At 55.8% G+C, this 57,671-nt stretch carries 52 protein-coding genes (1 of these 52 running past the window's edge); 23 read left to right on the top strand and 29 right to left on the bottom strand.

Annotated elements, in window-relative coordinates; genetic code table 11:
- On the bottom strand, positions 1-404 hold the start of the coding sequence (mgtA, locus tag JTA15_RS20045) for a magnesium-translocating P-type ATPase (RefSeq protein WP_020885394.1). It extends 2,305 nt beyond the left edge of the window; only the first 404 of its 2,709 coding nucleotides appear in the window; its start codon is at positions 402-404; its stop codon lies off the left edge, out of view.
- 392 nt (positions 405-796) lie between these two features.
- Here mgtA and treR point away from each other — a divergent pair, with 392 nt between their 5' ends.
- The 4 genes from treR (at position 797) to JTA15_RS20025 (ending at position 5,879) form a co-directional block, all read left to right on the top strand.
- Positions 797-1,744: a trehalose operon repressor TreR gene (gene treR / locus JTA15_RS20040; RefSeq protein ID WP_014168396.1), complete on the top strand. Its 948-nt coding sequence runs from the start codon at positions 797-799 to the stop codon at positions 1,742-1,744.
- Between the two features lie 128 nt (positions 1,745-1,872).
- On the top strand, positions 1,873-3,291 hold the full coding sequence (gene treB, locus JTA15_RS20035; RefSeq protein ID WP_025205752.1) for a PTS trehalose transporter subunit IIBC: 1,419 nt from the start codon (positions 1,873-1,875) through the stop codon (positions 3,289-3,291).
- A gap of 51 nt (positions 3,292-3,342) precedes the next feature.
- Positions 3,343-4,998: an alpha,alpha-phosphotrehalase gene (treC, locus tag JTA15_RS20030; RefSeq protein WP_032679523.1), complete on the top strand. Its 1,656-nt coding sequence runs from the start codon at positions 3,343-3,345 to the stop codon at positions 4,996-4,998.
- Between the two features lie 134 nt (positions 4,999-5,132).
- Entirely contained in the window at positions 5,133-5,879 is a 747-nt protein-coding gene (locus JTA15_RS20025) for an oligogalacturonate-specific porin KdgM family protein (RefSeq protein ID WP_025205757.1), read from the top strand.
- Positions 5,880-5,887: 8 nt separating this feature from the next.
- On the opposite strand, the gene JTA15_RS20020 is transcribed toward JTA15_RS20025, so the two are convergent.
- Positions 5,888-6,547 (bottom strand): MurR/RpiR family transcriptional regulator, encoded by a 660-nt coding sequence (locus tag JTA15_RS20020; RefSeq protein WP_219372634.1) that lies wholly within the window; start codon positions 6,545-6,547, stop codon positions 5,888-5,890.
- 179 nt (positions 6,548-6,726) lie between these two features.
- On the opposite strand from JTA15_RS20020, the gene JTA15_RS20015 reads away from it, so the two are divergent.
- From JTA15_RS20015 to nrdG, 5 genes are all read left to right on the top strand, one after another.
- Positions 6,727-8,124, top strand: a complete 1,398-nt coding sequence (locus tag JTA15_RS20015) for a PTS fructose transporter subunit IIC (protein ID WP_196087598.1) — start codon at positions 6,727-6,729, stop codon at positions 8,122-8,124.
- A gap of 10 nt (positions 8,125-8,134) precedes the next feature.
- Positions 8,135-10,732 carry a glycoside hydrolase family 38 C-terminal domain-containing protein gene (locus JTA15_RS20010; RefSeq protein WP_219372633.1) on the top strand — a complete coding sequence of 866 codons (2,598 nt, stop codon included), beginning with the start codon at positions 8,135-8,137 and terminating at the stop codon, positions 10,730-10,732.
- Position 10,733: 1 nt separating this feature from the next.
- Positions 10,734-11,306 (top strand): PTS sugar transporter subunit IIA, encoded by a 573-nt coding sequence (locus JTA15_RS20005; RefSeq protein ID WP_032681842.1) that lies wholly within the window; start codon positions 10,734-10,736, stop codon positions 11,304-11,306.
- Between the two features lie 367 nt (positions 11,307-11,673).
- The gene (gene nrdD / locus JTA15_RS20000; RefSeq protein WP_219372632.1) at positions 11,674-13,812 is read left to right on the top strand and encodes an anaerobic ribonucleoside-triphosphate reductase; all 2,139 of its coding nucleotides are present in this window, start codon (positions 11,674-11,676) and stop codon (positions 13,810-13,812) included.
- A 138-nt stretch (positions 13,813-13,950) separates the two neighbouring features.
- Entirely contained in the window at positions 13,951-14,415 is a 465-nt protein-coding gene (gene nrdG, locus JTA15_RS19995) for an anaerobic ribonucleoside-triphosphate reductase-activating protein (RefSeq protein ID WP_219372631.1), read from the top strand.
- A gap of 48 nt (positions 14,416-14,463) precedes the next feature.
- Here the strand turns inward: nrdG and JTA15_RS19990 are convergent, their stop codons facing one another.
- From JTA15_RS19990 to pmbA, 14 genes are all read right to left on the bottom strand, one after another.
- Positions 14,464-14,703, bottom strand: a complete 240-nt coding sequence (locus tag JTA15_RS19990; protein WP_020885403.1) for a type II toxin-antitoxin system RelE/ParE family toxin — start codon at positions 14,701-14,703, stop codon at positions 14,464-14,466.
- A complete protein-coding gene (locus JTA15_RS19985; RefSeq protein ID WP_020885404.1) occupies positions 14,693-14,935 on the bottom strand; it encodes a type II toxin-antitoxin system RelB/DinJ family antitoxin in 243 nt (80 codons plus the stop codon). The genes JTA15_RS19990 and JTA15_RS19985 overlap by 11 nt, the downstream gene beginning before the upstream one ends.
- Before the next feature lie 77 nt (positions 14,936-15,012).
- Complete coding sequence (locus tag JTA15_RS19980; RefSeq protein WP_014168384.1) at positions 15,013-16,923, bottom strand: transcription antiterminator; 1,911 nt, start codon at positions 16,921-16,923, stop codon at positions 15,013-15,015.
- A gap of 19 nt (positions 16,924-16,942) precedes the next feature.
- On the bottom strand, positions 16,943-18,079 hold the full coding sequence (locus JTA15_RS19975) for a lactonase family protein (RefSeq protein ID WP_219372630.1): 1,137 nt from the start codon (positions 18,077-18,079) through the stop codon (positions 16,943-16,945).
- Between the two features lie 112 nt (positions 18,080-18,191).
- Positions 18,192-18,932 (bottom strand): KDGP aldolase family protein, encoded by a 741-nt coding sequence (locus tag JTA15_RS19970; protein ID WP_014168382.1) that lies wholly within the window; start codon positions 18,930-18,932, stop codon positions 18,192-18,194.
- Positions 18,929-20,047: a DgaE family pyridoxal phosphate-dependent ammonia lyase gene (locus JTA15_RS19965; protein ID WP_049023696.1), complete on the bottom strand. Its 1,119-nt coding sequence runs from the start codon at positions 20,045-20,047 to the stop codon at positions 18,929-18,931. Before JTA15_RS19965 ends, JTA15_RS19970 begins: the two co-directional genes overlap by 4 nt.
- Positions 20,031-21,164, bottom strand: a complete 1,134-nt coding sequence (locus JTA15_RS19960; protein ID WP_219372629.1) for an amidohydrolase/deacetylase family metallohydrolase — start codon at positions 21,162-21,164, stop codon at positions 20,031-20,033. Before JTA15_RS19960 ends, JTA15_RS19965 begins: the two co-directional genes overlap by 17 nt.
- Positions 21,165-21,206: 42 nt before the next feature.
- Positions 21,207-21,848, bottom strand: a complete 642-nt coding sequence (locus JTA15_RS19955; protein ID WP_014882285.1) for a DUF4310 family protein — start codon at positions 21,846-21,848, stop codon at positions 21,207-21,209.
- A gap of 13 nt (positions 21,849-21,861) precedes the next feature.
- Positions 21,862-22,638 (bottom strand): DUF4311 domain-containing protein, encoded by a 777-nt coding sequence (locus JTA15_RS19950; RefSeq protein WP_014168378.1) that lies wholly within the window; start codon positions 22,636-22,638, stop codon positions 21,862-21,864.
- Between the two features lie 22 nt (positions 22,639-22,660).
- Complete coding sequence (locus JTA15_RS19945; RefSeq protein ID WP_006810338.1) at positions 22,661-22,960, bottom strand: DUF4312 family protein; 300 nt, start codon at positions 22,958-22,960, stop codon at positions 22,661-22,663.
- A gap of 2 nt (positions 22,961-22,962) precedes the next feature.
- On the bottom strand, positions 22,963-23,325 hold the full coding sequence (locus tag JTA15_RS19940) for an SFCGS family glycine-rich protein (protein WP_003830384.1): 363 nt from the start codon (positions 23,323-23,325) through the stop codon (positions 22,963-22,965).
- 10 nt (positions 23,326-23,335) lie between these two features.
- Positions 23,336-23,674: a glycine dehydrogenase gene (locus JTA15_RS19935; RefSeq protein ID WP_014168376.1), complete on the bottom strand. Its 339-nt coding sequence runs from the start codon at positions 23,672-23,674 to the stop codon at positions 23,336-23,338.
- Between the two features lie 318 nt (positions 23,675-23,992).
- Positions 23,993-24,379 carry a cytochrome b562 gene (gene cybC, locus JTA15_RS19930; protein WP_014168375.1) on the bottom strand — a complete coding sequence of 129 codons (387 nt, stop codon included), beginning with the start codon at positions 24,377-24,379 and terminating at the stop codon, positions 23,993-23,995.
- Between the two features lie 40 nt (positions 24,380-24,419).
- Positions 24,420-25,772 carry a metalloprotease PmbA gene (pmbA, locus tag JTA15_RS19925; protein WP_020882904.1) on the bottom strand — a complete coding sequence of 451 codons (1,353 nt, stop codon included), beginning with the start codon at positions 25,770-25,772 and terminating at the stop codon, positions 24,420-24,422.
- 95 nt (positions 25,773-25,867) lie between these two features.
- Here pmbA and yjgA point away from each other — a divergent pair, with 95 nt between their 5' ends.
- Positions 25,868-26,419 carry a ribosome biogenesis factor YjgA gene (gene yjgA / locus JTA15_RS19920; protein WP_014168373.1) on the top strand — a complete coding sequence of 184 codons (552 nt, stop codon included), beginning with the start codon at positions 25,868-25,870 and terminating at the stop codon, positions 26,417-26,419.
- Positions 26,420-26,511: 92 nt separating this feature from the next.
- On the opposite strand, the gene mpl is transcribed toward yjgA, so the two are convergent.
- A complete protein-coding gene (mpl, locus tag JTA15_RS19915) occupies positions 26,512-27,888 on the bottom strand; it encodes a UDP-N-acetylmuramate:L-alanyl-gamma-D-glutamyl-meso-diaminopimelate ligase (protein WP_032681850.1) in 1,377 nt (458 codons plus the stop codon).
- Between the two features lie 197 nt (positions 27,889-28,085).
- Here mpl and fbp point away from each other — a divergent pair, with 197 nt between their 5' ends.
- Positions 28,086-29,084, top strand: a complete 999-nt coding sequence (gene fbp / locus JTA15_RS19910; protein ID WP_020882906.1) for a class 1 fructose-bisphosphatase — start codon at positions 28,086-28,088, stop codon at positions 29,082-29,084.
- A gap of 148 nt (positions 29,085-29,232) precedes the next feature.
- Entirely contained in the window at positions 29,233-29,589 is a 357-nt protein-coding gene (locus JTA15_RS19905) for a LysR family transcriptional regulator (RefSeq protein ID WP_025205788.1), read from the top strand.
- On the opposite strand, the gene JTA15_RS19900 is transcribed toward JTA15_RS19905, so the two are convergent.
- The 5 genes from JTA15_RS19900 to ytfQ form a co-directional block, all read right to left on the bottom strand.
- Positions 29,561-31,132, bottom strand: coding sequence for a methyl-accepting chemotaxis protein (locus JTA15_RS19900; protein WP_219372628.1), 1,572 nt, complete (start codon positions 31,130-31,132; stop codon positions 29,561-29,563). The genes JTA15_RS19905 and JTA15_RS19900 overlap by 29 nt on opposite strands.
- Before the next feature lie 93 nt (positions 31,133-31,225).
- Positions 31,226-32,227, bottom strand: coding sequence for a galactofuranose ABC transporter, permease protein YjfF (gene yjfF, locus JTA15_RS19895; RefSeq protein WP_020882909.1), 1,002 nt, complete (start codon positions 32,225-32,227; stop codon positions 31,226-31,228).
- Positions 32,214-33,239 carry a galactofuranose ABC transporter, ATP-binding protein YtfT gene (gene ytfT / locus JTA15_RS19890; protein WP_025205793.1) on the bottom strand — a complete coding sequence of 342 codons (1,026 nt, stop codon included), beginning with the start codon at positions 33,237-33,239 and terminating at the stop codon, positions 32,214-32,216. The genes yjfF and ytfT overlap by 14 nt, the downstream gene beginning before the upstream one ends.
- A 10-nt stretch (positions 33,240-33,249) precedes the next feature.
- Positions 33,250-34,752: a galactofuranose ABC transporter, ATP-binding protein YtfR gene (gene ytfR / locus JTA15_RS19885; RefSeq protein ID WP_020882911.1), complete on the bottom strand. Its 1,503-nt coding sequence runs from the start codon at positions 34,750-34,752 to the stop codon at positions 33,250-33,252.
- 124 nt (positions 34,753-34,876) lie between these two features.
- On the bottom strand, positions 34,877-35,833 hold the full coding sequence (gene ytfQ / locus JTA15_RS19880; protein WP_020882912.1) for a galactofuranose ABC transporter substrate-binding protein YtfQ: 957 nt from the start codon (positions 35,831-35,833) through the stop codon (positions 34,877-34,879).
- 309 nt (positions 35,834-36,142) lie between these two features.
- Between ytfQ and ppa the strand changes: the two genes are divergently transcribed.
- Positions 36,143-36,673, top strand: a complete 531-nt coding sequence (gene ppa, locus JTA15_RS19875) for an inorganic diphosphatase (RefSeq protein ID WP_020882913.1) — start codon at positions 36,143-36,145, stop codon at positions 36,671-36,673.
- Between the two features lie 511 nt (positions 36,674-37,184).
- The gene (locus JTA15_RS19870) at positions 37,185-37,478 is read left to right on the top strand and encodes a hypothetical protein (protein ID WP_032669643.1); all 294 of its coding nucleotides are present in this window, start codon (positions 37,185-37,187) and stop codon (positions 37,476-37,478) included.
- A gap of 42 nt (positions 37,479-37,520) precedes the next feature.
- On the opposite strand, the gene JTA15_RS19865 is transcribed toward JTA15_RS19870, so the two are convergent.
- Genes JTA15_RS19865 through tamA form a run of 3 tightly spaced genes read right to left on the bottom strand, consistent with a single transcriptional unit; the run spans position 37,521 to position 43,374 of the window.
- Positions 37,521-37,865, bottom strand: a complete 345-nt coding sequence (locus tag JTA15_RS19865; protein WP_014168360.1) for a gamma-glutamylcyclotransferase — start codon at positions 37,863-37,865, stop codon at positions 37,521-37,523.
- Between the two features lie 2 nt (positions 37,866-37,867).
- Positions 37,868-41,644 carry an autotransporter assembly complex protein TamB gene (gene tamB / locus JTA15_RS19860; RefSeq protein ID WP_014168359.1) on the bottom strand — a complete coding sequence of 1,259 codons (3,777 nt, stop codon included), beginning with the start codon at positions 41,642-41,644 and terminating at the stop codon, positions 37,868-37,870.
- Positions 41,641-43,374, bottom strand: coding sequence for an autotransporter assembly complex protein TamA (gene tamA, locus JTA15_RS19855; protein ID WP_020882918.1), 1,734 nt, complete (start codon positions 43,372-43,374; stop codon positions 41,641-41,643). The genes tamB and tamA overlap by 4 nt, the downstream gene beginning before the upstream one ends.
- Before the next feature lie 225 nt (positions 43,375-43,599).
- Here tamA and msrA point away from each other — a divergent pair, with 225 nt between their 5' ends.
- Positions 43,600-44,241 carry a peptide-methionine (S)-S-oxide reductase MsrA gene (gene msrA, locus JTA15_RS19850; protein WP_182268145.1) on the top strand — a complete coding sequence of 214 codons (642 nt, stop codon included), beginning with the start codon at positions 43,600-43,602 and terminating at the stop codon, positions 44,239-44,241.
- On the opposite strand, the gene JTA15_RS19845 is transcribed toward msrA, so the two are convergent.
- The gene (locus JTA15_RS19845; RefSeq protein WP_219372627.1) at positions 44,242-45,300 is read right to left on the bottom strand and encodes a LacI family DNA-binding transcriptional regulator; all 1,059 of its coding nucleotides are present in this window, start codon (positions 45,298-45,300) and stop codon (positions 44,242-44,244) included.
- Between the two features lie 193 nt (positions 45,301-45,493).
- On the opposite strand from JTA15_RS19845, the gene JTA15_RS19840 reads away from it, so the two are divergent.
- The 6 genes from JTA15_RS19840 (at position 45,494) to JTA15_RS19815 (ending at position 53,103) form a co-directional block, all read left to right on the top strand.
- Positions 45,494-46,645, top strand: a complete 1,152-nt coding sequence (locus JTA15_RS19840; protein WP_219372626.1) for a Gfo/Idh/MocA family protein — start codon at positions 45,494-45,496, stop codon at positions 46,643-46,645.
- 16 nt (positions 46,646-46,661) lie between these two features.
- Positions 46,662-47,840 (top strand): Gfo/Idh/MocA family protein, encoded by a 1,179-nt coding sequence (locus tag JTA15_RS19835; RefSeq protein ID WP_063925730.1) that lies wholly within the window; start codon positions 46,662-46,664, stop codon positions 47,838-47,840.
- A gap of 2 nt (positions 47,841-47,842) precedes the next feature.
- Positions 47,843-48,910 carry a Gfo/Idh/MocA family protein gene (locus JTA15_RS19830; protein WP_032679504.1) on the top strand — a complete coding sequence of 356 codons (1,068 nt, stop codon included), beginning with the start codon at positions 47,843-47,845 and terminating at the stop codon, positions 48,908-48,910.
- 12 nt (positions 48,911-48,922) lie between these two features.
- A complete protein-coding gene (locus JTA15_RS19825) occupies positions 48,923-49,957 on the top strand; it encodes a Gfo/Idh/MocA family protein (RefSeq protein ID WP_219372625.1) in 1,035 nt (344 codons plus the stop codon).
- A gap of 67 nt (positions 49,958-50,024) precedes the next feature.
- On the top strand, positions 50,025-51,572 hold the full coding sequence (locus JTA15_RS19820) for an MFS transporter (RefSeq protein WP_014168350.1): 1,548 nt from the start codon (positions 50,025-50,027) through the stop codon (positions 51,570-51,572).
- A 193-nt stretch (positions 51,573-51,765) separates the two neighbouring features.
- Positions 51,766-53,103, top strand: a complete 1,338-nt coding sequence (locus tag JTA15_RS19815) for a hemolysin family protein (protein ID WP_014168349.1) — start codon at positions 51,766-51,768, stop codon at positions 53,101-53,103.
- A gap of 78 nt (positions 53,104-53,181) precedes the next feature.
- Here JTA15_RS19815 and JTA15_RS19810 read toward each other — a convergent pair whose 3' ends face one another.
- Positions 53,182-53,388 carry a DUF1107 domain-containing protein gene (locus JTA15_RS19810; protein ID WP_003856054.1) on the bottom strand — a complete coding sequence of 69 codons (207 nt, stop codon included), beginning with the start codon at positions 53,386-53,388 and terminating at the stop codon, positions 53,182-53,184.
- 324 nt (positions 53,389-53,712) lie between these two features.
- On the opposite strand from JTA15_RS19810, the gene JTA15_RS19805 reads away from it, so the two are divergent.
- A complete protein-coding gene (locus JTA15_RS19805; protein WP_014168347.1) occupies positions 53,713-54,270 on the top strand; it encodes a YtfJ family protein in 558 nt (185 codons plus the stop codon).
- Here JTA15_RS19805 and cysQ read toward each other — a convergent pair.
- Positions 54,264-55,004: a 3'(2'),5'-bisphosphate nucleotidase CysQ gene (cysQ, locus tag JTA15_RS19800; RefSeq protein ID WP_014168346.1), complete on the bottom strand. Its 741-nt coding sequence runs from the start codon at positions 55,002-55,004 to the stop codon at positions 54,264-54,266. The two genes, JTA15_RS19805 and cysQ, sit on opposite strands and share 7 nt — an antisense overlap.
- A gap of 190 nt (positions 55,005-55,194) precedes the next feature.
- Here cysQ and JTA15_RS19795 point away from each other — a divergent pair, with 190 nt between their 5' ends.
- Complete coding sequence (locus tag JTA15_RS19795; protein ID WP_219372624.1) at positions 55,195-57,138, top strand: bifunctional 2',3'-cyclic-nucleotide 2'-phosphodiesterase/3'-nucleotidase; 1,944 nt, start codon at positions 55,195-55,197, stop codon at positions 57,136-57,138.
- Positions 57,139-57,182: 44 nt separating this feature from the next.
- Here JTA15_RS19795 and JTA15_RS19790 read toward each other — a convergent pair whose 3' ends face one another.
- Positions 57,183-57,569 carry a helix-turn-helix domain-containing protein gene (locus tag JTA15_RS19790; protein ID WP_014168344.1) on the bottom strand — a complete coding sequence of 129 codons (387 nt, stop codon included), beginning with the start codon at positions 57,567-57,569 and terminating at the stop codon, positions 57,183-57,185.
- Positions 57,570-57,671: the final 102 nt, after the last annotated feature.

Below are 57,671 nucleotides of genomic sequence, written 5' to 3'. Positions count from 1 at the left end.
GAGATCCCCACCATCAGGGCGATAACCCCGGCGGCAAACAGATCTTCGGTGGCATAAGAGATAATGCCAAGCACGGTCAGCAGCAGGTTGAACGGGTTACGGTAGCAGGTCCACAGATGCACCCACCACGGCGCCGGTTTTTGCGCCGGAATTTGGTTATCGCCATGCACGGCACGGATTTTTTCCACTTCCGCCGCGTTCAGCCCCTCCGGATGCCCGCCAAAGGCACGCCAGACTTCGTTTTCATCCATCGCCGCCACGTTCAGGCAGCGTTGGCTCAGGGAAGCAGGGATCGCTGCAGAGGCCATATTTTTGGCATTTGGCAGCGGGTCGCGCTGAACAAGACGATGTGGCAGGTGGCGGCTCAGCATCGCCTGCAGCTGCCGGGTGATATTTTTAAACATAGTCATTCCCCCGCGCCCGCAAACGCGGACACAGTATTTCCTGCAGGCGTGGCAAGGCCGTACCTGACAGGCACTTAATGTTTTAAGCAGGAACGTGCAGGACGTTGCTGCCTCACATACCGGTGAGACAGCACAAAGGCTGGCTTACCGGAAAGAAAGAACGCTCCCGTTCAGGAGAAGCGTGGGATCGGGATCCATGTCACCTCCGGTAAGTAAAAAAGTAGGGTGCCGCCGCGCAGTATAAGGATTTAACCGTACCGTTTGCGGCGATTCGGGCGGTATTATACTCCCCCGCAAATAAACCGAACGTAAACCAGACTTTGCCCATAGCGAAAACACGCTATAGCATTAGGCTCTACTGACCACGTTGTCATTGTTACAGGGAATACAGCATGCAGAACCGCCTTACGATAAAAGACATCGCGCGTTTAAGCGGCGTGGGGAAATCCACCGTATCGCGCGTGCTCAACAATGAGAGCGGTGTAAGCGAACGCACCCGCGAGCGCGTCGAGGCGGTAATGAATCAGCACGGTTTTTCCCCTTCCCGCTCTGCGCGCGCCATGCGCGGGCAAAGTGACAAAGTGGTTGCCATTATCGTCTCGCGTCTGGATTCCCTGTCCGAAAACCTCGCCGTTCAGACCATGCTGCCCGCCTTTTATGAGCAGGGCTACGACCCAATCATGATGGAGAGCCAGTTCTCCACGCAGCTGGTTGAAGAGCATCTGGGTATGCTCCAGCGGCGCAACATTGACGGCGTGGTGCTGTTCGGTTTTACCGGCATCAAAGAGGAGATGCTGAAGCCCTGGCAGGCGTCGATGGTGATGCTGGCGCGCGATGCCCACGGTTTTGCCTCCGTCTGTTACGACGATGAGGGGGCGATTATTACCCTGATGCAGCGTCTGTACGATAAAGGCCATCGCCATATCAGCTACCTCGGCGTACCGCATGCAGACGTTACCACCGGCAAGCGGCGTCACGAGGCCTACCTGACCTTCTGTAAACAGCACAACCTTTCCGCCGTCGCGTCTCTGCCGGGGCTGGGAATGAAACAGGGCTACGAGCAGGTCGCCAGCGTGCTGACCCCGCAGACCACGGCGCTGGTGTGCGCCACCGATACCCTGGCGCTGGGCGCGAGTAAATATCTTCAGGAGCAACGCATAGAGGGACTGCAGATCGCGAGTGTAGGCAGTACGCCGCTGATGAAGTTTCTGCACCCGGAGATTATCACCGTCGACCCGGGCTACGCCGAGTCAGGCAGGCAGGCCGCTGCACAGCTGATCGAGCAAATTAACGGACGTGCTGAGCCGCGTCAGATCGTAATTCCTGCCCACCTTTCATAACCCCCGTTTATCAGTTTATTGTGATCTTCGCCCGATTTCGGGAACGTTCCCATTTTCGCCGTCACGCTGAAGGAGTAGGCTTGCGCTCAGGTCATTACCCCCCTCACCATCGGTCATGAGGTTTCATGATGAGTAAAGTCAAACAAGAAGATATCGACCAGTTGATTGTCCTGGTAGGCGGCCGTGAAAACATCGCGACCGTCAGCCATTGCATTACCCGCCTGCGCTTCGTGCTGAACGACCCGGCCAAAGCCGATCCGAAAGCCATTGAAGCGCTTTCCATGGTTAAAGGCTGCTTCACCAACGCCGGTCAGTTCCAGGTCGTCATTGGTACCGAAGTGGGCGATTACTATCAGGCTCTGCTGGCGACAACCGGGCACAGTTCAGCCGATAAAGAGCAAGCCAAGAAAGCTGCACGCCAGAATATGAAATGGCACGAGCAGTTAATTTCCCACTTCGCGGAGATTTTCTTCCCGCTGCTCCCGGCGCTGATCAGCGGCGGTCTGATTCTGGGCTTCCGCAACGTTATCGGTGATGTGCCGATGAGCGACGGCAAAACCCTGGCGCAGATGTACCCGGCGCTGAAAACCGTTTACGACTTCCTGTGGCTGATTGGCGAAGCGATCTTCTTCTATCTGCCGGTCGGGATTTGCTGGTCAGCGGTGCGCAAAATGGGCGGCACGCCGATTTTGGGTATCGTGCTGGGCGTCACGCTGGTCTCTCCGCAGTTAATGAACGCTTACTTACTTGGTCAGCAGGTGCCTGAGGTGTGGAACTTCGGTCTGTTCACCATCGCGAAAGTGGGCTATCAGGCGCAGGTGATCCCAGCCTTGCTGGCCGGTCTGACGCTGGGCTTTATTGAAACGCGCCTGAAACGCATCGTACCGGATTACCTCTATCTGGTGGTGGTGCCGGTCTGCTCCCTTATTCTGGCCGTCTTCCTCGCCCATGCGTTTATCGGTCCGTTTGGCCGCATGATTGGCGACGGCGTTGCCTTCGCGGTACGTCACCTGATGACCGGCAGCTTCGCGCCGATTGGTGCCATGCTGTTTGGCTTCCTGTACGCCCCGCTGGTGATCACCGGCGTGCACCAGACCACGCTGGCGATTGATATGCAGATGATTCAGAGCCTGGGCGGTACGCCGGTCTGGCCTATCATCGCGCTGTCTAACATTGCGCAGGCCTCGGCGGTCACGGGCATTATCCTGGTCAGCCGCAAGCATAACGAGCGTGAGATTTCTGTTCCGGCGGCCATCTCCGCCTACCTCGGCGTCACCGAACCGGCGATGTACGGTATCAACCTGAAATACCGCTTCCCGATGCTGTGCGCGATGATCGGCTCCGGTCTGGCAGGCCTGGTATGCGGTCTGTACGGTGTGATGGCGAACGGGATCGGTGTCGGCGGTCTGCCTGGTATTCTCTCCATCCAGCCCGCTTTCTGGCAGGTGTTTTCCCTGGCGATGGTCATCGCGATTGTCGTCCCAATGGCTCTCACCACCGTGGTTTACCAGCGTAAGTACCGTCAGGGCGCGCTGCAGATTGTTTAACTTCATCTTTCGGGGCGCAGTTGCGCCCCTTCGCATTTGCAGGAACGCATTATGAATACCCTTCCTCACTGGTGGCAGAACGGCGTTATCTACCAGATCTATCCAAAGAGTTTTCAGGACACGACGGGCAGCGGTACCGGCGATTTACGCGGCGTCACGCAGCGGCTGGACTACCTGCAAACCCTCGGCATCGACGCCATCTGGCTGACGCCGTTTTATATTTCCCCTCAGGTAGATAACGGGTACGACGTGGCGAATTACACCGCCATCGACCCGGCCTACGGCACGCTGGATGATTTTGACGAGCTGGTCGCGCAGGCCCATCAACGCGGCATTCGTATCGTGCTGGATATGGTGTTCAATCACACCTCAACGCAGCACGCCTGGTTCCGGGAATCGCTGAATAAAGAGAGCCCGTATCGCCAGTTCTACATCTGGCGCGACGGTACGCCGGAACAACTGCCCAATAACTGGCGCTCCAAATTTGGCGGCAATGCCTGGCGCTGGCACGCCGAGAGCGAGCAGTACTATCTGCACCTGTTCGCCCCCGAGCAGGCTGACCTCAACTGGGAAAACCCGCAGGTGCGCGCCGAGCTGAAAAAGGTATGCGAGTTCTGGGCCGACCGTGGCGTGGACGGTTTACGCCTCGATGTGATTAACCTGATTTCCAAAGACCAGGATTTCCCGGATGACGCCGTGGGCGATGGCCGTCGCTTCTATACCGACGGACCGCGCATTCATGAGTATCTTCAGGAGATGAGCCGCGACGTCTTTACCCCGCGAAACCTGATGACGGTAGGCGAGATGTCGTCGACCTCGCTGGAAAACTGTCAGCAATACGCCTCTCTCGACGGGCGCGAGCTGTCGATGACCTTCAACTTCCACCACCTGAAAGTGGATTACCCCGGCGGCGAAAAGTGGACCCTGGCCAGGCCGGACTTCGTGGCGCTGAAAACCCTCTTCCGCCACTGGCAGCAGGGCATGCACAACAAAGCCTGGAACGCGCTGTTCTGGTGTAACCACGATCAGCCGCGCATTGTGTCGCGCTTTGGCGATGAAGGGGAGTACCGTCCCCACGCCGCGAAAATGCTCGGCATGGTGCTGCACGGAATGCAGGGCACCCCGTATATTTACCAGGGCGAAGAGCTGGGTATGACCAACCCACACTTCAGCCGTATAACCGATTACCGCGACGTTGAAAGCCTTAATATGTTCGCTGAACTGCGGGCCAACGGTCGCGCCCCTGAAGAATTGCTGGCTATTCTGGCGAGTAAATCCCGCGATAATGGCCGCACGCCAATGCAGTGGGATGCCACACACAGTGCGGGCTTTACCGAGGGTGAGCCGTGGATTGGCGTTTGCGACAATTACGAGACGGTCAATGCCCGTGCGGCGCTGGACGATACTGATTCGGTGTTTTACACCTACCAGACGCTGATTCGCCTGCGCAAAACCCTGCCGGTGCTGACGTGGGGAGATTATGAAGACCTGCTGCCTGACCACCCTTCCCTGTGGTGCTATCGCCGGCGGTCGCAGGGCCAGACGCTGATGGTGGTGGCAAACCTGAGCCGTGAGCGCCAGCAATGGGTTCCCGCGTCAGTACAGGGAGCCTGGCGGGTCGCACTGAGCAACTATGCGGATGCTCCCCCTCAGCCCGACAACCTGCTGTTGCGCCCGTTTGAAGCCATCTGGTGGATACAGGAATAACCCTCAAGAGATACAGCCAGCTGTATCTCTTTTTTTATGTTTAGCGATACGCTAAATGTACGACGATAACTTTTACTTCACGGTGTGCCAAAATAAGAATAGCCCTGCCATTTAAATAACCTCGGCAGGACATTATGAAAAAGACAATTATTAAAGCAACATGTATTAGCGCATTATTATTAAGTACCCAGGGATGGTGCGGAAATACCTCCGTCGATCTTCGCTTTGGTCATAATACGCGCTCAGACGTAAATGATTCACGTATTAAAGTGATGCATCAGGCTGATAACGGTTTTTACTTCTCCGTCGAAGCGGCGCAAAACCATAACGATACGTTCTTTGGTGATACCGACCGATATAATCCGGACGAAAAAGGGTTAACGGAGGCAGCACAGGAAATCGAAACGCGCTGGCGTTTTGATCTGGGAAATGGGTTCGCCATCGCGCCAGGGATGGTGACCGTCTTTACCGCCAGCAATACGCATTACCGCCCCTTCATCCAGGGCTGGAAAGCATTCGATAACGGCCTGAACCTGTCTGCCCGCTACCGCTATAACACCGTTAACGACGCGCACAGCGACAAACGCCTGGACGGCAGCGGCTACACCCGCCGCGAGTCGCACCAGTTCGACCTGTGGTTCGCGTACAACATCGGGAAATTCGGCATGTCCTATAACCCGCGCTTCCGCTGGCAGGATAATGTCGATCAGGGAACCGGGGATGATACCTACTGGGAGCACACCGTAGCGTTCAACTACAAGCTCGACGACGGCTGGACGCCTTACGTCGAACTGGTGTCGCTGGATAAAACCTACCTCACTCAGGATGGCAATCATGAAAATGATTACGCCATTCGTCTGGGTATCGTGAAACAGCTCTGACGGCCTGCCTACTCCGTATCGTGCTGCAGAAGCCTGCAGCCGATACGATCGACGGCGCTTAACAGGTCCAGCTGTCCCTCTCGTTGATATAACGAGACGGCATTCATATCAATCGACAACGGCCAGCACAGCGTAGAAAGCCCGGCCAGCGTCGAACCCTGACGGGTAATCGCAATAATCTTTAGCCCCTTACGCAGCGCGTTACGCGCCATTTCAATCAGCGACTGCGTCTCCCCGGATTTACTGATCAACACCAGCGTGCCCTTCGATACCCGGGTCAACTGGTGCATATCATTCAGAATCAGGTGCGGCAGGCTCGCCAGTGACAAAAAGCGCGACAGGTAGTTGAGGCTGGTGAGAGATGCCCCGCGTGCATATAAATAGATATGGCTGGAATGGGTCAGTAACCGGGACACGTCCACCACGATATCGTCTGCCTGTGGCTCCATCGCAGGCTCGGCAGGGACAGACGTAAAATGGTCGCGTAAAAACCGATAGCGAAGCTCGGTATAACTTTTATAGCCCATTTTCTTACAGACACGATTCACCGAGGTGGTTGTCGTAAAAGTATCACGCGCAATCTCTTTTGCCGATATATCAGAAATATTGCGTGCGTGGTGCTGAATGTATTCAAATATCAACCGTTCACTTCCCTGAAATGAATTCATTTATTACGTCCTGTTAAAACCTAACAGGATATTAGCAGAATAGCGAAATAGTCTCTGGAAGGCGCTTCACATATTGCCACATAGCGTATGACGATACGTAATTAGTATTAGCAAACCTTAAACACTGTTTTAAGTTCTCTTTATACTTTCGCTATTTTCACACCCAGGGAATTATTACAATGATGAATCAAAAAATTATCGCTGTAACGGCTTGTCCTACAGGGATCGCGCACACGTTTATGGCGGCAAGTAAAATTATTGCATGGGCAAAAGAGCATAATATTGAGGTCAAGGTCGAAACGCAGGGCAGCGACGGCGTAAAAAACAGATTAACGAAACAGGATATTGCCTCCGCCACGGCCATTATTCTTGCAACCGACGTTCCCATTCAGGATGCAGAACGTTTTGAACACGTTCCTCACCTTCAGACCCGCACGCAGGAGCTGATCAAAAATACCGACCGCTACCTGCGTCAGGCGCTGGCCATGCAGAAAAACGTCACCACTGTGGCGGACGAAGACGCCATTCAGCGTTCGGCTTACCAGATTTTTATCGGCCATATCATGGCGGCCATCAGCTATATGTTACCGGTCGTGGTGATGGGCGGCCTGATGATGGCGACGGCCAAAATTACCGGACAGTTTATAAACATTGAGCATTCGCCGTTCAGCGTGCTGGATAAAATGGGCTTTATGACCATCAAGTTCATGTACCCGGTCTTTGCGATGTATCTGGCCTTTTCCATTGCCGGTAAACCGGCACTGATCCCCGGACTGATCGGCGGCATCATGTCAGATGAGGTCTACAAACGCTTCTTTGATATTGAAGGCTTTATGCCCTCCGGCTTTTTCGGCGCAATTGGCATCGGCTTTTTTGTCGGCTATCTGGTGCGCTGGCTGAATGATGCGATTCACGTCCGACAGCAGCTTACCACCCTTAAAACGATGCTGGTCGTTCCGCTGATCACCGGTATTACGCTGGTGATGGTAATGGAATATCTGATCAACCCGATTTTTGGTTCGCTTAACCAGCTGATGGTGGTCTTTTTTACCTCGGCGGGTGATACCGGACGCGGCTTCTATTCGGCCATGATCGCCGCGGGTACCGCGTTCGATCTCGGCGGCCCGGTCAATAAGGCGGCAGGATCGGTCGCGCTCGGCCTGAACGGCATGAGCGAGACATTTGATTTAACCGCCCGCGAGCTCTCCATCGTGATTCCTTCTATTGGGGTAGGCCTCGCCGCGTTCCTCAATGGGCGTTTTGGCCTGCCGGACGTGTTCAGCCGTGAAGAGAAAACCGTTGGCAGCACTTCGTTATTGCTGGGTTTTATCGGTATTTCAGAAGGCGCTATCCCGTTCATCCTGAAAAACCCACGCCTGATCCCCGTGTTCATGACAGGAGCCGTCTCGGGTGCGCTGGTGGCGATTGCCCTCGGCGTGAAGCAGACGTTGCCCCTGCCGGCTATCTGGGGCTGGCCGCTGGCGACCAATGTGGTCGGGTACCTGGCAAGCGTCTTTATTGGCGCACTGATTTGCGCCCTGGGCGTGCTTTATCTCAGCCCAAAGAACGCCAGATAAGGAGAGCGCAATGAGCCAGATCCACGTCATAGCCCATACCCACTGGGATCAGGAGTGGTATTTCACCCGCCAGGACAGCATGGTGCTGGCGTCATACAACTTTGCGGAGGTCATCGAGACGCTGGAGCAGGATCCGGCCTGGCAGTGCTATCACCTTGACGGGCAGATGGCGGTGGTGGATGACTTTCTCGCCATCAATCCCGATTACCGGCCCCGGCTGGAAAAACTGGTCAGGGAGAAAAGCGTGTTTGTCGGGCCGTGGTTCACCCAGACGGATACCTACAACGTTCACGGCGAATCGATTATCCGCAACCTCAAGTACGGCATTTTCGCCGCTCGGGCGCTGGGGCATGCCATGCAGGTCGGTTATCTGCCGGATACCTTTGGGCATAACGCGCAGATGCCCACGATTTTGCAGGGCTGCAATATCGATAATATCGTTTTCTGGCGCGGTATCGACCACGACACTCAGGCCAAAAACAGCCAGTTTCTCTGGCGCGCGCCCTCAGGTGCAACCATCATCGCCTGTGCAATGGCGCTGGGGTATGGCGCGGCCAAGAACATGCACGCGGAGGCCAGCCATCTGCACGGCAAGATCTACCCGATGGTGGATCTGCTGCGTTCACGGTCGCAGATTGACGACCTGCTCCTGCCCTGCGGCGGCGATCAGGTCAGCATCGACCCGGCGCTGCCGCATATCCTGCAGGCTGCCAGCGCGCACTCTCCCACGCAGGACCGTTACGTCCTCAGCTCGCTGGAGCAGTACGTCGCTCTGCTGCGCACAAAACGGGAACAACTGGCGTTATGGGAAGGTGAGCTGAAATCGCCGCGCTACACCCGCATTCACAAAACGATCGGGTCTGTGCGTTACGATATCAAAAAGAAAAATGCCGACATCGAGCAGTTCATCCTGCGACAGCTGGAGCCCACCATCGCCATGGCGCGTCATCAGGGCATTCCGGTCACGCTCCCGATCGTGGACACCCTCTGGAAGAAGCTTCTGCGAAGCCATGCCCACGACTCCATGGGCGGCTGCAACAGCGATGCCACAAACCGCGACATTCTTCATCGGCTCGAGCAGACAGAGCAGCTTTGTCACAGCCTGTGGAATCTGGTGGTGAAGTCACTGGCCGCCGCGTGCTGTCAGGAGGGTGACCTGCTCATTTTCAACCCGCTGGCCACCCCGACCCGCTGCGTGATCCACACCACCCTGTACAGTCGGGCCGACAATATCACCCTGACGTATCAGGGCCAGCCGCTGCCCTTCGACGTTCTGGAACGCGAGACGTTACCCGGAGGAACGGCCATCTCCCTCACCTGTGAGGGCGAACGCGAAACGCACCTTCCGCCTTATTTCCGCTGGCATGTTGTTCTGCAGACGCCTCTCCTGCCGCCGGTGGGCTATATCACCGTCAACCTAAAAGACACGCCGGCTCCGTTTGCCAGGACCTGCGCCGCGAAAGGAGAGGCGATAGAGAATACGGTTTATCGACTGACGCTGGAGGCCGGTACGCTGGTGCTTGAAGACAAGCGCAACGCCAGGCGCATCACGTCGTTATTCAGTCTTGAAGACTGCGCGGATGCCGGAGACAGCTATGATTTCTCGCCGCTCGCGGGCGATGAACCGACGCGTTGCGCGCATTTCACGCTGATCGACTGCAGCAAAACCCCTCTTTGCCAAACGATGGTGCTTGAGGCGGTCATGTCGCTGCCGCCGGATCTCGCTGGTCGCCGGGAAAATACCCGCACCCCGTTATCGATGCGCATAGTGTGCGAATTACGTCACGACGATCCGAATCTGCATGTCGATAGCTCGCTGGTAAACAGCCACTGCGATCACCGGCTGCGTTTACTGATCAACAGCGATATTTGCACCCGTCACTCCCTCGCCTCGCAGCCGTTCTCGATAATCGAGCGCGAAACGGGGTACGACGATACTCGCTGGCAGGAGCGCTATCGCGAGAAGCCCGTGGATATCGAAACCAGCGAGGGCATTATCGCTATCGCGCAAGCGGGCAAAGCGCTGGTCGTGAATAGCCACGGCATGAAAGAGTTTCAGGTTATTGGACGCGATCCGGCAGTCATTGCCCTGACCTTATTCAAATCAACCGGCGTACTGGGGCGCAGCGATCTTGACTGGCGACCCGGCCGGGCGTCTGGCATTAACAATACGGTGGTCGACACGCCCGATGCGCAGCTGCTCAAACCGCTGCACTTTTCCTTCACCGTGGCGCTGGCCGATAACGCAGACCATCTGACGCTGCGCCAGCTGGAGAATCAGGCGACGGGTCACCCCTTCACCTATCAACGACAAACGCTGCATACCCTCGATAACCGGCTTGAGCGTTTTTCGCTGCGCCTGCCCGAACGCACGCTGCCGGCAGAATTTTCGTTATTCGCCTTACCGGAACCGCTCGTTCTTTCTGCCCTGCCTCATGCGCAACGATCGCCTGGCACGATCGCCCGCGTGTTCAACGCCGGGACGCAGCCTGTCCCTGTTCCGGCTGGCCTGGCAGAGCGTCCCCAGCTCAATTATCTGGAAGAACACGTGCCATCGGTGACGACGATCCCCCCTTCTGCGACCTGTGATTTTTTGATTGAGGCTTAACATGAACTTGCTTGAACTCACGCACCCCGAACTGGTGTTTATTAACCCACCCTGCCGCACGCCTGAAGCGCTGATCCGCTGGCTCTCCGAACCGCTTGTCGGGCGAAACGTCATCACCGATAAAGACGCCTTTATCCAGAGCGTCTTACACCGCGAAAGTGAAGGTCCCACCGCGCTGGGCGAAGCGCTGGCCGTTCCGCACGGTAAATCAGACGCGGTGCAGCAGGCGGCGTTTTGCCTGGCGCTTTTTGATGAGCCGGTTATCTGGCCGGGGCTGGAAGGCGATGAAGCGGTCAGGATGGTTTTTCTGCTCGCCATCCCACACGCCGAGGCCGGCAGTACGCATATGCAGCTGCTGACGACGCTGACCAGTTCGCTGGCGGAAGAGCGCGTGCGTAACGCGCTTCTGGCGGCGCGCACCGGCGAAGAAGCGCTGTCCGCGTTGCGCAGAGAAATGCCACAAAACGCGGACGCCGAACCCGGGCGCTCACTTGTTATCCCGCTGATACTGGGGGGTATTGCGGCGGCAGCCTTTCTCCAGGCCGGACTGAACTGGGCATGCGGGGTGAGTTAACCGACTGGCGCTCGGCACATGCTGCTGAGCGCTTGTTTTTGTTGAATAATTAATCAGAATTTTCCCTCTCGTCTTTACAAACGCTGGAGTGCCCGTCGTTTGTACTCTCGTCTTTTTACTTTGTTCTGAATCAAATAAATCGCAAACATGTTTGATGCAAATCACTATATGTAGCACTTAAAATGCACGCCGTCCCAACATATTGTATTTATCGTCTACTATTCCAACAACAAGACGGCGACTCAGCTCTCCGGAATTGTGGATAACACGCGTTGGGAACGTGGGAAGTCTCTGGCCTGGCTGACAATACGCCCGGTGAACACTTCTCCACCTTTGTGGATAACCTGTTTTTAAAAATGGAGTGATCATGACACCGCATGTGATGAAACGTGATGGCTGTAAAGTGCCGTTTAAATCAGAGCGCATCCAGGAAGCCATTCTGCGTGCAGCTAAAGCAGCGGGTGTCGATGACGCAGATTACTGCGCCACCGTCGCAGAAGTCGTTAGCAGCCAGATGAACGAACGCAGCCAGGTCGATATCAATGAGATCCAGACCGCGGTTGAAAACCAGCTGATGGCGGGCCCCTACAAGCAGTTAGCCCGCGCCTATATCGAATACCGCCACGATCGGGACGTTCAGCGTGAGAAACACGGTCGTCTTAATCAGGAGATTCGTGGCCTGGTGGAGCAGACCAACTCCGCCCTGCTGAATGAAAATGCCAACAAAGACAGCAAAGTGATCCCCACCCAGCGCGACCTGCTGGCCGGTATTGTTGCCAAACACTATGCCCGTCAGCACCTGCTGCCGCGCGACGTGGTCTCGGCGCATGAGCGCGGTGAGATCCACTACCACGATCTCGATTACTCGCCCTTCTTCCCGATGTTCAACTGCATGCTCATCGACCTGAAAGGCATGCTGACCCACGGTTTTAAAATGGGGAATGCCGAGATTGAGCCGCCAAAATCCATCTCCACGGCCACTGCGGTCACGGCGCAGATTATCGCTCAGGTCGCCAGCCATATTTACGGCGGCACCACCATTAACCGCATTGATGAAGTACTGGCACCGTTCGTCACGGCAAGCTTCAATAAACACCGTCAAACCGCTGAAGAGTGGCAAATCCCGGACGCCGAGGGCTACGCGCACTCCCGTACCGAAAAAGAGTGCTACGACGCGTTCCAGTCGCTGGAATACGAGGTGAACACCCTGCATACCGCCAACGGTCAGACGCCGTTTGTGACCTTCGGTTTTGGTCTGGGTACCAGTTGGGAATCACGCCTGATTCAGCAGTCTATCCTGCGCAACCGTATCTCCGGGCTTGGTAAAAACCGTAAGACAGCGGTGTTCCCGAAACTGGTGTTCGCTATCCGCGACGGCCTGAACCACAAGTTTGGCGATCCTAACTACGACATCAAACAGCTGGCGCTGGAGTGTGCGAGCAAGCGCATGTACCCGGACATCCTGAACTACGACCAGGTAGTCAAAGTGACCGGCTCGTTTAAAACGCCGATGGGCTGCCGTAGCTTCCTCGGCGTGTATGAAGACGAAAACGGCGAACAGGTTCACGACGGCCGTAACAACCTCGGCGTGATCAGCCTCAACCTGCCGCGTATCGCCCTCGAAGCCAAAGGCGACGAAGCGGCCTTCTGGGCGCTACTGGACGAACGTCTGCAGCTCGCACGAAAGGCCCTCATGACCCGTATCGCGCGTCTGGAAGGGGTGAAAGCCCGCGTTGCGCCCATCCTGTATATGGAAGGGGCCTGCGGCGTGCGCCTGAAGGCGGACGATGACGTGTCGGAGATCTTCAAAAATGGTCGCGCGTCGATTTCTCTGGGCTACATCGGTATTCACGAAACGATCAACGCGCTGTTCGGCAACCAGCACATGTATGACAGCGACGCCCTGCGTGAAAAAGGTGTTGCCATTGTTCAGCGTCTGCGCGATGCGGTTGACCAGTGGAAAGACGAAACCGGCTACGGCTTCAGCCTGTACAGCACCCCGAGTGAAAACCTGTGTGACCGTTTCTGCCGCCTGGATACCGCTGAATTTGGCATTGTCGAAGGGGTAACCGACAAAGGGTACTACACCAACAGCTTCCACCTCGACGTGGAGAAGAAGGTGAACCCTTACGACAAGATCGACTTTGAAGCCGCGTATCCGCCCGTCGCGAACGGTGGCTTCATCTGCTACGGCGAGTATCCTAACATTCAGCACAACCTGAAGGCGCTGGAAGATGTCTGGGATTACAGCTATCAGCACGTACCGTATTACGGGACCAACACCCCGATTGACGAGTGCTACGAGTGTGGCTTTACCGGTGAGTTTGAGTGCACCAGCAAAGGCTTCACCTGCCCGAAATGCGGTAACCACGATGCGGCTCGCGTCTCGGTGACCCGCCGCGTGTGTGGCTATCTCGGAAGTCCCGATGCGCGTCCGTTTAACGCCGGTAAGCAGGAAGAGGTTAAGCGACGCGTGAAACATTTGGGGAATGGGCAGATCGGTTAAGGCGTCGGGGGTTTCCCCTCACCCTACCCCTCTTCCTCCGGGAGAGGGAACCGAACGCGCACCTACGTTTTCCCCCTCTCCCTGTGGGAGAGGGCTGGGGTGAGGGCACCCGCGCACAAACACTCTGGACATCTTCTTATGCGATATCATCAATACTATCCCGTCGACATCGTCAACGGCCCCGGCACCCGCTGCACCCTGTTTGTCTCAGGCTGCGTCCATGAATGCCCCGGCTGTTACAACAAAAGCACCTGGCGCCTGAATTCAGGCCTGCCGTTCACCGCGGAAATGGAACAGCGGATCATCAACGATCTCAACGACAAGCGCATTCCCCGCCAGGGGATTTCACTCTCCGGTGGCGACCCGCTTCACCCGCAAAACGTGCCGGACATTCTGAAGCTGATAAAACGCATTCGCCGCGAATGTGCAGGAAAGGATATCTGGGTCTGGACGGGTTATAAGCTCGAAGAACTGAATGCTGAGCAGAGGGAAGTGGTGGATTTGATTAACGTACTGGTTGACGGCAAGTTTGTGCAGGATTTAAAAGACCCTGCGCTGATCTGGCGCGGCAGCAGCAACCAGGTTGTGCATCATTTGCGGTGATCGCTAAAGCCGTTTGTTTGCGTCATGAGAAACGGCTGATTTCTCTCTCTAACCGATAGCAATAACACATACCGTCACAACGTTGTCCTGAACCTGATAGACCAAACGATAACCCTGGGATCTGAGTTTTATCTTGTCGCAATCAGGCAGGCCATGCAGGCGAGCCGATTCAACCCTGGGGTTCACCAACACGTTCGCAAGCTTCTTCTTAAACTGATTTTTTACGGTATCACCCAGCCTGGTCCACTCCTTGAACGCCCTCGGATCAAATACGAGTTCATAAGTCATCCAGCCTAACCTTAATTCCTTTTTGCGGATTAGCCAGCCGCTCCCGGACTGTCTGTATGAGTTCATCTTCACTGTCGCTAACAGTGACCGTTTTCACCGGCATACGCCCCGTCTCCGCAACGTACTGAAACAGTAACCGAACGGCTTCCGTTGGCGTGATATTGAGTTTTTCAAGCACGGCATAAGCCTCGTTTTTGAGTTTGTCATCCAGACGGACGTTCAGCGTGGCCATTATGCCTCCAGTGAAATCGAATGTGTAATGCATCTTAGCATTACATTTGCATTACATCGAATTCTGGATAACGTCTCTCAAAACCGGCTCACACTCTCCATCGCCACCGCTTTAAACCCAGCGAAATCATTGCAACTGCACAGCCGTGACATGGCGCGCTCACGCAGGAAAGTCACGAAAATATCGTAAATCGCCATCGCCTCTTCGTACTCGCGCTTGCTAATGGCGAGCAGGAAAATCACGTGGGCAGTTTCATCCCCCCAGGCAATACCCTGCGGTGCCAGCACGGTGTAAACCACCGTTTTTTGTGCCAGTAGCCCGAGGGAGTGCGGTAGCGCAATGCCGTCGCCCAGCATGGTGCTGACGATGGCCTCTCGCTCCACGACCGAATCCAGAAACTCCGCGCCAACAAACCCCTCTTCTTCGAGCTGCTCGCACAGCTCCCGGAACAGCGTTTGCTGGTCAATCGGCCTGTCAATAATGCGGAAATGGGCGGCATCGAAGTATTTATCCAGCATCCACGGGCGGGTTCGGTCCACCAGCACCAGCTTACCTATCTGCTCAAGCTGGTAGTCCGTCGGGAACGGGGCGATCATCACCACCGGTTTAGACTTTTCGCTCACCCGGGCGGTCGAGATAACAAAGTCTTCGCCGATCGGTTCCGCCAGCTCATACTCGCGCAGCGTGAGCGTGCGGGTCACCTCAATTTGCGGATATTTGCGCTGCAACACCGCTTCAATCATCCGGACCATCGCATTCCCGGCATCGCAAACTAACAGCACGCGCGGCTGACGCTGGTAGCCGATGTTGTAGTGGCGCTCCAGCCCGACACCGATATGCAGCACCAGGAAACCGATCTCGTTTTCGCTGATCACATACGGCGTGTATTTCCCCCAGCTCGACACTGCCGCGAGGGTCATATCCCACGCCATCGGGTAGTGCTGCTTGATGTTATCCAGAAGCGGATTAGGGATCATGATTTGATAGCGCACGCGGGTGATCATGGTTTTGATGTGGGTGAGCAGATCCGCATGCAGTTGCTCGTCGCTGAGCAGGTTGTAGTTATAGTGGGTATTGATGTAGCGCAGGATGTAATTGACCAGCGCTTCGTCGTCATCGGCATTAATGGCACTGGGGGCAATCTCCTGGATCTGACGTGCCGCGATGTGAACGCAGAGCCAGCTCTCTTCTGAAGGCGAAAGCGCTTTATCCGCCAGCTGTTGAATGGTCACAGCGATGTCTTTCGCCGCCTCACGGACATTCTCGGCCACATCTTCTGCGTGAAATTCCGGCAGCGGATAGCCCTCGCTGATACGACGCACCGACACCGCACAGTACAGGCGCAGGAACAGCTCGCCCTCGTCAGTCAGACGAATGTGATGTCGCGTCAGCGCATCGTGCAGCACGGGAACCATCTGCTCCGCCACCCCCGCATTGAGCGCAACGTCGGTCACCAGCGGGTTCAGGCTATCCTGCTGTGCCAGCTCCCAGAGCAGATCGGTGAGACAGGCGCGGGTCGCCATCTCGCTGCCAAACAGCTTCATGCCGTGGCGCGGTCGAGTTTCCAGCGTCAGGTTGTAACGGTGGAACCACTCGCGCACTTCCACCATGTCACTTTGCAGCGTCGCACGGCTGACAAACCACTCATCTGCCAGATCCTCCAGCTTGAGCGAAAACGCGGAGGTAAGAAAACGGACCACCAGATAGTGCACGCGCTCCGGCCCGGTGCGGGGAATGCGCAGCGCGCGCGGGTGTGAGGACTGAAGCTGCTGATAGCGTTCTGCATCGTCAATTTTGAGCTGATAGCCATTGCCGCGGCTGAGAATAAACTGCGCACCGTGACTCGCCAGCAGCGCGTTCAGGGCGGTGATATCAGCGCGGACGGTTCGCGTGGAGACCGACAGCCGCTGCGCCAGTTCGTCCTGCGGCAGCGTCTCGTTTTGCAACAGATCGAAAAGTTGCGCTAAACGTTGGTTCGGAAATCGCACGGGGTTGTCCTCTTACGGCTTAGGGTGAAATGACCATCTGGGATGGGCTGCCGACCGGGGTATAGTCCGGCTCGGCGCTGAGTTTGCCGTCCTGCGCCACGCGAAAACGGGTAATGTTGTCGCTGCGCTGATTCATGACGTACAGCCAGCGCCCCTGTTTGTCGAGCGTCAGGGTGCGCGGGTAATCACCACGCGTCCACACATCATCCTGATGCGTCAGCGTGCCATCCGCTGTTACGGTAAAGTGCCCGATGCTGTTATGCAAACGGTTAGCCACATACAGCTGTTTGCCATCGGCACTGAGTGCCAGCCCGGCGGCAAAGCTGGTGCCTTTGTAGCCGTGTGGCAGGGCGGAGAGGGTTTTCCCCTCCTGCAGCCTGCCCCGGGCATCCAGCGTATAGTGCGTGAGCGTGGATGCCTCTTCGTTAATCAGCCATAACGCATCGCCTTTCGGCGTAAAGACGAAATGCCGCGGACCGGCCCCTTTCGAGGAGGCACTGATAAACGGCGGATCGTTCGGCGTCAGCTTGCCTGTTTGATCGTCAAAACGGTACTGGTAGATACGATCCAGGCCCAGATCGGTAGAAAAAACGTATTTCCCGCGCGGATCGGCGGCGATCATGTGCGCATGAGGGCCATTGTGATCGCTAATGGCAAAACTGCCTTCCACCGCCGCCACCGGTTTCGCCGCGCCCGGCTCTCCCCGATTCTGATGCGTGTCCGAGGCCTCCCCCAGACTGCCGTCTGCATTAACGGGCAGAACAGCAATCGAGCCGCTGACGTAGTTCGCCACCAGCAGGTGGTGACCCTTTGGCGTCAGGGAGAGATAGACCGGCCCTGCACCGCCGGACGCCACCTGATTAAGCTCGCTCAGTTCGCCGTTATCGCCCACGCGCAGCGCCTGCACCACGCCCTGCTCCACTTCGCTCGCCAGATAGAGCGTCTTACCATCCTGCGAGACGGTGAGCTGCGCGGCGTTTGGCAGCGTGCTGACCAGCGTTTTATTCGCGAGCGCACCGGTTTGCGGGTCGAGGGTAAAGCGGTACAGCCCCTCGCCGTTCGGGTTGTAGCTTCCCACCCAGGCGTACTGCGTCTGGGCGATGGCGGTGGTAGCGAGTAACGAGAGTGAAGCGACAAGCAGGTTACGGGTGTGCATGGTGGCTCCTTTGGTTTTGTGCGGTTTGTGCCCCTCACCCTCTCCCCAAAGGGGAGAGGGGACGATTACACCCTCTCCCCTTTGGGGAGAGGGCCGGGGTGAGGGGTAAAGACTACTTAGCCAGCTTCTTCGTCATCTCCAGCAGCGTACGCACATCTTCCGGACGCGTGTCGCCGCTGGCTTTGTCGATAATCGAGCTGTAGATATGCGGAATGATTTTACTCACGCCCGCATCAAGGGCGATCTGCAGGATCGCTTCATAGTTCTCCAGATCGATCCCACCGGTCGGCTCCAGCCAGAAATCGTGACGGGCGCAGGCTTCCGCCACTGCCTGGTATTCGTCCCGGCACGCCAGGCCTCCCATCGGGAAGTATTTGATGGAACTGCCGCCAAAATCTTTCAGCAGGGCAATCGCGGTTTCAACCGGCACAATGCCGTCCGGCGCCGTGCTGCTCAACGGACCGGTGGAGATTTTCACCTTGCCAACGGTGCCGGTCGGAGAGACCAGGCCGTTGACCACGGATTCACTCTGCCCCAGCAGCGCACGGCTGGTTGCCACACCGGTGAACACCTGGTTAACGTGCTGCGGCTGCACCTGACGGGCGATCTCACTGACCATCGCGGACTGGTTCGGATCGCCCGCGCCGAGGCCCACAGAGAGCGCATTATCGATAAGCTGAGCGTAGTCGCGCATATCGGCAACCGCACTGGCGACATCCGGGTAATTTTTGGAGAGCACGCCCACCAGCACGTGGCCTTCCGCCGCCTCGTAAATGGCGCTGGCGTTGGCTTTCGATCCTGCCAGCACGTTCAGGCAGACGCGGTCACGGTAAAAGTTGGGGGTCAGTTTCATGCCTTTTTCTCCTGTCCTAACACTTCACTCATGCGGCGATAAACAATGTTCAGCTGATCGGCATTCACGCTGCGCACGTCCGCTTCGATAATCCCTTCGTTGGCCTTATAGCCACGGAAATAAATGGCATACTCGCCCTGCTTCAGCGCGGTCACCAGGTCGCCGGTGCCAACACCGGTGGTGGCTTCATCAAACTTAATCTCGGTACGGGCGATATCACGACCGGCACTGTCCCAGACCACGCGTGCCGTCACGCCGTTAAGGGTATTAAGCGCGTCAATAAAGGGCGTCATCTTCGCCACCATCTCTTCGCCGCTCTCTTTGGTCGCCGTCAGGTAGTGTTCGATGGCACAGGTAAGGCCGAGGATCCCCTCCTTACCCACTTTCATTGCGCGGCCAATCCCCGCCGTCTGGCGTTTCACCCACTCAACATACTGCGTTTTGCCGATCACCAGCCCGCTGGTTGGCCCTTCAATCGCTTTCGCACCGCTGTAGATAACCAGATCGGCACCGGCGCGGTAGTAAACGTGAAGATCTTCTTCCGCGGCCGCATCCACGATCAGCGGCAGATCGTGCTTACGCGCCACCACCGCCGCCTGCTCTACGCTGAGCATGCTTTTCTGCACGCAGTGGTGAGACTTGATGTAAAGAATGGCCGCGGTACGCGGCGTGATGGCCGCCGCCAGCTGATCGGCGGAGCATTCGTTCGCGTAGCCCGCTTCCACCAGCTTGCCGCCGCCCAGCGCCACCATGGTGCCTACCGGTGCGCCAAAGTTAACGTTATGGCCTTTCGGCAGCACGATTTCGTTGTTCTCAATCGGGGTGACGTGCAGGTTCTCCAGCAGCCAGTCGCTGTCTTTGACCAGCACCGCCGCCACGGACTGGGCGATGCCCGCTGACGCGCAGGAGACCACCGTCGCCCCTTCCACATCCAGCAGCTTCGCGATGTATTCGCCGGTTTTGTTGACCAGATCCTTCATCTCGAAATAGTGATTCATGCCATCCATCGCCGCCTGCACCACGTCCGGGCGCGGCGTGGAGACACCCAGCGCCGTCATACGGCCTGAGGTGTTGATGACTTGCTTTAAGTGATACTTCTCATAAATCGAAGGCATGTTCCGTGCTCCCTTGTTCGGTCATGTAGCCCTTGCCTGCGCGGATGGCGGCAAGCGGCACCAGAATGTGTTCAGCCTGCAGGCTGTCATTTTCAGCATCCACCAGCAGCGTTGGCTGGCGTTTTATCGTGAACAGCGTCAGGTCAGCATCAAGACCTGGCTGAATACGGCCTTTGTGCGTCAGACGCAGCCCGTCGGCGGCGTTCGCGGTGACGCACTCAATCACCTGCGGCAGCGACATGCCGATGGCGAGAAACTTCGACATCACGCTTGCCAGCGACCCTACCGGGCCGTTAATGCGGTTGCGGCAGTAAATATCCGAGCTGATGGTGTGTGGCAAAATGCCCATCGCAATGGCGCGTCTCGCCACCTCAAAGCTAAAGCTCGCCGTACCGTGCCCGACGTCCAGGCGCACACCGCGTTTCAGGGCGGAGGTGATAGACGCACGCAGTTCACCGGATGGCGTCAGAATGCGGTTCGGCTTGCCGTTGTAGCAGTGGGTGATGATGTCGCCTGAGCTGAGCAGGTCGGCAATTTCATCGAGGTTGGGCGGGTTGTTGCCAATGTGCACCATCAGCGGCAGGTCGCCGTTCTCTTTCTGGATGGCTTTCGCGCGCTCAAGCGGCGTTATGCCGTTTTCGCCAACCACGCTGCTGCTTATGCGCGCTTTCAGGCCAACGATAAAATCCGGGTAGCGCGTAACGGCCTGCTTCACGGCCTTCGCATCAATGTTGGCCATATTGGCCAGTTCGTTCTGGGCAATCAGCCCCACGCGGGAGATGTTCAGTAAGGCATAAACGTCGGTTGAGGCTTTACGGGTGATTTCATAAAAATCGTCCACGTCATCCGCGCCGGTACTGCCGGCATCCACCACCGAGGTCACGCCGGTGGCGATGCCCACGCTGTCCGGTTCGTCGTGATAAATAGGGGAGTTCGGGTAGCAGTGAACGTGGGAGTCAATCCAGCCTGCGCTGACGAACACTTCACCGTTCAACTCAACCGTTTTGCGGGCGGGCGCGGTAATGTCGCCCAGCGCCGCGATTTTTCCGTCCTGAATGGCGATATCGGTCAGGGTATCGTCGGTGAGGCGCGCACGGCGCAGGAGTAAATCAAACATGAGGATCTCCTGATAAGGCGGGCGCCGGGGCGCCCGCGGGCATTAAAGGGCGACCGGGAACAGCCAGCCCAGAATCATTGCACCGAGAATGGCGCCACCGGTAATCGGCTTCTGCCAGATATAGAACAGCAGCGCACCCACCAGAGAGCCGACGCCAATAGGAATGGAGGCGGTCATGGCGCTGAGGATAATCAACGGCCCGAGGAAACGACCGGAGGCGTTACCGGCCCCCATCATCACGTCCGCCCCGTAGGTGGAGTTGCTCTGATTGATGGTGAACTTACGCGCCAGGATGATGACGTAGCCAATTGCCAGGCCAATCACCAGGCCGGTGATCAGCGCGGCGATAAAGTTGGTCACCGGGAACATGATGCCCGCACCCAGCAGCAGCGCCGGAACCCCGAGGCCCACCCCGGTCTGGATCGCCCCGCCGATATCAAGGATACCGACCAGCGACCCTTCGATAATACGGGCGAACAGGAAGCTCGCACCGAACGCCGCCACCGCGCCGTAAACGCCAGTATCCATCCCCGCTTTCAGCATCGCCACGAAGGCCACTTCGTTGAACGCGCCGATGCCGTAGAGGTAGTACATATGCGTCCCGGCGAAAACACCGGAAGAGAGCAGGCCAACGAAGATCGGGAACGACCAGTCGGCATACCAAAAACCTTTATTCTGTTCCATGTCGAGGCTCCTGTTATTTACCGCTGAGCGCGTTGTGGATCATGTCGAGCCAGTTCGGCACGGTAAGATGGAAGGATTCGATCATCTTCATGTCGAAGCCACGGAAGAAACCGCTCAGCACGAACAGCGCCACGATGGCCGCCATCATCACTTTGGTGACGTGGTTCCATCCGCTCTCTTCAACGCCCTTACCGATCAGGATACCCAGCACCAGACCCGGTACGGCGTTACCCATGATCAGCTGCGCCGCGCCGCCAAAAATGGTGGCCCAGAAGCCCGATTTTTTACCCGCATCGATGGCGGCCAGCCAGAAGATCACCGGCATCACGGTGTTGACCAGCAGGTTTGCCGCAGGCACCAGCACCTTCACGGCGGTTACCTGAAGCGCAGCCGGAACAGAAGAGGCGGTGAGGTTAAGGAAGGTGACGACAATCATGCCGATTACGCCGCAGGCAATCGCCATTTTGCGCGGATCGTGCAGCGTTTCGCCGACGTTACGGTTTTTAATCATCAGTGCTGCAGCACCCCAGTTCGGGATGATGCGGTGGTCAACGTCCTGTGTGAATGCCCCTGCGGCCACGGAAGAGGCCCAGGCGTTAAAGAAGAAGCCTAACCCAAAGGAGAAGTGAGAAGCCGGATCCCCTTCACAGGAGTTCAGTTCCCCCAACGTACGAAACGCGCCCATACCCTGAGTGGTAGGCGCATGAAACATGCGTGCAGCCCCGGCCCCCACACCGACGCCAACCAGGCCGCCAATGATGAGCGATTTTATTAATATAATTAAGAACATCAGTCTGCCCTTTTATGAATAATCAGCGTTGCGTGACGAAATCCACCTGGTCGAGATTGATGGCAGTCACGTTGACGGTCACATCCAGCTCCACGCTGTAGGTGCGTCTTTCCCGGCGCAGAAAGAAGAACAGAAAAGCTTCTTTACGCACCGCTTCTTGCGCCTGAACGACCTGCACATCCTGTGGCTCAATACGCAGTAAGATATGCGGTGAGGCTTTCATCACCGCGGCCTGAACGTGGTTGAGCGCATCAGCAAAGGCGCGCGCTTTAGCGTCGCCTTTGCCCTTCACTCTCACCGTGGTTGTGAACTGTTCTTTCATGCTTATGCGCCGTGTTTCTTCTGCCACGCCTGAACCAGACGCTCACCCAGCTCTTCTTTATCCATAAAGCCAAAGCCCAGCACATTGCAGCCTTCATTGATGGCGGTGACGCCTTCATCCACTGAACGCATGCCGTATTTGGCTTTGTAGCCATATTTGGTTTGTGCGGTGATGGCACCCGCGCCGCCGCTGCCGCAGAAGGAGATGCCGAAGGTGGCATTTTCCGCTTTCATCACGTCCCCGAGCTTCATGTCGGCTGCCACACCCGGCACGACAACCGCGCGTCCACCGGCTTTTTCAACGCCTGCCGCCACTTTCTGACCTTTACCCAGGCGATCGCCAATCACGACTGTAATCTGTTCCATGTGTTGCTCCTTAAAGGTTGTCTTTCGCGACTTCGAAGTGAACGGAGAGCAGCCAGGCCTCTTCATCAGGAAGGTTGCCAAACTGCGCGACCACTTCACGGGCAAGCCGCATTGAATCGGGAGAAATTTCGTCGAACAGCTCGGCTTCAACCTCCGGCAGCGGCTCGCCGGTCACGGACCGGTGCGCCATCGCGCGAACGTGGGAGGTGAGCATCTGTTCCTGTACTGCGTTGGGGATGATGTTGTGCCGGGCCAGCAGGGCATACACCTGCGCCAGCATGGTGTTAGCGAGCTGCTCTGTTTGCACCGCCTGATCTCCAACGTCATTCATTACCGCTCCGTTAATCACTCGTCTTACCCCGTTAATGGCTCTGGAATAAAACTAACGTTGGGGGGGAATTGTTTGTAGCGAGTTGTTTTCCACTTCGAAGTGGAAAGGCGAGCACCGGCAGTGATCTGTGCCACATAAATATGCTGAATATAGATAAATCACTGTATTTACGTGATGAATATCACGCTATCTGACGGCAATTAAGGGGGCGTGGGAGCGAAAAAGATTATGGGCAGGCGTGCAAATATGTGAGGTGGATAAGGTTTTCTTATGCCCGGAGAGCAAACATGCGGGGGCGATTAACCGCCCCCGCACGGGGAAAGCGCGTACCGAGAATTAACGATACTTTTTGTGATAGGTATTACGCGTGGTCACAAACTGGTCAGCTGCCGCCTGGGCTTCCTTCACTTTGCCTTCGTTGGCAAGCTTCAGTGCGCCGTCAATCTGACCGACCAGCACGTCAAAGCCGTGGCGGTAGTCTTTCATCTCAGCGCTGTCTGCCGCTTTATTTTCCAGCTTTGGCGGCGTGGATTTCTGCGCGTCCAGTGCCGCTTCACGCATTTTGGTCAATGCGCCTTTCATTTCCGCCGCATTGTCCGTTTTCTGCACCACCTTCAGGTTTTCACTGAGGATGCCCATGTCGTCTTCAAGATCGGCAGCAAACGCAGAAGAACCAAGAACCAGCGTTGACGCTGCGACGATCGCTAACAGGTGTTTACGCATTGCTCACTTCCTTTTTTATTATTAAACGCCTTTACGGGTATTACTGCCCGGCGATTTTCATCTCCGGTAAGAGGACTGAACCACACTGTATATTGCTACGTGTTTCAATATCGTTACCGACAGTAACAATATTGCGCCACATGTCTTTCAGGTTGCCGGCGATGGTAATTTCGCTTACCGGATACTGAATTTCACCGTTCTCAACCCAGAAGCCCGCCGCGCCGCGCGAATAATCGCCGGTAATGCCGCTTACGCCCTGGCCCATTAACTCGGTGACGACCAGACCGGTGCCCATCTCTTTAAGCATCTGCTCAAAGCTCAGGCCCTGACCCGCGATTCGCCAGTTGTGAATGCCGCCCGCGTGACCGGTGCTTTTCAGCCCCAGCTTGCGCGCAGAGTAGTTGGTCAGCAGCCACTGCGTCAGAATGCCGTCTTTGATGATATCGCGGCGCTCGGTGCGCACACCTTCGCTGTCGAACGGCGTCGAGGCCAGCCCTTTCAGCAGGTGCGGATGCTCTTCAATGGTCAACCATTCCGGCAGGATCTGCTTGCCCAGCGAGTCGAGCAGGAACGTCGATTTACGGTAAACGGAGCCCCCGGCAATCGCCCCCACCAGGTGGCCAAACAGGCCGGTCGCCACTTCATTGGCAAAAATGACCGGGGCTTTCATGGTGGAGAGTTTACGTGGCGACAGACGGGACAGCGTGCGCTGCGCGCATTCTGCGCCAACCCACTCAGGAGACTGCAAATCGCCCAGCGCGCGACCGATGGTGTAGGCGTAATCACGCTCCATATCCCCATTCTCTTCAGCGATAACGCAGCTGGAGAGCGAATGGCGCGTTGAGCAGTAGCCCTGCAGCATCCCGTGGCTGTTACCAAACACTTTGATACCGTAGTGGCTGTTAAAACTTCCGCCTTCGGTATTGGTGATGCGTTTATCGGCCTTCAGAGACGCCTGCTCGGCACGGGCAGCCAGTTCGATCGCTTCGTCCGGCGTCACTTCCGCCGGGTGGAAAAGATCGAGATCCGGGGCATCGAATGCCAGCAGCTCTTTGTCGGCAACGCCGGCGTAAGGATCGGGCGAGGTGTAACGCGCAATATCCAGCGCAGCCTGCACCGTACGGGCAATGGCATCCGGGCTGAGATCGGTCGATGATGCGCTGCCTTTGCGATTCTGGTGATAAACCGTGATCCCCAGGGCGCCATCGCTGTTGAATTCTACATTTTCCACTTCGCCGTAGCGGGTGCTGACGCTGATGCCGGTGGTTTTGCTTACCGCCACTTCGGCGCCATCTGATTTACCTGAAGCGAGCGTCAGCGCGGTGGAGACGGCTTCTTCCAGAATCTTACGCTGCGCTTCAACTTGTGAGGTTACTTTCATCGCAAATGCCATACTGTAAGAGAGAGTTAATTGAAGTCTAACAGAGAACCGTTTTTCAGTGCGCGTCTTAACTGGTAACATTAGCCTCTTTTTTTAAGGAGCCTGACATGACTAAGCAGCCCGAAGACTGGCTCGACGACGTTCCCGGTGATGACATCGAAGACGAAGATGATGAGATCATCTGGGTCAGTAAAAGTGAAATTAAACGTGACGCCGAAGAGTTAAAACAGCTTGGCGCGGAAATGGTAGAACTGGGTAAAAACGCGCTGGATAAACTCCCGCTCGACCAGGATCTGCGCGATGCCATTGAACTGGCACAGAAAATCAAGAAAGAAGGCCGTCGCCGTCAGCTTCAGCTTATCGGTAAAATGCTGCGTCAGCGTGACGTTGAACCGATCCGCCAGGCGCTGGACAAACTGAAAAACCGCCACAACCAGCAGGTTGCGCTGTTCCATAAGCTTGAGCAGATCCGCGATCGTCTGATTGAACAAGGTGATGATGCGGTACCGGAAGTACTGAACCTGTGGCCGGATGCCGATCGCCAGCAGCTGCGTTCGTTGATCCGCAATGCCCAGAAAGAGAAAGAAGCGAACAAGCCGCCGAAGTCTGCACGCCTGATTTTCCAGTATCTGCGTGAGCTGTCTGAAAACGAAGAGTAAGCACAGCATCGTTGAGTGCCCTTAACCCCGCCCCTCTCCCTGTGAGCGAGGGAGAAAAAGCCCGGTAAGCGTGAGCGCTACCGGGCTTTTTTTTACTCGGCGACCGCCTGCGCTTTCTTCGCCAGACCGTCCAGCAGCTTCTGATGGATCCCACCAAAACCGCCGTTGCTCATCACCAGAATGTGATCGCCAGGCTGTGCGGATTTCACCACCATATCCGCCAGCGCATCCACATCCGCACTCCAGTGCGCAGGCTGAATGCAGGCATCGGCCACTTCGGCCACCTGCCACGGAATATGCTGCGGCTGCAGCAGGAAGACTTCATCGGCACGCCCTAAGGATGGCGCAAGATCGTCTTTGCAGATGCCCATTTTCATGGTGTTCGAACGCGGTTCCAGCACGGCCAGAATGCGGGCGGTCCCGCCGACTTTGCCGCGTAAAGCTGCAAGCGTCGCCAGAATGGCGGTCGGGTGATGCGCAAAATCGTCATACACCGTGACGCCGTGGGCTTCACCGCGCAGCTCCAGACGACGGCGGGCGTTAATGAACGAGCCTAACGCATCCGCCGCATCCGCAGGCTGAACGCCCACATGACGTGCCGCGGCAATCGCCATCAGGCCGTTGTGCATGTTGTGCTCGCCCACCAGGCCCCACTTCACCTCACCCACTTTCTCGCCGTCGAGCAGCACTTCCCACTCGGAGGCATCCGCATTGAGTTTTTTCGCCTGCCAGTGCCCCTGCTCGCCCACCAGCTCCTGCTCGCTCCAGCATCCCATCGCCAGGGTTTGCTTCAGGTTGATGTCGTTTTCCGGCAGGATGATGCGGCCCTGACCCGGAACGATGCGCACCAGATGGTGGAACTGTTTCTGAATCGCTTTCAGGTCGTCAAAAATATCCGCGTGATCGAACTCAAGGTTGTTGAGGATCAGCGTCCGCGGGCAGTAGTGCACGAACTTGGAGCGCTTGTCGAAGAACGCGCAGTCATACTCGTCGGCTTCGATCACGAAGAACGGGCTGTCACCCAGACGCGCAGAAACATCGAAATTACCCGGTACACCCCCGATTACAAAACCTGGCTTATAACCACAGGCTTCGAGGATCCAGGTCGCCATTCCGGCGGTCGTGGTTTTGCCATGCGTTCCGGCTACGGCAACGACCCAACGGTCGCGCAGCACGAAATCATGCAGCCACTGCGGGCCAGACATGAACGGAATGTTGCGTTCCAGAACCGCCTCAACGCACGGATTACCGCGGGTCATGGCGTTGCCAATGATCACCAGATCCGGCTCAGGATCCAGCTGGCTGGCATCGTATCCCTGAATCAGAGAGATGCCCTGTTTCTCCAGAAGCGTGCTCATCGGCGGATACACATTGGCGTCCGAACCTGTCACTTCATGGCCCAGAGAGCGCGCCAGCATTGCCAGTCCGCCCATGAAAGTGCCACAAATCCCCAATATATGAATGCGCATACGTCACTATCCTTCTTCAATGTGGCGCACATTTTACTCACATGTCAGCGACAGCGAAACGCATTTCAGGTAAATCCGTATATTGCTGGCGCGATTCACCTCTGCGCTAATATTTGAATGTTTGTTAAGATTGTTGGGCTTTAGTCGTTTTAGTGAACATACAATCGCTCTACTCACAAAGATGCAGGGAAAGTGTTATGAAAACGTTAGGTGAATTTATTGTCGAAAAGCAGCACGAGTTTTCTCATGCTACGGGTGAACTCACTGCTTTGCTGTCGGCAATAAAGCTGGGCGCTAAGATCATCCACCGTGATATCAACAAGGCCGGTCTGGTCGATATCCTGGGTGCCAGCGGTGCCGAGAACGTTCAGGGCGAGGTTCAACAGAAACTCGATCTGTTCGCAAATGAAAAACTGAAAGCTGCACTGCGCGCGCGCGACATCGTGGCGGGTATCGCCTCCGAAGAAGAAGATGAAATTGTCGTTTTCGAAGGGTGTGAACATGCTAAATACGTTGTGCTGATGGATCCGCTGGACGGTTCCTCTAACATCGACGTTAACGTTTCTGTCGGTACCATTTTCTCCATCTACCGCCGCGTCACGCCTGTTGGCACGCCGGTGACAGAGGAAGATTTCCTGCAGCCGGGCAGTAACCAGGTGGCGGCCGGTTACGTCGTTTATGGCTCCTCCACCATGCTGGTGTACACCACGGGCTGCGGCGTTCACGCCTTTACTTACGATCCCTCGCTGGGCGTTTTCTGCCTGAGTCAGGAACGTATGCGCTTCCCGGAGAAGGGCAACACCTACTCCATCAACGAAGGCAACTACATCCGATTCCCGAACGGCGTGAAGAAATACATCAAGTTCTGCCAGGAAGAAGATAAAGCCACTCAGCGCCCGTACACGTCCCGCTATATCGGCTCGCTGGTTGCTGACTTCCACCGCAACCTGCTGAAAGGCGGTATCTACCTCTACCCAAGCACGGCAAGCCACCCTGACGGCAAGCTGCGTCTGCTGTATGAATGCAACCCAATGGCGTTCCTGGCCGAACAGGCTGGCGGCAAGGCGAGCGACGGTAAAGAGCGTATTCTGGACATCGTGCCGGAAAGCCTGCACCAGCGTCGTTCGTTCTTTGTCGGCAACACTCATATGGTTGATGACGTTGAACGTTTTATCCGTGAGTATCCGGACGCATAACCCATAACACGGGGAGCCCTTCAGGCTTCCCGCTTCATTTATATATTTTACCGTATAAGTGTTTATAAAAAACACGCTTTAATATTCGGTTTTGCTCCTGCATTATTTCCATAACAGTTTGACAAATATTTCCTGGAGCCTAATCGTCATGAAAAATTATTCCCGTGCTAATACCGGCATTGATTTAAATCTTATCCCTGTTTTTATTGAAGTGGTCCGCTGCGGCAGTATGGCAAAAGCCTCTGTACGTCTGGAGATGTCGCGCCCCGCGGTGAGTCTGGCATTAAAACGCTTTAATCAGCTGTTTGACGAGCCGCTATTTTTCCGCAAAGGGTTATATCTTGAGCCGACTGAAAATGCATTAGCATTAACCCAGTCTCTGGAAATATTAATGGGCGATATTCACGATAATATTGGCGCATTAAATTCAGCGACACATAAAACCCCGACACAGAATGCGCCGGGGCGGGAAAATATTATGCCGCTGTCTGAGCCGTCAGTTTAAATGATGCCATGGCGTCCATCAGCTGACGCGATTGCTCTTCCAGCGAGCGCGTCGCGGCAGAAGATTGCTGGACCAGCGCCGCATTCTGCTGCGCGGTTTCGTCCATCTGATTCACGGCAATATTCACCTGCTCAATGCCGCGACTCTGCTCCTGGGACGCGGTCGCAATCTCGCGCATCAGTTTGGTCATGCGCAGTACTTCTGTTGCGATCTCATCCATCGTTTCGCCAGCCTGCTGCGCCAGCTCGCTGCCTTCGTTTACGTGGGTCTGAGAATCACTGATAAGCGAACGGATCTCTTTTGCTGCGTCAGCACTGCGGCTGGCGAGGTTTCGCACTTCACCGGCGACAACGGCAAACCCGCGCCCCTGCTCACCCGCGCGCGCCGCTTCCACCGAGGCGTTCAGCGCCAGAATATTGGTCTGGAAGGCAATGCCGTCAATGACGCTCAGAATATCGGCGATGCGTGCCGAACTGCCGGCGATATCACGCATTTTTTCAATGACGTAGCAGACCATTTCGCTGCCGTGATCGGCGGTGTCAGACACGGATTTCGCCAGCTGGTGCGCCTGCTCGGCGTTGTCTGCATTGAGTTTCACCGTGGCGGTGATCTCTTCCATGCTGGCGGCCGTCTGCTCAAGCGATGTCGCGGTGGATTCCGTGCGCTGGGCAAGATCCATGTTCCCCGCCGTCAGCTCGCGGCTGCCGGTATCAATTTGCGAGCTGGCATCACGTACCCGTAAAACCGAGTTCATCAGAGACTGCCGCATCCCCTCAATGGCCGCGTTCAGGCGGTTAAACTCCTGGCTCGCCGGGTCATTCAGCGTGTGGGTTAAATCGCCCGCCGCCACGTTCTCCAGCTGAGCAATGGAGGCCGAAAGCGGTTTGAGCAGCATGTGACGCAGTACCAGCCACGCCAGCACAATAATGCCAGCCGTCAGCAGCGCGGCCACCACGATCAGGATCAGTACCCGGTTTTTGCTCGACTGCACGGCCTTCACTTCCGCTTTCCCGCGCGCTTCGCTCCATTTCTGAAAGACCTGCATATCATTATCAAACTGCGCCGCCACCGGGATCAGCGTGTTCTCCAGCAGATCGTAATAGCTGTCTGCGCTCTGATCGTTCAGGGCTTTCAGCATCGGGTCGATCCCCTGCTGGTTATAGGTCGCCAGGCTCGCGGCCACCTTATCCAGCAGTTTTTGTCCCTGCTCATCCGCCACCCCGCCGTCGATCACGCCTTTCAGCGTATTACGGGCCTGGGCAATCTCCTGATTGATGTTTTTCACCGATTTGGCCGCGTCATCCAACATGCCGATTTCCATCATCCGGACCGCCTGACCCGCTTCATTACGCGCGCGCAGGATCAGGGTATAGCCAGAATTAAGCTGCACCATCTGCTCACCCTGAAGGTGGTTGATGCGCTGGAGTGAAGAAGAACTCTGTGTGAGGGCATAAATGCCAATGCCGCTGACAATCAGCAGCAGAAGGGTCATAACGGCCAGTAAAGAGAGCAAGCCGGTACGAATCGATAGCGTTTTAAGCATGATATTATTTCCGGTAGCGAGATATTTCTGGGCATAAAAAAAGAGTATCGGCCGCTACCGGAAAATGTTTAGACTTTAAGCAAATTCAGCGTGTTATGGCTCTGTTACTGAAGTGTTTACACGGGTAACAGGCGAGCTTTGTCGGTTCTCCCAGAGCACCGTCAGGCCGCGCTGCAGAGCGATAAAAATAAACAACAGAATGCCAATGGCGATCTTGGTCCACCATGAACTGAGCGTGCCGTCAAAGTTGATATAGGTCTGGATCAGCCCCTGGATCGCCACGCCGAACAGCGTCCCCAGCACCGTGCCAACGCCGCCGCTGAGCAACGTGCCGCCAATCACCACCGAGGCGATGGCATCAAGTTCCACCCCGACCCCTGCCAGGGCATAACCCGCCTGGGTATAAATCGAGAAGACGATCCCCGCCAGCGTCGCCAGTCCGGTCGAGAGCATATAGATGCGGATTGTGGTGCTGCGGGTGGAGATCCCCATCAGATTTGCCGAGGTGGCGCTGCCGCCAATGGCATAGACCTGATTACCAAACCGGGTACGGTGGGCAAGGAAGATCCCCACCACCACCACGCCCAGCATCAGCAACCCCATCGCGCTCAGACGACCGCCGCCGGGGATTTTCCACGCCAGGCTGGAGAGCGTGTCGTAGACAGGATGGTTAATCGGAATCGATTCTTCCGAGACCAGGTAGCTTACGCCGCGCAGGAAGAACATGCCGGCGAGGGTGATAATAAAAGCCGGAATTTTCAGCGCGTCGATCAAAAGCCCCATAAATGCGCCAAACGCGCAGCCCATCACCAGCACCAGCGGGAAGGCCAGCAGCGGCGAGATCCCCCAGAAACCGATCGCTTTTGCGAGGAATACGCCCGTGAAAGCGATCACCGACCCAACCGAGAGATCGATCCCACCGGAGAGGATCACAAAGGTCATGCCAACGGCGATAATGCCTAAAAAGGCGTTATCCGTCAGAATGTTGCAAATCACCCGGGTAGAGGCAAAGCCCGGGAATTGCGTCAGGCAGTAGAGATAACCCAGCACAAACACGCCCAGGGTGATCATTAACGGTAAATTACGTTTTATCATGGCCACGGATCCCTTTAATGATGCTGACAAAGCGCGGCGACTGGACGATCAGCACGCAGAGCACGACCACCGCTTTCACCACCTGGTTGAGTTCCGGCTGAAAACCGGAGAGCAGGATCCCGGTATTCATACCCTGAATAATCAGCGCGCCGATCACCGAGAGCAGCAGATTAAACCGCCCGCCCATCAGCGATCCGCCACCGATAACCACCGCCAGGATCGCATCCAGCTCCAGCCATAACCCGGCGTTGTTGGCATCCGCACCACGGATGTCCGCCGCGACGATCACCCCGGCAATGGCGGCGCAAATTCCGCTCAGCACGTAGGTCAGCATGACCATCAGCCGTGTATTAACCCCGGCGTTTCGCGCCGCACGGATGTTAATTCCGACCGCTTCAATGAACATGCCCAGCGCCGTTTTACGGGTAAAGAGCCAGAACACCACTAATGTGACCAGCGCAATAACGATCGGCGTCGGGAAGAAGAACAGCTTACCGCTGCCAAGCCATGCCAGGCCGGGGGAGTTGAAGGTCACAATCTGACCCGAGGTGATAAGCTGTGCCACACCGCGTCCGGCCACCATCAGGATGAGAGTGGCGACAAACGGCTGAATTTTCAGGACCGCCACCAGAATGCCGTTCCACAGTCCGGCCAGCACCCCGGTACCTAATGCAGCCAGCAGCACCACCGGCAGGCTGTGCCCGGCGACGGTCATGGACGCTGCCGTGGCGCCGGCGATGGCCATCACCGCACCGACGGAGAGGTCAATCCCGCCGGTGGCGATCACCAGCGTCATACCAATGGCCAGAAGCGCCACCGGGGCGGCACGGTTTAAAATGTCTATCGGACTGCCAAACAGCCGGCCATCCTGCACGATAATCTGAAAGAAATGCGGGGCGACCAGGCTATCGATCAGCAGCACCAGCAGCAACGCGATAATTTGCGGCGTGCCGGTAGGCCAGGTGAAGCGGCGCCTGGTTGCACCGGTTTGCGGAAGCGAACGGGGCATCACGATTAACTCCTTACGCCGCGATGGCATTCATGATTGCCGGAACGGACAGTTTATCCAGCGGGATTTCTGCCACCTGCTTACGATCGCGCATGATGATGACGCGATCGGCATACCCCACCAGCTCTTCCAGCTCGGATGAGATAACCAGCAGCGCCAGACCGTCTGCACACAGCGTTTCGATAAGCCGGATAATTTCGGCGTGCGCCCCGACGTCGATACCGCGCGTCGGTTCATCGAGGATCAGGAACTGGGGTTTAGTCAGCAGCCAGCGTGACAGCAATACCTTCTGCTGGTTGCCACCGGAGAGAAATTCAATGGGCTGTTCAGCGCTCGGCGTACGTATACCGAGCTGACGGATAAATCGCTCGGCAATGGCGTTTTGCTCTTTCCGCGGGATGGGGCGTAGCCATCCGCGCTGCGCCTGCAGAGCCAGAATGATATTTTCCCGCACCGAGGCGGCGGCAATTATGCCATCGGTTTTCCTGTCTTCCGGGCAGAAGCCCACGCCCAGGCAGGAGGCCTGATGCGGCGATCGCAGGGTCTGCGGTTTACCTTTGATCAGCGCGCTGCCGCTGTCCGCAGGTTTGATCCCGAAGATCACCTCAGCGGTTTCGGTGCGCCCGGAACCCAGCAGGCCCGCCAGCCCAACAATTTCACCGGGCCGCACGTCCAGATTAAAGGGCGAGATCACCCCTTTTTTGCCAAAATCGCTGAAGGCCGCGACCGGTTTATCGCTGAGCAACGTGCGGCCTGCGCGCTGAAGCGCGTTGGTTTCCAGCTCGCGGCCCAGCATCATTTTGACCAGTTCTATCTGCGGCAGCTCGCGGGTTTCGCGGCAGCCGACAAAGCTACCGTTGCGCAGCACCGTGATGCGATCGCTGACCTCATACACCTGATCGAGGAAGTGGGTGACGAAGATCAGGCTTACCCCCTGATCGCGCAGCTGGCGCATCAGGGTAAAGAGCATTTCGACTTCCTGGGTATCAAGGCTCGCGGTGGGCTCATCGAGGATCAGCACTTTCGCGGAGAGATCGATCGCCCGGCAAATCGCGACAATTTGCTGCATCGCGACGGAAAAACGGTTCAGCGGTTCGCGAACGTCCAGGGAGAAGCCATAGGATTCCATCAGCCTGGTGGCCCGCGCTTCCATCTCTTTGCGTCGCAGCAGGCCGAAGCGTCTTGGCTCACGGCCGATAAACAGGTTATCCGCCACCGACATATTCGGCAGCAGGTTCACTTCCTGGTAAACCGTCCCAATCCCCAGCTGTTGTGCATGGGCGGTGTTTTTTGGCGAAATGGCGTTGCCTTCTAGCCAGATTGTGCCGCGATCGGCATGGTAAACGCCGGTAAGTGCCTTAATCAGCGTCGATTTTCCCGCACCGTTCTCTCCCAGCAGCGCCATAATCTCACCGCGTCGCAGGCTAAAATCAACGTTATCCAGCGCTTTTACACCGGGGAAAAACTTGCTTAAGCCCTCTGTGCGGAGGATTTCCTGGTGTTGTGTGTCGGTCATGTTTCCCCCTCACCCTCGCCCTCTCCCGGTTGGGGAGAGGGAAATGTTCATGCCAGTCTACCCGCCCTTGTACACCCTCTCCCCTCAGGGGAGAGGAGTGGGGTAAGGGGCGAGGGAAAAGACCTTAGTAGCCCATATTTTTCTTCTTCTCTAACTCTTCTTTCGCAGTGTCAGGCAGGTAGAGCGTCGATTTGGTTATCGTCACTTTTTCAGGCAGGGTGCCGTCTTTCTTGAATTTCTCCAGCGCATCGAATGCCGGGCCAGCCATGTTTGGCGTCAGCTCCACGCTGGCGTTCGCTTCGCCGTCCATCATCGCTTTATAGATATCCGGCACGCCATCGATAGAGCCAGTGAGGATATCTTTGCCCGGCTTCAGCCCCGCTTCTTTGATGGCCTGGATAGCCCCGATCACCATGTCATCGTTGTGGGCGTAAACCATGCAAATGTTCTTGCCGTTGTTTTCAGCTTTGATAAAGCTCTCCATGACCTCTTTACCTTTACTGCGGGTAAAGTCGCCGGACTGAGAGCGGATAATCTTAATGTTTGGCGCTTTGGCGATGGCTTCCGCGAAGCCTTTCTTACGATCGATGGCCACGCTCGCCCCGACGGTCCCCTGCAACTCAACGACGTTACACGGCTTGCCATCCACCTGTTTCACCAGCCAGTCACCAATTAATTGGCCCTCGAGAACGTTGTTGGCGGTGACGGTGGTCATATAGAGAGATTTGTCTTTTACATCAATGGAACGATCGAGCAAAACAACCGGGATCTCAGCGTCTTTCGCTTCCTTCAGGACCGGCTCCCAGCCAGTGGCCACAACCGGCGCAATAAAGATGGCATCAACGCCCTGGGCGATAAATGACCGCACGGCTTTGATCTGGTTTTCCTGTTTTTGCTGCGCATCGGCAATTTTCAGGGTAATACCGCGTTTCTGGGCCTCGCTTTTCGCAACGTTGGTTTCTGCCGCTCGCCAGCCGGATTCAGAGCCGACCTGGGAAAAACCTACGGTTAAAGGGGCGGCCATCGCCATAGACGACATGGCTGCCGAAACTGCTGTGACAAGAAGTAAGCGCTTCCACATATGAACGTCCTCGTAGGGGTGTTTATTGTTGGTTAAAAGATGTTCTGCGAAATGACTATAGCCAATGAAATATGTAACGAATTGCGTTACATCACACTTCAGAAAAGTGAATAAAACGTTAATCACAAGTTTGTAATCGCTTTCATTTCACCATTAAAAAAGCGGCTGAGTTTATGGATTTTCCTGTCATGGAATCGGTCTGAAAAGTGGGGAGAACGTGGAGAGAAGACGAAAACAGGCGGAGACATTCAGCGCCAGTTGGCTATAATACCTGCCACTTGTTTACCATCCATTTTAAAGGACACAGACATGAGCTTACTCAACGTCCCTGCGGGTAAAGAACTGCCAGAAGACATCTACGTAGTTATCGAAATCCCGGCTAACGCAGATCCTATCAAATACGAAGTGGACAAAGAGAGCGGTGCGCTGTTTGTAGACCGTTTCATGTCTACCGCCATGTTCTATCCATGCAACTACGGTTACATCAACCACACCCTGTCTCTGGACGGTGACCCGGTTGACGTACTGGTTCCAACGCCATACCCACTGCAGCCAGGCGCAGTCATTCGCTGCCGTCCTGTTGGCGTGCTGAAAATGACCGACGAATCTGGTGAAGATGCGAAACTGGTTGCTGTTCCGCACACCAAACTGAGCAAAGAGTACGATCACATCAAAGATGTGAACGACCTGCCAGAACTGCTGAAAGCGCAGATCACTCACTTCTTCGAGCACTACAAAGACCTCGAAAAAGGCAAGTGGGTTAAAGTTGACGGCTGGGAAAACGCAGAAGCAGCGAAAGCGGAAATCATCTCCTCTTTCGAACGCGCTGCGAAGAAGTAATTCTTACCGCTGAATAATAAGGCCCCGCGAGTCGGGGCTTTTTTGTGCCTTGCGTCTGACGCGACACTGGCACGCTAAATACGGCATAGCGGCTACCATTTCAAGGAACCAGCAGAATATATGAGCTTGTGACCCCAGGTTTTGTCCCCGGCAGAGCCGACCTGTTTGAAGAGCTTGCAGGGTATTATGAGAGTGATGACCTGATATTTACCGATAGAGGTCTTTGATATTATCTAACGCTATTAATAGCCTGCTTTTGCCCTACTCGCTGCGTTAAAACAATTACCGACGAATATGCCCGTTTCGTGTCTGCTTCAGGGCTTTATGAAGACAGGTGTGTCTACCCTTTTTGTTGCAATGCACAGCGGGTAGAGTAAACGGCATACCCTGAGCTCAGGTGCTACTAATATCACCCATAGCTATTTTTTAATCGAGTTGCTGGCCAGCACACTCCTGACCATCGCGATTGTGGGCGTTTTACATGCTAAGTTTCTTTCTTCAAAGCATAAAGATGGGCTACATAAAGGCGTTTGACTGTTACGGCAAAGACAGCAAATGGCAGTATCTCTGCATCATGACATTCCAGCTCGCCTGGTTTTTGTTTTATTTATGGATCCCCTACCGTAGCGATTATGCCATTTTGCTGTTTTTACTGTTTTTTATTCCCGTCATTTCAAGCAATACGCGGTGCATCAACTACTACGGCTTTTCACGCGCCCTGTGTCTGATATGGCTGGTTGCTCCGTACATCATGCTTTTTGTTCCGCTGTTTTTGACCCGACGCCGAAGCACAGAAGAGAGCTAAGCCCATAAAAAACAACGCCACCTGACGGTGGCGTTGTTTTTTTCAGTACTGGTCTCTGTCTAACCAGTTACCGCTTACAATCCGCTTTAACCCCTCGACCGGACGCTGGTAGACGTACATCCACGCACTTCCATACGGCGTCTGGATCAACTGGCGAGCGTATTCACCGCCCCTGGTGCGCAAGGCATCAAGTTCGGCAAGTGTAGCATTATCAATACGATAAACTTCACCCTGTACTGTTCCTTCCCCAGGAACCGCGCCTGGATAGTGGCCCAGGCTATACAACTGGTAGTTCTCAATATTGTAATTCCCCAGCAGCAGGGCATTGGTCATCCAGTGACTGTTGCCTTGCTTGGTTCGTAAACTGCCGTAGACAAATATTCGCATTGCTAAAACTCAAACTGATAGAGCAGATCAAGTGCCTGGTCTACGCCGGACACTGCTTCCAGATATAGCTTAGGCATAAGGCGATAGCGTAACGTGAGTGTTGCCAGTGAGTCAAAGATCCCCACGCCATATTTTACCTGCAGACCCGGCAGTACATAGCCACTGACCACCACTTGCGAGGAGTCACCCACGCCCTGGGTGTCCAGTGCCAGATTGCTTACGCCGAACGTCTCGCCGATTTTACCCACAACCTGCCCACTTTGTGCAACCCCCAGACCCACTAACATCGAGGTCATCGCTGCACTGTCGCTCTGGCCGCTCTCCAGTCCTTGCCCACGCAGCAGGTAAGACAGGGCTTCCTGTTGGGACATTGCCGGGTCGGAGAAGATCTCCGCCTTCGGTTCATCAGCAGAGCCGGTAACGCGAACACCTGCAATAACGTCGTTTTCGGTGGCTTCCGGGTTACGAATCGCTTCGATATTGAGCAGTGGCTGATCCGGCGGGCCGGAGAACAGCAGTTCACCTTTACGCACAATCAGATCCTGACCATAGGCATGGAAGCGCCCTTCAGGAATATTGATCTGGCCGTTCAGACCCAGACCCTGCTTGTCCTGCGCGACTTTCAGATCCCCCGTCAGTCTCGCCTTCAGCCCAAACGCATCCAGACGCACGTTATTGCCGACGTGAACGGTGAGGTTACTGTTGATCGGAATACCGGCGCTCTTCTGCTCAACGGGTTTGAGATTTTCATTGAGCATGACTTCGTCACTGGAGACGCCCACCGCGCTCTCAGGCACCTCGTGCACCACGATGCGTGCCCACGGTACGTCCACGTTGCCGTCCAGCGTGAAGAGGCTTGGGGTGGCTTCAAAGACAATATCCGGGGATACGTCCAGACGTACCATCGGCGGTACGGTGATCCGCACCTTGCTGCCTTTGGCCGCAACACGGGCCCGCCAGTTATCAAGCTGGCTCCAGTCGGCGTCGCCGCTGAGGTTGATTTGCCCCTGCTGGGTACGCACCACCCCGGCGAGGGTCGAGCTCATGCCGTTGAAGTTCATCGCAATCTGGCTTGGCTGCATATCAAACGGCATAAAGTTGCCGTCGATATCCACGCCGTTAAGCTGCATCTGGCCAAACAGCTGCGGGCTTTGCGCATTGCCCGCCAGGCGCAGGTTCGCGCTGAGCATCCCCTCCGCTTTTTCTCCGCGTGAGAAAATCGGGTTGGCCATCGCCAGGTTGAAGTTGCGGATATTAACGTTACCGGCGAGATTACGGCGTCCTTGCGGATCGGTAATCTGCACCTGCCCGTCAAACTGACCATTATTGGTCAGACGGATAAGCCACCCCAGCTCCGCGCGGTTGTTATGCAGATCGGCACTCAGGTTGAGGGTATCAAACGCCACCGGCAGCGGTGCGTCGTTCACTTCCTGTATCACCTTCACGTTACGACCAGAGAGCGTCACGCTACCCTGCGGCAGCCCCTCTTTGGTCGTGTCCCATGCGACATCGGCTTTCCCGCTAAAGACGCCGCTGGCCTGAGTCGTCTCCGGCATAAACGGTTTTAGCATCGCCAGGTCGAAGCGATTAAGGTTGATCTGCGCACGCCCTTCAGCCCCCGCATCAATGGTCTGCGGTACGCACAGTTCCGCATTCGGGTTGGTCCAGCAGTGCGGCCCGATACTGATCTTTTGTTCGGCGTTGCGGTAGTCCAGCGCGATAGAGCGGGACAGCGCCAGCGGCCCTACCGGGGTGTTGAAGCGGGTATTGTCCAGCGTCCCTTTCCAGCGCGCCTGTTTGCGATCAAAGCTTCCGGTCAGATGAAGCTGACCGGATACCGGCTCGCCCTGCACCTTAAGCTGGAGATCGTGCTGTTTTTCGTTACCTTTGGCATCCAGAGTGACCAGATTAATGTTCACGTCGGGCTGAGAAATGCGCTCCACGCGCAGGTTCAGATTACCGCCAATCTGATCGGTGGATTTCACATCCCCTTCGACGCGAACCCGCGCAACGGTCAGCGCCTGCCAGCGCAGGTTGCTGGCGGTGATATCGGCCAGCAGCTGCGGAGCCTCTACCGTGCCGCGCACCTTCACTAACCCTTTCGCCGTGCCGCCCAGCCCTGGCAGGGCGTTATCCAGATTTGGCGCATCAATGGTGGCATCCAGATTAAGATCTTTCACCCCCAGCTCGCCTTTGATATCCGCCGTGTTACGGCCCAGCGCCACGTGCAGACCCGGGATCACCCACTGCAGATAGCTGTTGCCCTTCAGCGAGCCTTCAACGTTAACCTTATTCTGCTTCACGTTACCGGTAAGCTTGATTTCCGGCACGTCCATCTGCCACGTACCGCCATACAGGCTGCCGCGGGTTTTGATCAGGCCGTCCAGTTTTGATGGCCAGTCCGGCACCTCTTTGGCCGTGTTGATCCCCGTCAGCTTCAGCTCGCCGCGCCAGCTGATCGCCTGCTGCCAGTCAAGCAGCGCGGTGAGTTCAGTTTTGCCTTCCAGCGCCGCGACGGTCAGTTTGTCGAGATTCACCTGCTGCTCGTTGCCTTTAGCATCCAGCGTAATCGTCGCAGGCGGAACACCTTGCCCCTTCACCGCCGTGCGGAACGACAGGGTGTAATCCGTCATTTTGCCGCTCAGCTTGAGCTTCAGGTCATCGGCCTGGAACTGTTTTTCGCCGGTGAACGGCCAGTAGAGCTGCTTACTGACAACCTCAAGGTTGAGCGGCAGCCCCGCTTCCGCCAGCTGCGTTTGCGCGCGCAGATCCATATCCACCGGGCCGGAGAGGTTAACGCCGACATCCAGTTTATCGCGCAGCGCCCCGCCCACTTTGACCTTCACTTTTTCGCCTTTCAGCGGGTCGATGTTGAGCGAACTGTTCAGGGTGATATCCACCGGCCAGTTGTCGCGCAGCAGGGCATTCCCTGACGCGTTAACCGAGCCCTGGTTGGTGTCGATATCCAGCGCGTCGAGCTTCATGTTGCCGTCGATGCTGCTGACTTTAAGCAGCATGTTGAAGACCGTCAGATCGGTATCGCCAGTGAGACGCAGCTGCTCGCCTTTGAACTCTTCAATATTCAGGTTCAGCGGCAGATGAACGTCCGTCATCTCCGGCAGCACAGGTTTAGAGAAGAGATCTTTCAGCGTTTCGCCCAGCGGTTTCTCTTCCGGCTGCGGGTTCTGGATCTTCGGTTCGACAATTTCTTCCTGCGCCACGTCCGCCACTTTCGGCAGCGCAATCAGCAGCCCCTGAAGGGAGGTTGGCGTCAGGGTGAGGTTTTTCTCCTGCCAGCGCAGGCCGGAGGTGAAATCCATGACGGAGACGGTGGTGTCGTCGATTTTGACATTGACGTTATCCAGCGCCACCCGATAGAGGGCAATCGGATACGGTGTGGAGAGATTCAGCGGGCCGCTATCCTCTTCCTCAACGGGTGCCGATTTCGGCATTTTCTTCGAATCTATCGCCACGTTCACGTCTTTCAGCGACAGATCGTTAACGCACAGCTTGCTGTCCCGCAGGCAGCCAAGCTTCACCGCGAGGTGAAATTCCCCCGCGTTTACCGCCACGCCAGGCTGCTCGTAGCGGATGTTTTTCAGACGCAGATCGCGCCAGCCGCCTGTCACCTGGCCAATTTCCAGCCCGGGAACCCAGCGGTTAGCCGCGTTAAACAGCAGATGCAGGCCAGACGTCGTTCCGACCAGAAACGCCACCGTACCGAGCAGCAGTACGATAAAAATCAGCACCCCGAGGCTTATCTTCTTCCATAAACTCATAATTCAGGCCCCAGACCGATGTAAAACTGTAAACCGTGTTCTTCTTTATCACCCACCGGCACGGCGAAATCGAGCTTGATTGGCCCGACGGGAGACTGCCAGCGTACGCCCACGCCCGCGCCGGTTTTAAAGTCGCTGCGGCGGATATCGCTTACCGCTTCGCCGCCGTCGACAAACATCGCGCCCCACCATTTTCCGCTGACGTTGTACTGGTACTCCAGCGAGCCAGTAGCCAGCTTGGAGGCACCAATCAGCTTGCCGTCATCATCTTTCGGCGCGATGGATTTGTATTTGTAACCGCGAATACTGCGGTCGCCACCGGCGAAGAAGCGCAGATCCGGCGGAACTTTGTCGAAGTCGCCGGTTTCAATCCAGCCGAGGTTGCCGCGCATCACGAAGCGGTGTTTGTCATACAGCGTGCGGATCCAGACGTTTTGCGCCTGAATCACCGAGAAATCCACATCGGAACCCCACATGGTGTTGGAGTAATCGATGGAGTAACGCTGGGAATCGCCCCAGGTTGGCATCAGGCCGCCACGCGAGCGGGTACGGCTGATCATCACCCCCGGGTAGAGCAGCATGGTGGTGTTGGTGACGTTGGCCTGGGTAAAGTGGTCCAGACTCCAGCGCAGGTTAATGGCGCGCTGCCAGCCGCTGGAGAGGTCCCAGTATCGCGATACCGCAAGCGTGGTGGAATCTGCCTCGGTATCGTTCAGGTCGGTACGCTTAAAACCGCCCTGAACAAGGTAATACTGTTCAAGCGGGTTTTTCAGCAGCGGCATTTTGTAGCTGAAATCGAGCTGCTGTTCCGGCGCTGAGATACTGGCGCTGGTGGTCAGGCTGTGACCGTATGAGTTCATCCACGGCTTTTTCCACGTGGCTTTCACGCGCGGACCGACGTCGGTCGAATAACCAACACCGGTCTCAATGGTGTTCTCGGTGCGCGGCGAAACAACGCCATGCAGCGGCAACACCTTGGTTTTGCGCGATTTATCAAACTCCGGCGCGACAACCACCGAGTTAAACCACCCGGTGGCGGAGAGGCGGCGGTTCAGCTCCGCCAGATCACGCGACTGGTAGTAATCGCCCTTTTTGAAAGGCACGAGGTTTTGCAGATACTCTTCACGAATTTGTGAGCCTTCGAAGGTCACATCGCCGAAACGATAACGTTCGCCGCTGTCATAATCGATATCCCAGAAGGCCTGGTGCCTGTCGAGCGCAATGCCCAGCTGGCTTTTGTCGAACTGGCTGTCAAAGTAACCCTTACGCAGGGAGACGCTCGTCAGCTCTTTTTTGAAATGGTCGTAGTCACCGTGGTTCAGCACGGTACCGTTTTTCGGCCGCGTGCTGAGCAGATCCAGGTAATCCCGGTCCGTACGCGCGCCGCCGCGCAGAATGACGTTAGTGCCGCCGATCAAGACCGGCTCACCCGGTGAAACGCGGGCAATAAGCACCTGTCGCCCCTTCTTTGGCGGCGGACGGAGATCGAAATCAATGGTGGGTTCGTAATAACCCAGCGCTTTCAGCCCTTCGCGGATCGCATCATCCACGCGCGCGCGAAAACGCCGGTCCGGCGTCACTTCGTCGCTCTCGATGGTCGACAGCTGCGCACGCACGTTTTTTTCCAGCGCCCCGGATAACCCCTCAACCTGCAAACGGACATTCGCCGCGCTGGCAACCCCGCTTGTCAGCAATAAACTGACCAAACATAACTGGCGGATTTTTGTCACGTTTTCTCCTGAATATCCCTTTTTCCACCCTGGAAGCAAATGAAGTGCCGCTCCGCGGCAAAATACGGCCTGTTAGCCAAAAACCCACATCACGGGTTGAAAACGGGTGTAACACCCAAATATTTCTTATGATTAAATCTAGACTCATTCAGCGCATTTATTGTGTTCAATTAAACGCTTCGTGACAACCTTAACCGAAACATCGCAGCCCGGGAGGCCCCCATCGTGAGTTTATTCGACAAAAAGCATCTTGTTTCACAAGCTGATGCATTACCGGGACGCAACACCCCTATGCCTGTGGCGACCTTACACGCCGTGAATGGCCATTCAATGACAAACGTTCCTGATGGAATGGAAATCGCCCTGTTCGCCATGGGCTGCTTCTGGGGCGTAGAACGTCTCTTCTGGCAACTCCCCGGCGTTTACAGCACCGCGGCGGGCTACACGGGGGGGTATACGCCAAACCCAACCTACCGCGAAGTGTGCTCTGGCGAGACCGGTCATGCCGAAGCCGTACGCGTGGTGTATGACCCTGCCGTCATTAGCTATGAGCAACTTCTGCAGGTGTTCTGGGAAAACCACGACCCGGCCCAGGGCATGCGTCAGGGTAACGACCACGGCACCCAGTACCGCTCGGCTATCTACCCTCTCACTCCTGAGCAGGAGACGGCCGCCCGCGCAAGCCTTGAGCGCTTCCAGAAAGCGATGCACGATGCCGGTGACAATCGCGAGGTCACCACGGAAATCGCCTCTGCCAAACCGTTCTACTATGCGGAAGACGACCACCAGCAGTACCTGCATAAAAACCCGTACGGCTACTGCGGTATCGGGGGTATTGGCATCTGCCTGCCGCCACAGCTGGCCTGATTACTGGTCTAGCGCCACGCGAGCCGCGTGGCGCGTGGCATTACTGACCGACCCATAATTCATGACTTTTCCCTGCAACAGCAGGTTAAAAACCGGTGCCTGCGGCCTGTTAAGGCGGGTCTGCAACAGGTGCACGGCCTCAATCCCCAGTTCGCGACAGGGCACCGTGACCCCCGTGACCGGTTTTTCCAGCCGGTGCGCTAAATTCCAGGCAAAATCGGTGGTAATCAGAGAGATGTCTTCCGGAACGCGCAGCCCGTGGCGGGTTAATGCCCTCACCACACCTTCGGTCATGCTGGTGCTGTTCGGGAAAATCACCTCTGGCCACTGCGCTCTGTCATGACTCAGCAGCCACTCACCCAGCGCCCGCTCGGCTTCGTCTGCGGTAAACCACTCCGTCACGAGTAAATCACGCTGCGGCTCAAAGGCAACGTGAAAATGGCGATACGCCTCTTTAATGCCATCCAGACGAGCATAAAGCGTATCTCGCCGAAGGCAGGTCAGCGTCAGGACCCGCCGGTGCCCCTGTTCAAAGAGATACTGCATGGCGGTGAAGCCAATCGCCCGGTGATCGGGTGATACCGAATCCAGTACCCGCTCCCGGTCCACGGAATTAATTAAGACGCAGGGTTTATTGAGCGTGCTGGCCAGTTTAAATATGGTGGCATCATCAGTACCAATAATAATTATCGCGTTGATGTTCTTCTGGCTGGCCTTTTCCATAAATAATTTTACATCGGCGTGCTGTTCTTCTAATCCGCAACAGCTGACCCACACATTGTGTGGCGAGCAGGCCTCAGCAATCCCTTTGGTCACCTCAAGATAAAAAATATCGCCGCGCCCCTGAAAGGTTCTTTCCGGAGCAAAAACGGCAATACCGTTAATCAACAGCCGTCCACTGGCCATGGACTCCAGCACGCCCAGCTCTCGGGCGGTGCGAACGATCGCATCCCGGGCTTTATCGCTGGTATATGACTTGCCGCTTAATACCCTCGACACCGTGCTAACGGAATATCCCGTGAGGGCCGCGATCTCCTCCATTTTTAACCTGCCCGGCATAGTGTGACCTCGCTCTCAATCAGTTTTTGCAAATATTTGCAGAAACAGCCTTTTGATTTTAAAACCAAATTTCAGAAAGCCTGGAGATTACTTATTCACCTTGCGAGTATTCTCACAAAAACACATTGTCGCTACGCCTCGCCTTTCCTATTTTCCGGTCATCACTTCTTTTCAACTGAAATTAAGGTGTGACATGGAGAAGGTACGTTTTGGCATTATTGGTATAGGTAATATCGGTACGGTCCACGCACGTTATTTACTCGCGGGTACGGTCAATGACGCCTGCCTGACGGCAGTTTGTGACAATGCACCGGAAAAACACCCGGCCATTCGCCAGCTGGTGGGGGCCATTCCCCTGTTCAGTGATGCCCAGGAGATGATCCAGAGCGGGCTTATCGACGCGGTGATTGTCGCCACGCCCCATTACGAACATCCGCGCCTGTCGATGCTGGCAATGCGTAACGGCATTCATACCCTGTGTGAAAAACCGGCAGGCGTTTATACGGCGCAGGTGCAGGAGATGAACGCCTGCGCGCGCGAGTGCGACGTGGTGTTTGGCATCATGTACAACCAGCGACCAAACCCGCTCTACCGGAAGGTTAAGGATCTTATCGACAGCGGCGAGCTGGGCGAGATCCGCCGTTCTAACTGGATAATCACCAACTGGTACCGCTCGCAGAGCTACTACAACTCCGGCGGCTGGCGCGCGACCTGGAAAGGAGAAGGCGGCGGCGTCTTGCTCAACCAGGATCCGCATCAGCTCGATCTCTGGCAGTGGCTGGTGGGCATGCCGGTCCGCCTGCGCGCGTTTTGCCAGTTCGGCAAACATCGTGACATTGAAGTGGAAGACGAGGTCACCGCCTATGCCGAGTATGCCGGTGGGGCTACCGGTGTATTTATCACTACCGTGGCAGAAACGCCGGGGACAAATCGCCTGGAGATCGTCGGGGATCGCGGCAAAGTGGTCGTCGAAGAGGGGCGGCTTCGCTACTGGCGGCTACGTGAGTCCGAAACCGCGTTTAACGCCCGCTGGCAAAACGGTTTTGGGGAGCCTGAATGCTGGGAGGTCGACATTCCTGTCGCCGCCGAATGCAGCGAACATCATGTCATTACCGCAAACTTCTGCGCCGCCGTCCTGCGCGGTGAACCGCTGATTGCGCCGGGCCTGGACGGGATCCACGGCCTGACGCTCTCCAATGCCATGCATCTTTCCACCTGGACTGACGACTGGGTCGAACTGCCGATCAACGAGAAACACTACTTGCGCCTGCTCCAGCAACGCATCAGCACCTCTGTTGCTAAAGAGGCCATAAACGTGACGCTTGATGCCTCAGGCACCTGGTAACTCCGGAGACGACACGATGCTAAATATCGCCATTGTAGGTACAGGCAATATCTCACATAACCATATTCAGGGTTATTTGCAGTTTGGTCAGCGCTGCCGGATTGTCGCGCTGGTGGATATCTACCCGGAAAAAGCGCACGAGAAAAAAACGCGCTACGGCCTGACGCAGGCCCGCGTGTATGAGAGCCATCAGCAGATGCTGGCATCCGAACCAGACGTCGATATCGTCGATGTCTGCACCCCGCCGTATGTCCACGCACAGATCAGCATTGATGCACTGGAGGCCGGGTGTCATGTGCTGTGTGAAAAGCCGATGGCCGCCTCGCTTGAGGAGTGCGACGCGATGATTGCCGCTCAGCAGGCCAGCGGCAAAACGCTCTCCATCATTGCGCAAAATCGCTTTACCGATGCCTTCTGGCGCTTAAAAGCAGCGCTGGATTCCGGCCTCGCGGGCAAAATCTGCCATGCGCAGGTGGATTCGTTCTGGTGGCGCGGCCACTGCTATTACGATCTGTGGTGGCGTGGCACCTGGGAAAAAGAGGGGGGCGGCTGCACGCTCAATCACGCGGTTCACCATATCGACGCTATTCAGTGGATGCTCGGGTTTCCATCCGAGGTGGTGGCGATGATGACCAACGTGGCGCATGACAATGCCGAAGTGGAAGACCTCAGCGCCGCAATATTCAAATATCCCAATGGCGCACTCACGCAGCTTACCGCCTCGGTAGTGCATCACGGCGAAGATCAGACGATCGTCATCCAGGGCGATCGCGCGCGCATCTCTGCCCCCTGGCAAGCCTGTGCCAGCGTGAGTGCCGATAACGGTTTTCCTCAGGAAACTCACGACCTGCAGCGGGAAGCACAGCTCAACGCTGTTTTTGCGCAGACACCGGCACTCGCGTGGACGCTGCATACCGGGCAGATTAACGACCTGTTGCTGAGTATTGAACGCGGCACGGCTCCGCTGGTGGATGGATTACAGGGAAAACGCTCGCTGGAGTTGATTACCGCAATTTATAAATCTGCCATCACCCGCACCGTGGTCTCGCTCCCCATTCCACGTGACGATCCGTTTTACCGTACCGGCGGGATTAACACCCTCGCCCCCCGTTTTCATGAGAAATCCGCAAGCGTAGCCAACTTCAGCGAAGTGGGCGCTATCCCCCTGGGTAAAGATCTGGATCGAGGAATCTGAAGATGAATAAACATGACGGAATGAACTACGCGCCAGTCGGCAAACCTCAGCCCGTTGTCCGGGAAGGTGAATTTGTCTTTGCCGCTGCCGCGCTCGACCACGGGCATATTTATGGAATGTGTAACGGGCTGATTGAAGCCGGCGCCACGCTGAAATGGGTTTACGATCCCGATCCGTCCAGAGTGGATAAATTTATCCAGCAGTATCCGCAGGCCAGAGTGGCAGATTCGCTGGAGGCGATCCTCGCCGATAACGAGGTCCGTCTGGTGGCAGGCGCCGCCATCCCCTCTGAACGCTGTGCGCTGGGGCTGAAATCGATGGCGGCGGGGAAGGATTACTTTACCGACAAAGCGCCGCTCACCACCCTTGAACAGCTGGCAGATGCCAAAGCGATGGTTGAAAAAACCGGTAAGAAATATGCGGTTTACTACAGCGAACGTCTGCATGTTGAGAGTGCTGTCTTTGCCGGTCAACTGGTAAAGCAAGGTGCCATCGGCGACGTGGTACAAACGCTGGGGACAGGCCCACACCGTGAAGGCGAAGGAAGGCCGGACTGGTTTTACGATCGGCGATACTTCGGCGGCATCCTGTGTGACATCGGCAGCCATCAGATTGAGCAGTTCCTTTTTTACACCGGCAACCGCGATGCCACCGTGATAGCAAGCCAGGTCCGGAACGTTAAACACCCGCAGTACCCCGCCTTTGAAGATTTTGGCGATGCAATGCTCAAAGGCGAAAACGGTGCCAGCGGCTACTTCCGCTGCGACTGGTTTACCCCGGACGGGCTATCCACATGGGGTGACGGGCGACTGACGCTGCTCGGCACCGAGGGCTACATCGAAATCCGCAAATACGTCGATTTAACCCGCGGCGAGCAGGATGTGGTTTATCTCGTCAATAAAGAGGGGGAGTTCCGTTATCCGGTAGCAGGCCAGGTCGGATTCCCGTTCTTTGGCGAACTGATCCTCGACTGTCTCCATCGGACTGAAAATGCCATGACGCAGGCGCACGCCTTCAAGGCTGCGGAGCTCTGCGTGAAGGCTCAAATGCTCGCTAACGCGGCGGGTTAAGGGGAGCCGGAGATGACTATCCTGAATACCGCTATCATCGGCGGCGGGGCGATTCATGGCTGCCATGTCAATGCCCTGCGCCAGATACCCAACGTCGCGCTGCGTGCGCTGGTCGACATCGACAGCGTTAAAGGACTGGCGCTGGCGAAAGACTATCAATGCCGTTTTTATCAGGATTACCGGGAAATGCTGCTGGATGATGCCATCGACGTAGTACACATCTGTACGCCCCACTTCGAGCATAAAGAGATGATTCTGGCGGCACTCGCCGCCGGGAAGCATGTTTTTTGCGAAAAACCGGTGGGCATGAACACCAGTGAACTCATTGATATCACCCGTGCCGCCGATCGGGCTCAGAGCCTGCTCGGCGTGTGCTATCAGAACCGGCTCAACCCCACCAGCCAGCGTATTCGGCAGGAGTTAGGCCATGGACAGCTGGGGAAAATGCTCAGTATCAGGGCAGTACTCACATGGTCACGCGCGGGCGCTTACTACACGCAAAGCCCCTGGCGCGGTCGGCTGGCAACAGAAGGCGGGAGTCTGCTGATCAACCAGGCAATCCATACGCTCGACCTGATGCAGTGGTTCGGTGAAGGCGTGACGCGAGTGAAAGGCGTGGTGGATAGCGGTGAGCTGGCAGAGGTGACCGAAGGCGAAGACAGCGCAATGGCCACGCTACACTTCGCCAACGGCGCCCGCGGCCTGTTTTATGCCAGCAATTGCCACACCACGGACGCCCCTCTCCTGCTGGAGATCCACTGTGAACACGGCTCGCTGCTGCTGAATGACAACACTCTCTGGCGCGTCACGCCGGGTGAGCGGTTAAAACTGGCAAGCGATGATTCCCCCGACGGCACGGTAAAAAGCTACTGGGGGCTGGGTCATCAGCAGGCGATCCGCCGGTTTTATACTGCCGTTCATCATCCGGAAAACAGAGACTATATCGATATCCGTACCGCCGGAAAATCACTCACCCTTGTGGAGGCTATTTATCGGTCATCTCAAACAAGACAATGGATAAATATCAACAACCAGAACGTAATTTGAATTCCAGACGTTAATAAAAATACGCCCCGTAAAACGGGTTAATCATTACCCTACACTGGATATTATTATGGTCAAACCAACTGAACGTAGAGTTGGTTATGGCGTGGCGCTTGGCTACGGCATAACCGATCTGTTTGGCGGAGGCGCTTTCGCCATTATCGGCACCTGGCTGTTATTTTTTTACACGACCTATTGCGGGCTGTCTGTTATTGAAGCGGGCTCTATATTTGCTATCGCCCGCGTCATTGATGCGCTGTTAAGCCCGATCATGGGTTATATCACTGATAATTTTGCGGGTACCTGGCTCGGCCGTAAATTTGGCCGTCGCCGTTTCTTTTTATTACTGAGTTCCCCGTTAATGTTTTTGTATGCCCTGCTGTGGCTGACGGATATGGGATACTGGTATTACCTGGGAACCTATCTCTCTATTGAACTGCTGTCGGCGATGGTGCTGGTGCCGTGGGAGACGCTGGCCGCAGAAATGACGAACCGCTACGAAGAGCGCAGCCGACTTTCAGGGGTGCGCATGATCTGCTCCCAGCTTGGGGGGTTCCTTGCCGTTTCCGTCCCCGGTGTCATTATGCAGTTCACCGGGAAAGACAATCCGTTTACCTATACGCTCACCGGCCTGATATTTTCCTGCGTTTTTTGCCTTGCGGTGTTTATTACGTGGTACACCACCTGGGAAGCGAAAGATGTGCATCAGGAGTCCGATTTTAAGATAGATAACCAGCGCAGCAGCGGGGTAGCCAATCATCTGAAATATCTGGTACTGGACCTCTTTTCGTCCTTTCGCATCCGCGCATTCCGCCTGCATATCATTATTTATATCTTCTCGTTTACTGCGATGGACGTCTTCGGCTCGGTCTTTACCTATTATGTCGTTTATTGTCTGAGCCAGGATGCGGCGGCCGTGTCGGGCTGGCTGAGCATTGCCGCCTTTGCCTCGGTACCAGGCACGTACGGATTTATGCTGCTTTTGAACCGGCTGAATATCACGCCGTCCGCCGCGCTACGCCTCTCCTATGGCTGTATCTTCGCCGTGCTGGTATTCCTGTTTACGGTCTACCTCACCAAAACGCAGGTGCCAACGCTGCTGTTCTCGGGGGTCTTTATCCTGCTCGGTGCCGCCCGCTCTGGTCTTTATTACATCCCGTGGAATATCTACAGTTTCATCCCTGATATCGATGAGATTGTAACGCAGCAGCGCCGCGAAGGGATTTTTGCCGGCGTGATGGTATTGACCCGCAAAAGCACCGTGGCAATTGCCATTATGATCATCGGCCTGGTGCTGCAGGAGTCAGGGTTTGTGAAGGGCAGCGGCGCACAGCCTGAAAGCGCGCTGGGGGCCATTATCGGCCTGCTGATTTTCGCGACGGCGGCCCTTCTGGCCGTGAGCTTCTTCACGACCTACAAATTTAAACTGACCCGCGAGACGCACAAGCTGCTGTTGAAGGAGATTGCGCGCCGCAAGCTGGGCGGAGATTATCGCGACTGCGACGCCAACACCCGCGTGGTGATCAAACAGCTCACCGGCTATGAGTATGATCAGGTGTGGGGAGGGGATGCCACGCGCCGGGCGGCAGGAAACGCCAGTTTATCCGCAGTAAAATAGCCGTACGTACCGGGCAGCGCTTCGCTGCCCGGCCGGTTTTATGCCAAAATGTGACCTCTGGCAGATTTACACGCCTTTACGCTATACTACCCGCTGAAATAATCAGCTCAACGCTACGAGCTGACGTTCTATGTGTCTTCACACAAATGTAATTAACTTCCCTTCCGAGGATCTGGCTGAAGCCGGATAAACTATGTTAAACAGTATTTTAGTGATACTTTGTCTCATTGCCGTCAGTGCATTTTTCTCGATATCCGAGATCTCGCTGGCCGCCTCCCGTAAAATCAAACTGAAACTGCTTGCTGACGAAGGCAACGTTAACGCATCACGCATACTCAAAATGCAGGAAAACCCGGGAATGTTTTTCACCGTGGTGCAGATTGGCCTGAACGCGGTCGCCATCCTGGGCGGTATCGTGGGGGATGCAGCATTTTCACCGGTGTTTCATGGCCTCTTCGCACGCTACTTTTCACCTGAACTCTCCGAGCAACTGAGTTTTATTCTCTCCTTCTCGCTGGTGACTGGCCTGTTCATCCTCTTCGCTGATCTGACCCCGAAACGCATCGGTATGATTGCGCCAGAAGCTGTGGCTTTGCGCATCATCAACCCGATGCGCTTCTGCCTGTTCCTGTTCCGTCCGCTGGTGTGGTTCTTCAACGGCCTGGCCAACAGCATTTTCCGCCTGTTTAAAATTCCGATGGTGCGAAAAGACGATATCACCTCTGATGATATCTATGCGGTCTTCGAAGCGGGTGCCCTGGCGGGCGTGCTGCGCAAGCAGGAGCACGAGTTGATTGAGAACGTGTTTGAGCTGGAATCCCGCACCGTACCGTCATCCATGACCGGACGTGAAAACGTGATTTGGTTCGACCTGCACGAAGATGAGCAGAGCCTGAAGCAAAAGGTGGCCGAGCACCCGCACTCCAAGTTCCTGGTCTGTAATGAAGATATCGACCACATCATCGGTTATGTGGACTCGAAAGACCTGCTGAACCGCGTGCTGGCCAACCAGAGCCTGGCGCTCAACAGCGGCGTTCAGATCCGCAATACCCTGATTGTTCCGGATACCCTCACCCTCTCTGAAGCGCTGGAAAGTTTCAAAACGGCCGGTGAAGATTTTGCCGTTATCATGAACGAATACGCGCTGGTGGTGGGCATCATCACCCTCAACGATGTGATGACCACGCTGATGGGCGACCTGGTTGGCCAGGGTCTGGAAGAGCAGATTGTGCAGCGTGACGAGAACTCATGGCTTATCGACGGCGGTACGCCGATTGACGATGTCATGCGCGTGCTGGATATCGACGAGTTCCCGCAGTCAGGTAATTACGAGACCATTGGCGGCTTTATGATGTTTATGCTGCGAAAAATCCCGAAACGTACCGACTCGGTGAAGTTCTCTGGCTACAAGTTTGAAGTGGTGGATATTGATAACTACCGCATCGACCAGCTGCTGGTGACGCGTATCGATAATAAACCGACCGTGCTGGTGCCGCGGATGCCTGACGCAGAAGAGAAAGTGTCGGCGTAAGGCCCATAAACATCAACGGCTCCCATCGGGAGCCGTTTTTTTATCAACTGCGTTTTTAACTACTGCATAGCACGTTGGTTAAGCCATCTCAGTTTGCAGACGCATAACCTGACGGTTGACTTCAGACATCACAGACAGGTGCTGCTTGTCCTTCACTTTTGGGATAAGGATCTTGCCCTTATCAAACTCAAAAGCGCCAACATCCTTGATATACAACCGTCCACGGAACAGGATCTTCACGTACTTCGCCACCTGAAGCGGGTTGTAGCGTTGGAAAATTTTCATTCTTGTATCTCCTGCGAATCATACGCTCTTGCGGTGCCACAATCGGCCCGACTGTCCTGAGCGCAAATTTTGTTGCCCAAAGACTATAGACCAGAACTACGGTGTTACCCAGTATGCATAAGTTTATTTACCGTTTGATTACAATTATTCAGAATAATCTTTGCAAAGCTTCACTCAGGGCAGTATAAGCCGTCGTTTTTTCATGGATATGTGCGTTCACCCGCAAACTGGCATCGGGATTGCGGGAAAACCACATTGATCGCACTTATGATTAAAAGCGTATGACCAAGTGGTCGGATCACCTGCAAACAATAAGGAAACACCATGACCCTACGTACTATCCTTGCAGCAGCCTGTCTGCTTCTGCCTCTGTGGGCTAGCGCTCACGCGATTGAAAAAGGACAACGAGTACCACCAGTCGGCATTGCTGACCGGGGAGAATTGATTCTCGACAATGATAAGTTTAGCTACAAAGCGTGGAATAGCGCGCAGCTCGCAGGCAAAGTGAGAGTTGTACAACATATTGCCGGTCGTACATCCGCAAAAGAGAAAAATGCCAACCTGGTGGAAGCGATCAAGGCCGCAAAATTCCCACACGACCGCTACCAGACCACCACGATTGTTAATACTGACGATGCCATTCCTGGCTCCGGCATGTTTGTGCGTTCAAGCCTTGAGAGCAATAAAAAACTCTATCCGTGGTCGCAGTTTATTGTCGACAGCAACGGCGTGACGCGTAAGGCGTGGCAGCTGGAGGAAGAGAGCTCCGCAATCATCGTGCTGGATAAAGACGGCCGCGTGCAGTGGGTGAAAGACGGGGCATTAACCCAGGAAGAGGTGCAGCAGGTTGTCGCCCTGCTGCACAAACTGCTGGCTCAATAAATAGAGACGCGGAAGCCGGGGTTAAGGAAGGATTCGCGCGGGGTGTAGTCCAGCGGCTTACCCTGCCAGTCATGAACATGTGCCCCGGCGGCCGTGGCGACCGCATGCCCTGCCGCGGTATCCCAGACGTTCGTTGGCCCAAAGCGAGGGTAGAGCTGGGCATGACCTTCCGCCACCAGACAGAATTTCAGTGATGAACCAATCGAGGTCGTCTGGTGTTCACCCAGCTGTTGCAGATATTCCTGCAGTTCGCTGTCGCTGTGCGACCGGCTGATCACCACCAGCGGTGGACGCGCATCGCGCACCTGAATCTGCTTACGCACGCCGCACTCTTCCTTCCACGCCTTACCGTCTGCAGCGCTGTACATGACCTTCATCACCGGCGCGTATACCACCCCAAGCACCGCTTTGCCTTTTTCAATCAGCGCGATGTTGACGGTGAACTCACCGTTACGCTTGATAAACTCTTTGGTGCCGTCGAGGGGGTCCACCAGCCAGTAACGCTGCCAGTGCTGACGCTCGTCCCAGCTCTGCGGCGCTTCTTCTGACAGGACCGGGATATCCGGCGTTAAGGCCTGCAGCCCTTGCAGGATCACCTTGTGAGCCGCGATATCTGCCGCGGTGACCGGAGAGTCATCTGCCTTGCTGACGACCTCCATCGGTTTTGCACCGTCATACACCTGCATGATGGCATCTCCCGCATCCCGTGCGAGCTGACAAATCTTATCTAACATTCTCCACCTCTTTGTTAACGCAGTGGGGTTAACTCTTTGTTTTAGTTATATCGTAATGGGAACAATTCCGCTATCTGTGAAGCAATTCTGGTTTCATGGCGCTTTTTTCTGTCAGGATTCACATTTCTGTAAGCAACACGCTATAGATACATACTCTTTTGTGGCCTGGATCGAAAAAAGGACTCTTCTGATGATTAAGTTTAGCGCAACGCTCCTGGCGACGCTGATTGCAGTGAGCGTACAGGCGGCGACGGTAGACCTGCGAATTCTGGAAACTACCGACCTGCACAGCAACATGATGGACTTCGATTACTACAAAGATACCCCGACGGAAAAATTCGGACTGGTACGCACGGCAAGTTTGATCGCTGCCGCCCGCAATGAAGTTAAAAACAGCGTGCTGGTCGACAACGGCGATCTCATTCAGGGTAGCCCGCTCGGGGACTACATGGCCGCGAAGGGGCTGAAGAAAGGCGAGATCCACCCGGTGTATAAAGCGATGAACACCCTGGACTATACCGTCGGCAACCTGGGCAACCACGAATTTAACTACGGCCTGAAGTACCTGCACGATGCGCTGGCTGGCGCGAAATTCCCGTACGTTAACGCCAATATCATCGACGTTAAGACGCAGAAGCCGCTCTTTACCCCCTATCTGATTAAAGAGACCGAGGTTGTCGATCAGGACGGTAAAAAACAGACGCTTAAAATCGGCTATATCGGCTTTGTACCGCCGCAAATCATGACCTGGGATAAAGCCAACCTCGACGGTAAAGTGACCGTTAACGATATTACCGAAACTGCGCGCAAATACGTGCCGGAAATGCGCGAAAAAGGCGCAGATCTGGTGGTGGTGGTTGCGCACTCGGGACTCTCCGCCGATCCGTATCAGGCCATGGCGGAAAACTCCGTTTATTATCTGAGTGAAGTCCCGGGCGTCGATGCGATCCTGTTCGGCCACGCCCACGCGGTCTTCCCGGGTAAGGACTTTGCCAACATTAAGGGTGCAGACATCGAGAAAGGGACGCTCAATGGCGTGCCGTCGGTGATGCCGGGCATGTGGGGCGACCACCTTGGTGTGGTGGATCTGGTCCTCAATAACGACGGCGGCGACTGGAAGGTCACTCAGTCAAAAGCAGAGGCGCGCCCGATTTACGACGCTGCGGCTAAAAAATCACTGGCCGCCGAAGATAAAAAACTGGTCGACGTGCTGAAGCATGACCACGACGCCACCCGCGACTTCGTCAGCAAGCCGATCGGTAAATCGGCGGATAACATGTACAGCTACCTGGCGCTGGTGCAGGATGACCCGACTGTCCAGGTGGTTAACATGGCGCAAAAAGCCTATGTCGAACACGTTATTCAGGGCGACCCGGACCTGGCAAAACTGCCGGTGCTGTCGGCCGCGGCACCGTTCAAAGTGGGCGGGCGTAAGAATGACCCGGCAAGCTACGTTGAAGTCGAAAAGGGCCAACTGACCTTCCGTAACGCCGCCGATCTCTATCTCTATCCGAACACCCTGGTGGTGGTCAAAGCGACGGGCAAAGAGGTGAAAGCGTGGCTGGAGTGCTCCGCCGGGCAGTTTAACCAGATTGATCCGCACAGCAGCAAGCCGCAGTCGCTGATTAACTGGGACGGGTTCCGGACCTATAACTTTGACGTGATTGACGGCGTGGAGTATCAGATTGATGTTACCCAGCCTGCAAAATATGACGGCGAATGCCAGGTCATTAACCCGCAGGCCGAGCGCATCAAAAACCTGACCTTTAAGGGCAAAGCCATCGACCCGAATGCCACCTTCCTGGTGGTAACCAATAACTACCGCGCCTACGGCGGCAAGTTTGCCGGCACGGGAGATAGCCATATTGCCTTTGCCTCACCGGACGAGAACCGCTCGGTGCTGGCGGCGTGGATCAGCGCGGAGTCCAAAAAAGCGGGGGGCATTCATCCGGCAGTGGACAACAACTGGCGCCTGGCCCCCATTCACAGCGACACGCCGCTGGACATCCGTTTTGAAACTTCACCGTCCGATAAAGCGGCGGCGTTTATTAACGATAACGCCCACTATCCGATGAAGAAAGTTGCAACGGATGATATTGGCTTCGCCATTTATCAGGTGGATTTAAGCAAGTAACGCGGTGTGTGCCGGGTAGCGGCTTCGCCTTACCCGGCCTGCCTTTACGCCGCGCGTTCTTCCCGGTTCGCCATCACCTGCGGCGTATGCACTTCTATCCAGTCCGCCAGCGCGGCCACTTTCTCACTCACCTCTGTCCCTAACGGCGTCAGGCTATACTCAACGTGCGGTGGTACAACCGGATACGAGACGCGATTAACAAACCCGTCCTGTTCCAGCGCCTGTAGCGACTGGGCCAGCATCTTTTCGCTGACGCCTCCCATTTTTCGGCGCAGGTCGCTGAAACGGTGGGTTCCCTGCCGCAGGGCCACCAGAATCAGCACGCCCCAGCGGCTGGTGACATGTTTGAGAACCTCTCTGGAAGGACACTGTTCCGCGAAGAGGTTGCCATCGCGCATTTGTTCGCTGAGTGTCGGTATCGTTGTTTTCATACTTACCTTTATGTGCGTACTTACTAAAAGTTAGCTATGGTGCTAGTGTGCCACAACACCAGACAAACACGAAGAGGATGTGAAGAAACAATAAAGTTGTAC

It is taken from the genome of Enterobacter sp. BIDMC 29, from assembly GCF_019378755.1.
GTDB classification, from domain to species: Bacteria; Pseudomonadota; Gammaproteobacteria; order Enterobacterales; family Enterobacteriaceae; genus Enterobacter; species Enterobacter ludwigii.
The sequence above is the reverse complement of the archived record's forward strand: the minus strand, read 5'-3'. Positions and strand labels throughout refer to the sequence as shown.

Coding starts and splice junctions, on each gene's coding strand:
- JTA15_RS19960 (WP_219372629.1), bottom strand. CDS start 21,164: ATGTTTGATTTACTCCTGCGCCGTGCGCGCCTCACCGACGATACCCTG.
- JTA15_RS19820 (WP_014168350.1), top strand. CDS start 50,025: ATGGTCAAACCAACTGAACGTAGAGTTGGTTATGGCGTGGCGCTTGGC.
- JTA15_RS19965 (WP_049023696.1), bottom strand. CDS start 20,047: ATGCCTTCGATTTATGAGAAGTATCACTTAAAGCAAGTCATCAACACC.
- JTA15_RS19830 (WP_032679504.1), top strand. CDS start 47,843: ATGAATAAACATGACGGAATGAACTACGCGCCAGTCGGCAAACCTCAG.
- treB (WP_025205752.1), top strand. CDS start 1,873: ATGAGTAAAGTCAAACAAGAAGATATCGACCAGTTGATTGTCCTGGTA.
- JTA15_RS20020 (WP_219372634.1), bottom strand. CDS start 6,547: ATGAATTCATTTCAGGGAAGTGAACGGTTGATATTTGAATACATTCAG.
- JTA15_RS19840 (WP_219372626.1), top strand. CDS start 45,494: ATGGAGAAGGTACGTTTTGGCATTATTGGTATAGGTAATATCGGTACG.
- yjgA (WP_014168373.1), top strand. CDS start 25,868: ATGACTAAGCAGCCCGAAGACTGGCTCGACGACGTTCCCGGTGATGAC.
- JTA15_RS19900 (WP_219372628.1), bottom strand. CDS start 31,132: ATGCTTAAAACGCTATCGATTCGTACCGGCTTGCTCTCTTTACTGGCC.
- JTA15_RS19990 (WP_020885403.1), bottom strand. CDS start 14,703: ATGACTTATGAACTCGTATTTGATCCGAGGGCGTTCAAGGAGTGGACC.
- JTA15_RS19955 (WP_014882285.1), bottom strand. CDS start 21,848: ATGGAACAGAATAAAGGTTTTTGGTATGCCGACTGGTCGTTCCCGATC.
- JTA15_RS19905 (WP_025205788.1), top strand. CDS start 29,233: ATGAAAAATTATTCCCGTGCTAATACCGGCATTGATTTAAATCTTATC.
- mpl (WP_032681850.1), bottom strand. CDS start 27,888: ATGCGCATTCATATATTGGGGATTTGTGGCACTTTCATGGGCGGACTG.
- JTA15_RS20005 (WP_032681842.1), top strand. CDS start 10,734: ATGAACTTGCTTGAACTCACGCACCCCGAACTGGTGTTTATTAACCCA.
- JTA15_RS19975 (WP_219372630.1), bottom strand. CDS start 18,079: ATGCACACCCGTAACCTGCTTGTCGCTTCACTCTCGTTACTCGCTACC.
- JTA15_RS19945 (WP_006810338.1), bottom strand. CDS start 22,960: ATGAAAGAACAGTTCACAACCACGGTGAGAGTGAAGGGCAAAGGCGAC.
- JTA15_RS20025 (WP_025205757.1), top strand. CDS start 5,133: ATGAAAAAGACAATTATTAAAGCAACATGTATTAGCGCATTATTATTA.
- nrdG (WP_219372631.1), top strand. CDS start 13,951: ATGCGATATCATCAATACTATCCCGTCGACATCGTCAACGGCCCCGGC.
- JTA15_RS19985 (WP_020885404.1), bottom strand. CDS start 14,935: ATGGCCACGCTGAACGTCCGTCTGGATGACAAACTCAAAAACGAGGCT.
- JTA15_RS19810 (WP_003856054.1), bottom strand. CDS start 53,388: ATGAAAATTTTCCAACGCTACAACCCGCTTCAGGTGGCGAAGTACGTG.
- treR (WP_014168396.1), top strand. CDS start 797: ATGCAGAACCGCCTTACGATAAAAGACATCGCGCGTTTAAGCGGCGTG.
- ytfR (WP_020882911.1), bottom strand. CDS start 34,752: ATGACCGACACACAACACCAGGAAATCCTCCGCACAGAGGGCTTAAGC.
- JTA15_RS19795 (WP_219372624.1), top strand. CDS start 55,195: ATGATTAAGTTTAGCGCAACGCTCCTGGCGACGCTGATTGCAGTGAGC.
- cysQ (WP_014168346.1), bottom strand. CDS start 55,004: ATGTTAGATAAGATTTGTCAGCTCGCACGGGATGCGGGAGATGCCATC.
- JTA15_RS19790 (WP_014168344.1), bottom strand. CDS start 57,569: ATGAAAACAACGATACCGACACTCAGCGAACAAATGCGCGATGGCAAC.
- JTA15_RS19815 (WP_014168349.1), top strand. CDS start 51,766: ATGTTAAACAGTATTTTAGTGATACTTTGTCTCATTGCCGTCAGTGCA.
- yjfF (WP_020882909.1), bottom strand. CDS start 32,227: ATGATAAAACGTAATTTACCGTTAATGATCACCCTGGGCGTGTTTGTG.
- pmbA (WP_020882904.1), bottom strand. CDS start 25,772: ATGGCATTTGCGATGAAAGTAACCTCACAAGTTGAAGCGCAGCGTAAG.
- treC (WP_032679523.1), top strand. CDS start 3,343: ATGAATACCCTTCCTCACTGGTGGCAGAACGGCGTTATCTACCAGATC.
- JTA15_RS19940 (WP_003830384.1), bottom strand. CDS start 23,325: ATGGAACAGATTACAGTCGTGATTGGCGATCGCCTGGGTAAAGGTCAG.
- JTA15_RS19805 (WP_014168347.1), top strand. CDS start 53,713: ATGACCCTACGTACTATCCTTGCAGCAGCCTGTCTGCTTCTGCCTCTG.
- JTA15_RS20010 (WP_219372633.1), top strand. CDS start 8,135: ATGAGCCAGATCCACGTCATAGCCCATACCCACTGGGATCAGGAGTGG.
- fbp (WP_020882906.1), top strand. CDS start 28,086: ATGAAAACGTTAGGTGAATTTATTGTCGAAAAGCAGCACGAGTTTTCT.
- JTA15_RS19845 (WP_219372627.1), bottom strand. CDS start 45,300: ATGCCGGGCAGGTTAAAAATGGAGGAGATCGCGGCCCTCACGGGATAT.
- tamB (WP_014168359.1), bottom strand. CDS start 41,644: ATGAGTTTATGGAAGAAGATAAGCCTCGGGGTGCTGATTTTTATCGTA.
- ppa (WP_020882913.1), top strand. CDS start 36,143: ATGAGCTTACTCAACGTCCCTGCGGGTAAAGAACTGCCAGAAGACATC.
- JTA15_RS19950 (WP_014168378.1), bottom strand. CDS start 22,638: ATGTTCTTAATTATATTAATAAAATCGCTCATCATTGGCGGCCTGGTT.
- nrdD (WP_219372632.1), top strand. CDS start 11,674: ATGACACCGCATGTGATGAAACGTGATGGCTGTAAAGTGCCGTTTAAA.
- JTA15_RS20015 (WP_196087598.1), top strand. CDS start 6,727: ATGATGAATCAAAAAATTATCGCTGTAACGGCTTGTCCTACAGGGATC.
- ytfQ (WP_020882912.1), bottom strand. CDS start 35,833: ATGTGGAAGCGCTTACTTCTTGTCACAGCAGTTTCGGCAGCCATGTCG.
- JTA15_RS19865 (WP_014168360.1), bottom strand. CDS start 37,865: ATGCGAATATTTGTCTACGGCAGTTTACGAACCAAGCAAGGCAACAGT.
- JTA15_RS19835 (WP_063925730.1), top strand. CDS start 46,662: ATGCTAAATATCGCCATTGTAGGTACAGGCAATATCTCACATAACCAT.
- JTA15_RS19970 (WP_014168382.1), bottom strand. CDS start 18,932: ATGAAACTGACCCCCAACTTTTACCGTGACCGCGTCTGCCTGAACGTG.
- cybC (WP_014168375.1), bottom strand. CDS start 24,379: ATGCGTAAACACCTGTTAGCGATCGTCGCAGCGTCAACGCTGGTTCTT.
- JTA15_RS19825 (WP_219372625.1), top strand. CDS start 48,923: ATGACTATCCTGAATACCGCTATCATCGGCGGCGGGGCGATTCATGGC.
- JTA15_RS19870 (WP_032669643.1), top strand. CDS start 37,185: ATGGGCTACATAAAGGCGTTTGACTGTTACGGCAAAGACAGCAAATGG.